At 50.5% G+C, this 55,951-nt stretch carries 49 protein-coding genes and 1 riboswitch; of the genes, 12 read left to right on the top strand and 37 right to left on the bottom strand.

Features of this window, described 5'->3' with window-relative positions; all coding sequences use genetic code 11:
* The first annotated feature begins 173 nt into the window (after window positions 1-173).
* On the top strand, window positions 174-1,559 hold the full coding sequence (locus GX364_05985; protein ID NLI70392.1) for a hypothetical protein: 1,386 nt from the start codon (window positions 174-176) through the stop codon (window positions 1,557-1,559).
* 145 nt (window positions 1,560-1,704) lie between these two features.
* Here GX364_05985 and GX364_05980 read toward each other — a convergent pair whose 3' ends face one another.
* The 5 genes from GX364_05980 to GX364_05960 form a co-directional block, all read right to left on the bottom strand.
* A complete protein-coding gene (locus GX364_05980) occupies window positions 1,705-2,631 on the bottom strand; it encodes a quinate 5-dehydrogenase (protein NLI70391.1) in 927 nt (308 codons plus the stop codon).
* A gap of 134 nt (window positions 2,632-2,765) precedes the next feature.
* Window positions 2,766-4,178 (bottom strand): NAD(P)/FAD-dependent oxidoreductase, encoded by a 1,413-nt coding sequence (locus GX364_05975; protein NLI70390.1) that lies wholly within the window; start codon window positions 4,176-4,178, stop codon window positions 2,766-2,768.
* Window positions 4,179-4,192: 14 nt separating this feature from the next.
* Window positions 4,193-4,591, bottom strand: a complete 399-nt coding sequence (locus GX364_05970) for a hypothetical protein (GenBank protein NLI70389.1) — start codon at window positions 4,589-4,591, stop codon at window positions 4,193-4,195.
* The gene (locus GX364_05965; GenBank protein NLI70388.1) at window positions 4,588-5,664 is read right to left on the bottom strand and encodes an NAD(P)-dependent oxidoreductase; all 1,077 of its coding nucleotides are present in this window, start codon (window positions 5,662-5,664) and stop codon (window positions 4,588-4,590) included. The genes GX364_05970 and GX364_05965 overlap by 4 nt, the downstream gene beginning before the upstream one ends.
* Window positions 5,665-5,711: 47 nt before the next feature.
* Window positions 5,712-6,605 (bottom strand): site-specific DNA-methyltransferase, encoded by an 894-nt coding sequence (locus tag GX364_05960; protein NLI70387.1) that lies wholly within the window; start codon window positions 6,603-6,605, stop codon window positions 5,712-5,714.
* A 409-nt stretch (window positions 6,606-7,014) separates the two neighbouring features.
* On the opposite strand from GX364_05960, the gene GX364_05955 reads away from it, so the two are divergent.
* The 4 genes from GX364_05955 to hypB all read left to right on the top strand — a co-directional run bounded on the left by GX364_05955 (window position 7,015) and on the right by hypB (window position 10,576).
* Window positions 7,015-8,331: an NAD(P)/FAD-dependent oxidoreductase gene (locus tag GX364_05955; protein NLI70386.1), complete on the top strand. Its 1,317-nt coding sequence runs from the start codon at window positions 7,015-7,017 to the stop codon at window positions 8,329-8,331.
* Window positions 8,332-8,375: 44 nt separating this feature from the next.
* Window positions 8,376-9,458: a 4Fe-4S binding protein gene (locus tag GX364_05950; protein ID NLI70385.1), complete on the top strand. Its 1,083-nt coding sequence runs from the start codon at window positions 8,376-8,378 to the stop codon at window positions 9,456-9,458.
* Window positions 9,459-9,551: 93 nt separating this feature from the next.
* Window positions 9,552-9,902 (top strand): hydrogenase maturation nickel metallochaperone HypA, encoded by a 351-nt coding sequence (locus GX364_05945; protein ID NLI70384.1) that lies wholly within the window; start codon window positions 9,552-9,554, stop codon window positions 9,900-9,902.
* A complete protein-coding gene (hypB, locus tag GX364_05940) occupies window positions 9,902-10,576 on the top strand; it encodes a hydrogenase nickel incorporation protein HypB (GenBank protein NLI70383.1) in 675 nt (224 codons plus the stop codon). The genes GX364_05945 and hypB overlap by 1 nt, the downstream gene beginning before the upstream one ends.
* Window positions 10,577-10,765: 189 nt before the next feature.
* On the opposite strand, the gene GX364_05935 is transcribed toward hypB, so the two are convergent.
* On the bottom strand, window positions 10,766-11,251 hold the full coding sequence (locus tag GX364_05935) for a hypothetical protein (protein ID NLI70382.1): 486 nt from the start codon (window positions 11,249-11,251) through the stop codon (window positions 10,766-10,768).
* Window positions 11,248-11,442 carry a helix-turn-helix transcriptional regulator gene (locus tag GX364_05930; protein ID NLI70381.1) on the bottom strand — a complete coding sequence of 65 codons (195 nt, stop codon included), beginning with the start codon at window positions 11,440-11,442 and terminating at the stop codon, window positions 11,248-11,250. The genes GX364_05935 and GX364_05930 overlap by 4 nt, the downstream gene beginning before the upstream one ends.
* 405 nt (window positions 11,443-11,847) lie before the next feature.
* Between GX364_05930 and GX364_05925 the strand changes: the two genes are divergently transcribed.
* Window positions 11,848-13,803 (top strand): ABC-F family ATP-binding cassette domain-containing protein, encoded by a 1,956-nt coding sequence (locus GX364_05925; protein ID NLI70380.1) that lies wholly within the window; start codon window positions 11,848-11,850, stop codon window positions 13,801-13,803.
* A 30-nt stretch (window positions 13,804-13,833) separates the two neighbouring features.
* Here the strand turns inward: GX364_05925 and GX364_05920 are convergent, their stop codons facing one another.
* From GX364_05920 to GX364_05890, 7 genes are all read right to left on the bottom strand, one after another.
* Entirely contained in the window at window positions 13,834-14,295 is a 462-nt protein-coding gene (locus GX364_05920; protein NLI70379.1) for a metallophosphoesterase family protein, read from the bottom strand.
* A gap of 57 nt (window positions 14,296-14,352) precedes the next feature.
* On the bottom strand, window positions 14,353-15,456 hold the full coding sequence (locus tag GX364_05915; protein NLI70378.1) for an aminoglycoside phosphotransferase family protein: 1,104 nt from the start codon (window positions 15,454-15,456) through the stop codon (window positions 14,353-14,355).
* Window positions 15,457-15,635: 179 nt separating this feature from the next.
* Window positions 15,636-18,233, bottom strand: a complete 2,598-nt coding sequence (gene clpB, locus GX364_05910) for an ATP-dependent chaperone ClpB (GenBank protein NLI70377.1) — start codon at window positions 18,231-18,233, stop codon at window positions 15,636-15,638.
* A gap of 14 nt (window positions 18,234-18,247) precedes the next feature.
* Window positions 18,248-18,412 (bottom strand): rubredoxin, encoded by a 165-nt coding sequence (locus GX364_05905; protein NLI70376.1) that lies wholly within the window; start codon window positions 18,410-18,412, stop codon window positions 18,248-18,250.
* A 178-nt stretch (window positions 18,413-18,590) separates the two neighbouring features.
* On the bottom strand, window positions 18,591-18,980 hold the full coding sequence (locus GX364_05900; GenBank protein ID NLI70375.1) for a desulfoferrodoxin: 390 nt from the start codon (window positions 18,978-18,980) through the stop codon (window positions 18,591-18,593).
* Window positions 18,981-18,997: 17 nt separating this feature from the next.
* A complete protein-coding gene (locus GX364_05895) occupies window positions 18,998-19,390 on the bottom strand; it encodes a rubredoxin (protein ID NLI70374.1) in 393 nt (130 codons plus the stop codon).
* A gap of 326 nt (window positions 19,391-19,716) precedes the next feature.
* Window positions 19,717-20,148 carry a transcriptional repressor gene (locus GX364_05890; GenBank protein ID NLI70373.1) on the bottom strand — a complete coding sequence of 144 codons (432 nt, stop codon included), beginning with the start codon at window positions 20,146-20,148 and terminating at the stop codon, window positions 19,717-19,719.
* A gap of 189 nt (window positions 20,149-20,337) precedes the next feature.
* On the opposite strand from GX364_05890, the gene GX364_05885 reads away from it, so the two are divergent.
* On the top strand, window positions 20,338-21,720 hold the full coding sequence (locus tag GX364_05885) for a hypothetical protein (protein ID NLI70372.1): 1,383 nt from the start codon (window positions 20,338-20,340) through the stop codon (window positions 21,718-21,720).
* A gap of 26 nt (window positions 21,721-21,746) precedes the next feature.
* Here the strand turns inward: GX364_05885 and GX364_05880 are convergent, their stop codons facing one another.
* From GX364_05880 to GX364_05780, 21 genes are all read right to left on the bottom strand, one after another.
* Window positions 21,747-22,748: a DnaJ domain-containing protein gene (locus tag GX364_05880; GenBank protein ID NLI70371.1), complete on the bottom strand. Its 1,002-nt coding sequence runs from the start codon at window positions 22,746-22,748 to the stop codon at window positions 21,747-21,749.
* Between the two features lie 377 nt (window positions 22,749-23,125).
* Entirely contained in the window at window positions 23,126-23,629 is a 504-nt protein-coding gene (locus GX364_05875; GenBank protein ID NLI70370.1) for a hypothetical protein, read from the bottom strand.
* Window positions 23,630-23,678: 49 nt separating this feature from the next.
* Window positions 23,679-24,515: an SDR family oxidoreductase gene (locus GX364_05870; GenBank protein ID NLI70369.1), complete on the bottom strand. Its 837-nt coding sequence runs from the start codon at window positions 24,513-24,515 to the stop codon at window positions 23,679-23,681.
* Between the two features lie 241 nt (window positions 24,516-24,756).
* Window positions 24,757-26,862: an acetate--CoA ligase family protein gene (locus GX364_05865; protein ID NLI70368.1), complete on the bottom strand. Its 2,106-nt coding sequence runs from the start codon at window positions 26,860-26,862 to the stop codon at window positions 24,757-24,759.
* Between the two features lie 234 nt (window positions 26,863-27,096).
* Window positions 27,097-27,339: a spore coat protein gene (locus GX364_05860; protein ID NLI70367.1), complete on the bottom strand. Its 243-nt coding sequence runs from the start codon at window positions 27,337-27,339 to the stop codon at window positions 27,097-27,099.
* Between the two features lie 20 nt (window positions 27,340-27,359).
* Window positions 27,360-27,545 (bottom strand): hypothetical protein, encoded by a 186-nt coding sequence (locus GX364_05855; protein NLI70366.1) that lies wholly within the window; start codon window positions 27,543-27,545, stop codon window positions 27,360-27,362.
* A gap of 213 nt (window positions 27,546-27,758) precedes the next feature.
* Complete coding sequence (locus tag GX364_05850) at window positions 27,759-29,066, bottom strand: TRAP transporter large permease (protein NLI70365.1); 1,308 nt, start codon at window positions 29,064-29,066, stop codon at window positions 27,759-27,761.
* Window positions 29,063-29,554 (bottom strand): TRAP transporter small permease, encoded by a 492-nt coding sequence (locus GX364_05845; protein ID NLI70364.1) that lies wholly within the window; start codon window positions 29,552-29,554, stop codon window positions 29,063-29,065. The genes GX364_05850 and GX364_05845 overlap by 4 nt, the downstream gene beginning before the upstream one ends.
* A gap of 98 nt (window positions 29,555-29,652) precedes the next feature.
* Window positions 29,653-30,657: a TRAP transporter substrate-binding protein gene (locus GX364_05840; protein ID NLI70363.1), complete on the bottom strand. Its 1,005-nt coding sequence runs from the start codon at window positions 30,655-30,657 to the stop codon at window positions 29,653-29,655.
* A 238-nt stretch (window positions 30,658-30,895) separates the two neighbouring features.
* Window positions 30,896-31,924 carry an amidohydrolase family protein gene (locus GX364_05835; GenBank protein NLI70362.1) on the bottom strand — a complete coding sequence of 343 codons (1,029 nt, stop codon included), beginning with the start codon at window positions 31,922-31,924 and terminating at the stop codon, window positions 30,896-30,898.
* 26 nt (window positions 31,925-31,950) lie between these two features.
* Entirely contained in the window at window positions 31,951-33,390 is a 1,440-nt protein-coding gene (locus GX364_05830; GenBank protein ID NLI70361.1) for an aspartate aminotransferase family protein, read from the bottom strand.
* Window positions 33,391-33,605: 215 nt separating this feature from the next.
* Entirely contained in the window at window positions 33,606-35,741 is a 2,136-nt protein-coding gene (locus GX364_05825; protein ID NLI70360.1) for an SH3 domain-containing protein, read from the bottom strand.
* Between the two features lie 461 nt (window positions 35,742-36,202).
* Complete coding sequence (locus GX364_05820) at window positions 36,203-36,619, bottom strand: hypothetical protein (GenBank protein NLI70359.1); 417 nt, start codon at window positions 36,617-36,619, stop codon at window positions 36,203-36,205.
* 492 nt (window positions 36,620-37,111) lie between these two features.
* Window positions 37,112-38,041: a class II fructose-1,6-bisphosphate aldolase gene (gene fba, locus GX364_05815; GenBank protein NLI70358.1), complete on the bottom strand. Its 930-nt coding sequence runs from the start codon at window positions 38,039-38,041 to the stop codon at window positions 37,112-37,114.
* 221 nt (window positions 38,042-38,262) lie between these two features.
* A complete protein-coding gene (locus GX364_05810; protein ID NLI70357.1) occupies window positions 38,263-39,498 on the bottom strand; it encodes an NAD(P)/FAD-dependent oxidoreductase in 1,236 nt (411 codons plus the stop codon).
* 84 nt (window positions 39,499-39,582) lie between these two features.
* Window positions 39,583-40,374, bottom strand: coding sequence for a hypothetical protein (locus tag GX364_05805; protein ID NLI70356.1), 792 nt, complete (start codon window positions 40,372-40,374; stop codon window positions 39,583-39,585).
* A gap of 48 nt (window positions 40,375-40,422) precedes the next feature.
* The gene (locus GX364_05800) at window positions 40,423-40,989 is read right to left on the bottom strand and encodes a flavodoxin family protein (protein NLI70355.1); all 567 of its coding nucleotides are present in this window, start codon (window positions 40,987-40,989) and stop codon (window positions 40,423-40,425) included.
* A gap of 40 nt (window positions 40,990-41,029) precedes the next feature.
* Complete coding sequence (locus GX364_05795) at window positions 41,030-41,599, bottom strand: acyltransferase (GenBank protein ID NLI70354.1); 570 nt, start codon at window positions 41,597-41,599, stop codon at window positions 41,030-41,032.
* A 342-nt stretch (window positions 41,600-41,941) separates the two neighbouring features.
* The gene (locus GX364_05790; protein ID NLI70353.1) at window positions 41,942-42,838 is read right to left on the bottom strand and encodes a M15 family metallopeptidase; all 897 of its coding nucleotides are present in this window, start codon (window positions 42,836-42,838) and stop codon (window positions 41,942-41,944) included.
* Window positions 42,839-43,068: 230 nt separating this feature from the next.
* On the bottom strand, window positions 43,069-44,874 hold the full coding sequence (locus GX364_05785; protein ID NLI70352.1) for a hypothetical protein: 1,806 nt from the start codon (window positions 44,872-44,874) through the stop codon (window positions 43,069-43,071).
* Between the two features lie 279 nt (window positions 44,875-45,153).
* Window positions 45,154-47,673, bottom strand: a complete 2,520-nt coding sequence (locus GX364_05780) for a glycoside hydrolase family 95 protein (GenBank protein NLI70351.1) — start codon at window positions 47,671-47,673, stop codon at window positions 45,154-45,156.
* A 309-nt stretch (window positions 47,674-47,982) separates the two neighbouring features.
* Between GX364_05780 and GX364_05775 the strand changes: the two genes are divergently transcribed.
* The 5 genes from GX364_05775 to GX364_05755 all read left to right on the top strand — a co-directional run bounded on the left by GX364_05775 (window position 47,983) and on the right by GX364_05755 (window position 53,272).
* On the top strand, window positions 47,983-49,389 hold the full coding sequence (locus GX364_05775) for a hypothetical protein (protein ID NLI70350.1): 1,407 nt from the start codon (window positions 47,983-47,985) through the stop codon (window positions 49,387-49,389).
* Window positions 49,390-49,531: 142 nt separating this feature from the next.
* Window positions 49,532-50,320 carry a 4Fe-4S ferredoxin gene (locus GX364_05770; protein ID NLI70349.1) on the top strand — a complete coding sequence of 263 codons (789 nt, stop codon included), beginning with the start codon at window positions 49,532-49,534 and terminating at the stop codon, window positions 50,318-50,320.
* A gap of 81 nt (window positions 50,321-50,401) precedes the next feature.
* Window positions 50,402-50,513, top strand: a riboswitch (TPP riboswitch).
* Window positions 50,514-50,607: 94 nt separating this feature from the next.
* On the top strand, window positions 50,608-51,399 hold the full coding sequence (locus GX364_05765; GenBank protein ID NLI70348.1) for an ABC transporter permease: 792 nt from the start codon (window positions 50,608-50,610) through the stop codon (window positions 51,397-51,399).
* 2 nt (window positions 51,400-51,401) lie between these two features.
* Entirely contained in the window at window positions 51,402-52,394 is a 993-nt protein-coding gene (locus GX364_05760) for an ABC transporter substrate-binding protein (protein NLI70347.1), read from the top strand.
* 113 nt (window positions 52,395-52,507) lie between these two features.
* Complete coding sequence (locus GX364_05755) at window positions 52,508-53,272, top strand: ABC transporter ATP-binding protein (protein NLI70346.1); 765 nt, start codon at window positions 52,508-52,510, stop codon at window positions 53,270-53,272.
* 11 nt (window positions 53,273-53,283) lie between these two features.
* On the opposite strand, the gene GX364_05750 is transcribed toward GX364_05755, so the two are convergent.
* Both GX364_05750 and GX364_05745 read right to left on the bottom strand, forming a co-directional pair.
* Window positions 53,284-53,943 (bottom strand): thiamine diphosphokinase, encoded by a 660-nt coding sequence (locus GX364_05750; GenBank protein ID NLI70345.1) that lies wholly within the window; start codon window positions 53,941-53,943, stop codon window positions 53,284-53,286.
* A 228-nt stretch (window positions 53,944-54,171) separates the two neighbouring features.
* Window positions 54,172-55,743, bottom strand: coding sequence for an alpha-L-fucosidase (locus GX364_05745; GenBank protein NLI70344.1), 1,572 nt, complete (start codon window positions 55,741-55,743; stop codon window positions 54,172-54,174).
* Window positions 55,744-55,951: the final 208 nt, after the last annotated feature.

Here is a 55,951-nt window from a genome sequence, read left to right as displayed (position 1 = left end):
TTGTCTTGGCCCATCCTAATGTCACCTCCGTTGCTCTGTTTTATTTAGCAACTTCAGTGTAACTGATGTTGGCTGTGGATGGGCTATTATTTTAACCCCCCGGGCAATTCATTTTACAATTTCCCTTATCTGTATCATCAACAGGATTGCAGGAAACAACGGAAGCTGTAAGCATGGAAAATAACGATTATCATTCATTTGAAGCAGCCAGAAGTATTCTATCAATAGCAGGCTACGACTCTCCAGACAGGGAAGTTATGCAGATAATTGAAAATGTGTTCCACAGGTGGTATGAATATGACCTTGATGGAGGGGAACGTTTAATATTCCTGGAGGAACCCTGCAGGAAGATTCTTGACAAAAAGGAAATCCAGGAATTGTACAATAAATCGAGACAATGGGTGAACGGTACAGAATATTATGAGATGTATATGACGATGAAGAAGTCAAATCAATATGAGCTTGTTGAAAAACAAATTCCAAGCCCTGAAAAACATATTTTACCCGTGGAATTCAAACCAAAATACGGTGATTCCGCCACATCGATATCGAACGTTGGCCATGAAAAAATATCAACGGCAGAAAGCATCACCCCCGCCACCAACCCGATCGAGACTTCGAATGTAATAGGTACAGATGATAGACTCCGCATCGAAGAAACCACAGAATATCCCTTAAACACAGTTGGATATATAGAATCTACGTATATGGAAGGGGGCCTGTATTACCGTGGAACCGCTTTTTTGGTTTCTCCATATATCGCCCTTACCTGTGCGCATAATGTTTATGATTTTTATTACGAATGGGCCGATATGGTTTATTTTTATCCGGGGCAGTATCAATCGTACGAAGGGGGCGATATTTACTGGCCTTATGGATATAAAAGCACAACATATTTTGAAATATGTGCTGATTATGTTGACTATGCTGGTTATACAATTGGTGACTTTTCCGACTATGGTGCATTGTTCTTCGGGGAACCTTTCACGGGGATCGATACTTTTGTACCTGTTGTCTTCAATTGTAAACCCGAGTGGGTTGTTGTTGTCGGTTATCCAGAAGTTGTTCGAAATGAAATAAACAGTTATGCGATGTGGTGTTCTGCCGATTATACAGTGACAATAACTGATTATGCTGACTATGCGGTGTGTTTTTTGGCAGACATTACACCTGGCACCAGCGGGGGCCCTGTCCTGGCAAATGATGAAGTATCCGATACCCCAGTAGTAGTAAGTATCGCTGCTGGCAGCATATACGACCAATGGGGTTCACCATTATATAACATGGGTCCGGCATTCGATGATTATAACCGCGATCTCATTATGGGATGGATCAATTGGGATCCATATGTCTTGCATGGCGACCCGAACGGTGATGGCGATATAACCGTTCAAGATGCGATCATGGTTTTACGCTCCGTTGTAGGATTGGTAAAACTGAATGAAGATCAAACCCTTGCAGCGGATGTGGACGGGAGTGGCTCTGTTGATGTGAATGACGCTATCCTGATATTGCGTTATATTGTGGGCTTGATAGGATATTTTCCCGTGAGATACTGAGACACAAGGTAATCGTAAAACATTCGCAAGAGTTTGCCCCGGTAGCAAACAGCTACCGGGGCTTTTTTTACATGTGTATTTTCCACGCAGAAAAAAGCGTTTTAAAATTGCAGGGCGCGGTGCCGGCCGGAGGAAAGGCCAAAGTTCAGTCGTACCGGGTGATACGCGGTTTGATGTCGAGGCGTTCCAACATCTGGACGAAATCCGATCGGGTGATCCTGTCCGGGGGTTTCTCCATCAGTGCCACCAGGATAGCCTCGATCACGTTAACCCCGAAGGATCGGCCTTCTATCTCAGGGGTGGTGGTCATGAGGACGCTGACACCCCTGCGCCCCAATTCCTCGACTTCCTTTGAAGTTACCGTATTGGTGACAATGATCTTCCCTTCCATGCGCGGGGGAAGGTGCTGGTAGATGTAGTGAAAATCGCCGGCGACGATGTCAGCGCCATGATAATATTTCTGGAATTTCAGCCCCTGGTTTTTCTTCCCTTCCTCCCGGTTTTCATTCTGCTGCCGGCCGGTCGGATATATCCAGCTGAATGGGAGCCTCGTCAATATGGGCATCAACACCGGTACCAGAAGGTAGATCGAGCTCAATGAATGTAACGGAATATTCATACCGGTGGTGAACATCAGATCGCCATACACCGTCTTGCACCCCAGTTCTTCGAAGGCACGCCCCATACCGATGCGGTCTATAACGCAAACGACGAATACATTTCTGCCGGACAGGGGCAGATGATCGGTCCCGGCGGCATACTTTATCGCATCGTACTCCAGGGTGCTCTTGAGAATGGTGCCATCCACCAACGGGGTCTTCCGGGCAGCAGTGGAGATGTTCCGGGCATCACGAAAAACATATCGTCGGCCCACCCCGGCCATGTAGAGGTCGATACCGCCCATCCCGAATGCGTCCACCTGGCCATCCAACTTCCCGATCAACTCTATCGCTTTGTGAATATCGCCATCTGTCCCGATTCTCTCTACAAGGATGTCCTTACCGAGCAGATTGATCCTGGCCGAATGGTTGCGTGCCGATGAACCTATACTTACACTGACGACATGTTTCAATTACCGACTCTCCTGACCTGTCCTTTTATTCTTGATTACATCTTCCCCTGAGTTTTCATAGCCTGGAGCAACAATTATTCCACAATAAGTAAAACCATTCTGCCCCACAGGTAATTCCTTCTTGCGCAACCAGATCAGTAGTCCCGGAAAAGTTTTTCGGTCTTCATCCTCCATCGTTCAAAGTTGCGCGGGTCCCAGATCGGCGGATAGTTTTTGTAATGGTCATAAATTTTTGTACTGGCTGCCACCGTTTTATTCATTTTGAGAAGGACAGACGGCCTGAATATTCCATGCAGCAAGGATCTGGCCCTGGTGTCCAATCCGGGCGGGTTGAATTTCCCGTTGACGGCGTCTTCCAACATCTCGCGATTCATGATGTCTTTGCGAAAAAGAAAATTCAGGTTGTCATGACCAAGATCCTGCAGGGCTGTCCTCAGAGCTGAAAGAGCTGCAAAGGAAGCACCCCGATCATGGTCAAGATAGAATTTCTTGTTGATTTCCCACAACTTCCCGAGATCATGCCTTCCTTCCCGCGCCGCAGAAGCAATAACTTCCGCAGCCCAGAGTCCCACCAGCATGGCCGAGCCCGCTCCACAGCCCGTTGTCGGTACCGAGGTGGAGGCGGCATCACCGATAACCAGAAACCCATTGGTGGCAAAATTCAACAGCGGACGGCCAACGATGCATAGCCTCCGGCCCCCTCTTACCATTTCGGGCCTGATAGAGGCATGCCTGGCAATAAAGTCCTCGATCAGATCCTTGGGGTCCGGATTGGCGGGATCGTGTCTGACTCCCGCTCCCACATCGATCCTTTCCTCGTTATGAATATGGGACCATTGATATCCGGTATGAAAACCGTAACGGTAGTGGTCAGCAATTATGTCTGTTTTGGCCAGTTCCGGGTCACGCACCCGGACCTCGCGGTTGACAAAACCAAAAGCAGAATCTTTGAATTCGTCGGCCAGGCCGGTGTATGGCGGTAACGATCGGCGCAGGACGGATTTGTAACCGGAGGATTCGACCACGATGTCCGCTTCCATCTCCCGGATATCACCGGTTGTCAGATCCCTGTATTTTAGCCCGTAAACGTCAACGCCGTCCGGGCCATTGGTGCCGCTTTCACGGTAAAGCAACCGGAGAACTTCGCATCCATACTTGATCTCTGCCCCGGCATCCACGGCCTGCTGAACCAGCATCTTTCCCAGTGCCTGCCGGTCGGTGGTGATCATCCGGAATTCGATTTCCTTCACACTGGAATAATCGGGGCTGAATAGCTTCAAGCGCGGTATGGCATGCGGTTCAAAAAGCCCTTCTTCCGATCCATGCTCCTTTACCAGGGCCCCTTGCCAACGATTACCGACCAGAACGGGCATTTCTATTCCAATCGCCTCGAGTGCTACCCTCTCCACGGCATCCGACCAGTCGTGGCCCAACTGCTCGAATTCTCCTTTTTCATAGATCGTAACATCGATACCCTCTTCCGCCAGTTTCCGGGCGAGAACAGCCCCGCCGGGCCCGGCTCCGGCAATCGCAACCTTGTATCCCATTTTCTTTCCCTCCGTCATATTTCTTTCTTGTCAGCGGTACCGGTTTTCCAGGAAGGTTTGAACGGCTTGGCCCTCTCCTCCACCCCGATGGCCCAGGAAAGGCCATTCTGATAGGGGGTGCTTCCCCAGAAATACTGAAATAGCCTGGTTCCCCAGGTACAAAACAGGGGGTAGGAAAGCACATAAAAAATGCCTATCAGTACCGGAACAGAACCGACATGGCCGCCGCCGATAAACCAGGGTTTCATTCCCGTTATATTGGACAGAAGCACATTCAGCCAGAAGAGAAAAGTGAACAGGCACATGTAGAAAAGATAAAATTCATTCTTTTCATAACCTCTCTTGGAAAAATACCAGCCCAGTAGATAACCGAGAACGATAATGATTGGCACATCATACAAGAAAAGTTTCATAGCAATCCCCTCTCCTTGCAGTATCCGATAAATTCATACAAACCTTTGCGAGGATCCTGGTAGATAAACTTGAAACCCAGGTTTTTGATCTTTTCATTGGAAAACCAGTATTGATGGGTCATGTATTCGATCATGGGTACGTCCACCTTGGGACGTTTGTTCTTTTTTCGGGCATTCCTGTCCATGGCCAGAACGAGCTTGCGCAACACCGCCGCAAGTGCCTTGTAGATGGGCCATGGCATGGGAAGCTTGATGATATGGTCAATGCCGATCTGCCTGCATACCAGTTCCATCAACTCGGCCTGCGAGATGGGATCACTGAGCAAATTGTAAGCCTCCCCGCAGGATTCGTCACGTTCAGCAACAAACAGGGCTGCCCTGACCAGATCGCGTACCTCAACCGAGGGAAACATCAGGGTACGGCTTACGGGATAGATAACAGGGACAATCATGACTCCCAGCCGGGCCACGCCGTAAAGGATATGAAAAACACCGTACCGGTGCCTGGGCCCATAGATAGGCCCCGGCCGCAGGATGGTAAGGTCTATTTTTTTTCCCTCGTGCAGATCCCAGAGTAAATTTTCCTGGGCCAACTTTGATTTGGAATAAAGGTTGGTCGGATTCTTCGGGAAATCTTCATCTACCGGCTCCCCGGGGGTCTCGCCATAAACACCCTCCGTGGACCAGTGGATTATCCTTCTGACTCCCTTTTCCACCGCCACCTCGACCAGATTCCTGGTTCCCTCCACGTTGATCTTGTAGAGCACATCCCAGAGGGCAAAATAATCGTAGAGAGAGGCGATATTGAAGATAACATCGATCCGATGTTCAAACAGGGGATACAACGTTTCTTTCCTGGTCAGATCAGCGGGTATAAACTCCATGTCATACTCTCCGATGGCATCTTTCTGGTAGCTCGGATGCAAAACCCCATTTTCGCAGTAATAATTGCCATGATCTTCCCTGTCGAGATCCGTGGCAATCACATCCCACCCCTGTTGTATCAAATGGGAAACCATGTGAGTGCCCACAAAACCGCAGGCGCCGGTTACCAATGCTGTCCTGGCCATCATTTCCCCCCTCCTAATCTATATAACTCCGAAGCCGATACCATGTCTGTTCAACGTTGCGGAACGGTAAAGATGTAAGGCAATCGTTTCATCTCCTCCCTGTAATCCGTGACAGCTGCCTTGCTTCTCTCCACATCATACCGTGCCCGCTCAAAAAAGGACAGTTGGATCATCCCCAGTTTCTTTTTGATCAGGGGCAGATAATCCTCATTTATTTCGTAACCAATTGAATGCCTCTGCAAATTCCTGGCAGCCAGAGAAGTGGTCCCGCTGCCCAGAAAGGGATCAAGAACTGTTTCACCCTTGAAACTGAACATCTTGATCAGGCGGCGCGGAAGTTCTTCCGGAAACATGGCCAGATGTGTATCCTGCCGCTCTCCGGGGAATTTCCAGTGTCCCGCAAAATAAGTGTTCCATTCCTCGTTGGTCATGCGAGATTGTTCTTTTATTTCTTTATCAACCGCCGGGGGTTCCCCCAGTTTTTTGAAGATAAGAATAAATTCGTAATCGAGTTTGAGTACACCGTTGCGCGGGTACGGGTAGGACCCCATTACCGTGGCCCCACCCGTGGTGTGGCAGGTGGTAACTTTCTGCCAGATGATCGCCCCCATGTAATCGAGGCCAATCGTCTCGCAAAATTTTATGATCTCTGTCCTGATGGGAATAACCTTGTATCTGCCATAATGAATGGCCCGGGCGTACTGGTCGCCTATATTGATGCAGAAGCGGCACCCCGGATGTAATACCCGATAACACTCATGCCACGCAAGGTTGAGGTTGTTGATATATTCCTCGTAAAGGTCGTTGAAGCCGATCTGGTTATCGTCTCCATAATCCTTTATCTGCCAGTAAGGAGGGGAGGTAACTATCAGATGTACGGATTCGTCCGCAACCTCGCTCATTTTCCTTGCATCCCCGATAAGCACCCTGTGAATTGTCTCCATGCACTCCAAGGATTATCTCCCCCAAAAAACTCCTGTTTTCGTCCCCATCCATCAATTAATTTAATATTAAGGCATTTTTTATCAAACGTCAATTTATGCCAGGAGGGTGAATCGGCATGGCTTTACCGAAAATTGCTTGCACCCGGGGCCCCGGTGCTATTTCTGATCCAATATCACGGGGTATAATTTGGTTGGTGCGAGTCAAGGGCTTTGCTCCTGCAGCTTCATGGGTCAAGGAGAGGCAACACCACCCTGATCCCCGTGAAGGAGAAATATCTTCTTCTGTCCAAATATATTCTGGAGGACAGTCGCCACCCCGACTTGTGATCCGGGGGGACAACTGAATAGAGCTCGGGAAAGGAGAAAGCGTTTTCCGTCTACAGGGGACAGGTGTAACGCTGGTCTAACAATGAAAGGTAAAATTATTGTAGCCGGTGCCGGAGGGGGCGGCCTGGTAGCTGCCCGGATATTGGGCCAACATGGATACGAGGTCAAAGTTTTTGAAAAGAACAGGCAGGGAGAAGTCAGTTACGACTGGCACGATGATGTGACGCCGCATGTCTTTACCAGGTTGAATATCCCCCTGCCGGAACCGGAATATTATTTCAAAAAAAGGGATTGGTCGTTTATCACCCCCGACGGCAAGAATATCATCCGGATTTACCAGGATGCAGAAAAAATAGATCTGTCCATGGAGCGCCGCCCCCTGATCGAATTGCTTCTGGCCCGGGCGGCGGAGCATGCAGAGATCTATCATGAAGCCGTGGTCGAAGATCTGATTGTCGAGGACAACCGGGTCAGGGGCATGATCGTGAATGGAGAGAAGGTCTTCGCCGACCTGGTTATCGACAGTTCCGGGCTCAACTCCATATTGAGGGAACGGCTCCCGGGAAGTTACCGCATCCAGCGCCACCCCCGGAAAGAAGAAGTCATATATGCCTACCGGGCCTTTTACAACCGCCGCCCCGGCTCCAGGGAGCCGGAACATACCAACAAAGCATATCTCAAACATCTGGGCGAAGAGGGTATCTCCTGGTGTATCTTTGACCCATCGGGCCAGGTCAACGTTCTTGTGGGCCGGATCGGGCAACTGGACGATCAGACCCTGCAACGGGGGTTGAAAGCACTGCGGGAAGACAACGAGATAATCGGCGACCGGATCTTGCGCGGTGGCTATTCGACAGCCATACCCATCCGCTATCCCCTTTCACGCATGGTGGGCCCCGGCTATGTTGCAGTGGGCGACAGCGCTTTCATGACCATCCCCATGTTGGGCTCGGGCATAGCCACTTCCATGATAGCAGGGCACATTCTGGCTGAAGTGATTACTGCGGCTGTTCAAAGCCCTCTATCCGTGGAAAACCTGTGGCATTACCAGGTGCGGGTCATGACCGATTTCGGGGCCGAAAATACCGGGGTGGATGTTCTGAAAAGGTGGCTGCTGTCCGCCGACAACGAAGGGCTCAGCTATCTGATGGGCCACAACGTGGTCGATGCAGACGATATGAAAAAAACTGCCGTCGGAGAGCTGGTCGATCTCTCCCTTCCCGACATGCTGCGCAAACTGGCCGTGGGCTACCGGAAGATGGGTCTGTTGCTGCAGCTCAACCAGGTGCTGTCAAAAGCAAGGAAGGCGAGAAAGATGGCCCTGAACATCCCCCCGACATACAACGAGGTCAAAATAGACACCTGGCAGGAAAACTTTGACAGGATGTTGAATTCATGAGTAACATGATTGATATGCACGCATAAAATCAAAGGAGGTAATCGATGGATATCTACGAGCAATTGAGAGAAATTCTGGATTCTCATCCGGCTACCGCGCCAAAGTCCAAATATCTTGATGAAATCTTGAGGATATTTTTTACACCGCAGGAAGCGGCCGTGGCCGTGGCCATGAGCTACAAGGCAAAACATGTGGAGGAAATTGCACGGAAAGCGGGACTTCCCGGGGAGGAGACGTTGAAACGTCTGGAAGCAATGGCCGGTAAGGGAATTATTATCACCAAGAAAAGGGAAGGGCAGAAACTCTACGGCCTGTTACCGCTGATTCCGGGGATATTCGAGTTTCCCTTCATGAAGGGCGGCGGCCAACCGGTACACAAACGCCTGGGTGAACTATGGGAAAAATACCACCGGGAAGCACTTGGTGTCTCCTTTGCCGGAAATCCCACACCCCTGATGAGGGTGGTTGCCGTTGAAAGATCAATCACGCCGCTGAATCGGGTCCATCCCTATGAAGAGGTCAAACACCTCATCGAGAACGCCTCTTCCATCGCACTGGCCAGATGCGCCTGCAGGGTCAGTATCGGCGCCTGCGACAGGCCGAAGGAAGTCTGCCTGATTTTCGGCAGCGCCACGGATTTTCTTGTCGAGGGCGGATTTGCCCGCCATATCAGCAAGGATGAAGCTCTGAAGGTACTGGATATTGCGGAAGAAGCGGGCCTGGTACATACAAGCAACAACAGTGCGGATCGGGCAAATCTCATCTGCAATTGTTGCCCCTGCTGCTGCACCGTTCTGCGCGGAAAAACCCAGCTGAACCATCCACATGCTTTCGAGCCCAGCCGCTTCGAGGCCGTGGTTGATGCCGATGAATGCACGGGCTGTTCAACCTGTGCCGATGAGCGCTGCCCGATGAAAGCGATAAAGATGGTGGATCAGATAGCGGTGGTTGATACGGCAGAATGCATCGGCTGCGGCCTCTGTGTTACCACCTGCCCCACCGGTGCCATTGTCCTGGCGGAAAGGGAGCAGGCGCCTTCAACCCCGGATACGTTGGGTGAAATGGCCACGGCCGTGCTGCAGGAAAAAGGCAGGCTGGAAGCTTTTCTGAAAATAATGCAGGGTTGATTCACCGCAAATACCGGATGCCGCGGGGCACTCCGCCGCCGTCATGCAAAAAACATGCAAAAAAAATTGGAATGATGAAAGGGGCGCGTCGCATTGCACGAACTGCCGATAACGAAGAGTATCCTGGACATCGCCCTGCAACACGCTGCCCTGAACAGGGCCAGCAAGGTGCTTTCCATTCACCTGCAGATCGGCAAGCTCAGCGATCTGGAAGATGCATGGCTGCAGCGTTACTTTGATTATTTGAGCAAAGGCACGGTTGCCGAGGGAGCAAAGCTGAAGATAGAAAGAATGCCGATCATGGTGATGTGCAGTAGTTGTAACCTGTCCTACGAGGCCCATGCGGAAAATATAGGAAACCTGGCCTGTCCAGCTTGCGGGGCAACGAGCGCCACGCTTGTTTCCGGTGGGGAATATTTCATCAAAACAATGGAGGTACAGTGATGGCCAAAGTCAGGCTCATCGAAATCAGGAAGGAAATTCTCGGTGACAATGCCCGGCTGGCCGGAACGACCCGGGAACAACTGCAAAAAAAGGGAACGATGCTCCTGAACCTGATGTCTTCACCGGGTTCGGGCAAGACCAGCCTGATCATGCGGACAATAGAAGGGTTGAAGGGCAACGTCAATCTCGGCGTGATCGAAGCAGATATCGACTCGACCGTTGATGCCGAAAAAGTTTCTGCCACGGGCATTCCCGCTGTCCAGCTCAGAACAGGCGGTTTCTGTCATCTGGATGCCATCATGGTCAATCAGGGGCTCGAAGCCCTGGGCGAAAATAAACTGGATCTGATCATCATCGAAAATGTCGGCAACCTGGTCTGCCCGGCAGAATTTGACACCGGCGCACATAGAAATGTGATGATCTTGAGCGTTCCCGAGGGAGATGACAAGCCGCTCAAATACCCCCTCATGTTTTCTGTCTGTGATCTTCTTCTAGTCAATAAAATGGATTATCTTTCACTGAGTGATTTTGACCCGGGCACCCTGCGCAAGAGAGTTTTGAATCTGAATCCCCGCATGGCCATACTGGAGATTTCCTGCAAAACGGGAGAGGGCATCGGGGCATGGATTGACTGGCTGAACGGGGAGATTGCCTCCCTCAAGAATGAACCGTAATCTTTCTCCGCCCGTTTCTACATTGATACCCCCTGGTGGGGCTTCGGGATATGGCGGAGTATCTGGCTCCTCCATTTATGATGAAAGAAGGCTTTCAATAGATGTAAAGTTATGATATGTTGCCTCACCGGTAGCTTCATTCAATCCCTCGAATTTCTTTTCAAACAAATGGAAACCGGAAGTAGCTTTCTAATCATCCGGATCGTTGTATTTTTCATCGATCCGCTTCTGCCTCTTCCTGTTCAACAGATAAATCAACCCGAAAACGAAAAATGAAGCAAGCGTACTGCAAGCAAAGGTGATCGAGGCAACAAGGGCAATACAGGAGGCACCACCCATTTTTTCCAGCCCATGATTTATTGTGTTGAGCACCGTAACGCTTGCCGCCAAAGCCATGCCGCAGAAGAGACTGTTGATTACAACTATCTTCCAGCCGTTACTGTCAGGGAAGATATCATTGCCGACAAGAACGTTTCCCGTCACCACATAGATGGACGCCGCCAACAAAAGAATCGCTTCCACCGCGTACTGGGAAAAAGGTGCATGTAAAACAAACTGCTGGACTATCACAGATGCCAGCAGAGCATAGAACAATATTCCGAAAGCGCCACTGGCCACCTTTCTTCTCTGCAATACCATTCTTTCATCTTGAATATTTCCTTTTTTCATCATCATTCCTCCCAGAACAAATCATCAAGTGTTTTGCCCAACGCCTTGCAGATGGCAATACACAGGTTGAGGGTTGGATTGTAATCACCGGCCTCGATCAAACCGATTGTCTGCCTCGTCACCCCCACTGCCTTCGCCAGATCTTCCTGTTTCATGTCATGTTCCATACGCGCTATTCTCATCCGTTTGTTTTTCATGGCCACCTCCCTATATTGATGTAACATATATATTGCATTTTGTCAACTATATATTGCACCCTGTTTCAAAAATCTTGCGTTGAAGGGACACCTGGCCTGCCCCGCCACGATTGCCTATGATTACCTGTTTTAATATTGTCCGTAATATACAGACTATTGATCAGGAAGTGGATTCTGAAGTGTTGACTGCAACGATGATCCCATGGAAACATACCAGCGGGGCAGGGCGCTTCGGAACAATCCACTTCATTGAATTCCCGCCCGGTTCCCGCCGGGCGGGTTTTTCTTTTACAGCATTTGCAGCATGTGACCGTTTTTCTCATATCCATCCGCTAGCTTCAAATTCTTTCGTGGCTCGGGTAAGATGATAATTGAACAAATTCTTTACATCAGGAAGATGGGGTAATGATTTTAAATATCAGCAATCTTCACAAGTCATATGGATCCAAGAAGGTTCTTGCGGGGGTCTCATTTCGTATCGGGGCCGGTGAGAAGATCGGGCTCGTGGGTGCCAACGGCTCCGGGAAAACCACTTTCCTCAGGATCATCGTGGGAGAGGAAAAAGCAGATGAGGGACAGGTCGCCCTTGCCCGGGGCCTGACTTGTGGCTATCTGAGCCAGAAACCGGAACCTCTGCCCGGCACATCCCTGGAGGATTTTCTGAAGGAATCCAGACAGGATCTTTTTGCATTGAAGGAGAAACTGGCAAAAATAGAAAACAAAATGGCCCGGCCCGAAATCAGGGACGACAGAGCTGCCCTGCACTCCCTGATGGATAAATACAGTGAACTGTCCTGCCGTCTCGAATTCATGGACGGTTACGATTTTGAAAGAATACTCCTTGGCGTTATTCATGGCCTGGGCTTTACCGAGAAAGAACTATTGCAGGAAATGTCCACTCTGAGCGGCGGAGAAAAAACCCGGGCGCAGTTGGCTTCCCTTCTCCTGCGGGATCATGACCTGCTCATCCTGGACGAACCCACCAATAACCTGGACCCGGAAGCCACTGCCTGGCTTGAAAATTATCTGCATGCCTGGCGCGGGGCGCTTTTGATCGTCTCCCACGACCGCTATTTCCTTGATCGCTTCGTCCACAAAATTTCCATTCTGGAAAATTCAGTGATCAGAACTTACAGGGGAAATTACTCTTCCTTCTCCAAACAGAGAGAGATGGAAAGAATTGCTGCAGAGAGGGCATACAGGAAACAGCAACAAATTATCAAAAAGGACCTGGATTTTATCCGCAACGCATCGACAGATGAAATCAAGAGGGCACGGAGCCGGAAGAAAATGGTGGACAGACTAACATTGGTGGAAAAAACGCAAGACAGCCTAAAAATGAAACCCCGATTCCAATTTACCGGGAGAGGCAGCAATATTGTCCTGGCCTTTGATGAAGTCAGCAAATCTTTCCACGACATGAATCTTTTTGGAAATATTTCTTTCAAGATCAGACGGGGAGAGCGGGTCGCCGTCATGGGCCCCAACGGATCGGGCAAAACCACTCTCCTGCGCATGGTCACCGGTGAGATGCTTCCCGACAGCGGCTCGATCAGGAGGGGGCCGGGGGTCAAGATGATCTATTTCGATCAGGAACATGAACAGCTTGATCACGATGCCACCGTCCTTGAAAATGTCATGGATGTCTCGGCAATGTCGGAGTCGGAGGCGCGCAGCTATCTGGCCTCTTATCTCTTCCGGGGAGATGATGTCTTCAAGACCGCCCGGGATTTGAGCGGCGGTGAAAAAAGCCGCCTGGCCCTGGCCAGGATCGCGGTCTCCGATAGCAATTTCCTGGTCATGGATGAGCCCACCAATTATCTGGATATCGGTGGAATTGAACAACTGGAAAAATCGCTTTCCGCCTATCCGGGAACAATCATGCTGGTTTCTCATGATCGCTATTTCATCTCCCGCCTGGCAACGGCTGTACTGGCAATCGAGGATGTTCAAGCAAATCTATATCCATATTCTTTCCAGGCCTATCTGGAGATGAAAGAACGGGCCGGTGATAAAATTGGCCCGGAAACCGACGGCAAGAAAGAAGCCCGGCAGCAGAGGCTCCGGGAAAGGGAAATAAAGAAGAGACGCAGGGAGGAGATGCTGGCCCTCAGGAGACACAAACGTGAAATGGAGGCGATCGTCGCCAACCTGGAAGAGGAAATCAGTTATGCCGAGAAAACAAAAAAGATGTTGGAATTGAAGCTGGCCCGGCCAGGAACCTACGATGATTTCCAGAAAGCAAGGGGCCTTGCAGAACAGCTGGAACAGACCCGAAAAAAAATCAAGGATCTCTATGCACGATGGGAGAAAGCCGCCACCAGACTTGAGATGCTTCCTCCCGAGGAACCGGATCCCTGAACCCCGGGGCAGGCGCTTTTACCCGATCTATCAGATCAAGGTAACGGGTAAAACCTCCATGCTCTCTTTCTCTACCTTCAGCCGGAGGAGAGTTACCGGCAACCCGAATCTTCGGGGACCGGCACTGCCGGGGTTCAGATACAGGGCTCCATCCTTCCACTCCTCCGACAAACGATGGGTATGCCCGCTGACGACCACATCGAATTCAGCCCTGGCAGGATCGATCTCCAGTTTCTTGAGGTCATGGAGGATGTAAAATGTCCGGTGCCCACATTCCGCCACCTGTGTCAAAGGGTAGTCGTCAGCCCAGAAACCCCGGTCCATGTTGCCCCGGACTGCAACCACGGGGGCAATCTTCTCGAGTGTCCGTATCACTTCCGGTGTACCTATATCACCGGCATGGAGGATGAGATCGCTGCCTTGTAACGCTTCGATCGCCTCCTCACGAAGGAGCCCGTGCGTGTCGGATATGATACCGATTATCTTGCTCATGGCCTTTTTGAAACCTTTCCTTTCAACTGCATCGGCCCGTACCGGGCCCCCGGCCGCCTATCCGGCATCAGAATATTTTTCAACAATGGCCTGCATCCGTTTCATGTTGTTTTCCATATCACTCACCAGTTTGAACTGGGTACGGGCACGATCAAGGTTTTGATCTTTCCGTTGTGTCTTGAAATACAGATCCCCCTCGATATAATCGGTCAGAAAGCGGATGCCGCATTCTAGAGTGATCAACCTGGCCGAGAAAGGCAGGTACTCGATCTCCAGGGGAGTCAAAAAATGGGCAGTCTCCTGCAAATATCCCCGGCAGAATTGTTCGTACAGCACCATATCCATCTTCACCCTGGAAAGATCCGGTTCATCCTCGGCGGCGGTACTGGAACCATAGCGTATAGCATCACCAAAATCGTACAGGGACAGTCCGGGCATCACCGTATCCAGATCAACCAGACAGATGCCCTCGCCCGTCTCGTCATCGATCAATACATTGTTGAACTTGGTATCATTGTGGATGACCCGCAAGGGGAGTTTGCCTTCGGCAAGCAGATCAACAAGCACTTTCGTGTCGGCAGCCCTTTTTTTCACAAAATCAATCTCGGCAACTACAAGATCGGCACGGCCTGCACTGTTCTTTTCCACCGCCTGAAAAAGAACATTCAAGCGCCCGGGGGTATCATGAAAACCGGGGATGGTTTCATGAAGGGTCCCGGCAGGAAAATCATCAAGGAGCATCTGGAATCTGCCCACAGCCCTGCCCGCATGGTAAAACTGCAAGGGGTCTTCCACCTTCTGGTACGATCGCGCCCCTTCAACAAAATCATAGGCACGCCAGCAGTCCCCCGTTCCTGTCCTGTGGTAGCTGTTGCCGCCCCGCGTGGGAATAACATTCATGGTTTCACGGGCCGGATCACCCCCGTTTTCCACGATCCTTTTCTGCAGGTGACGGGTAACCCTGACGATATTATCCATCAGCAGGCCGGGATCCTTGAATACATTCCGGTTTATCCGTTGCAGGATATAACGTCTTTTCTGGCCGCCTGCCCCGACAAAAACAACGACATAGGTATCATTGATATGACCGGATGCAAGCTGGTCGGCCCCCGCGTATCCGCCCTCGAATTTGAAGTGTTTCACGATCTCTGCAATGTGCATCTTTTTCCCTTTCCCCGACAGGAATATTTCTGTAATAATTGCTACCCCGTATTTTTACTATATATTATCATTCCGGCCACGCTTCTGCCACATTTTTGCCCTCCGGGAATTTGACAATCAAAAGGCGGAGTGGACAATGCCACCCCGCCTGCCATTGACAATACGTGTCATGGCCCCGATCAACAATCGAAATATAGGCCGCCGCGATCATCCAGACACATCGTGATCACCCCGTCGGGCTTGATTTCCCCGGCCACTATCTTGCGCGACAGAGGAGTCTCCACTTCCTGCTGAATGAGCCGCTTCAGGGGACGGGCCCCGTAAGTGGGGTCATATCCCTTTTCAGCAAGATAATCAACTACCTCCTGTTTCCATTTCAGGCACAGGGAGGTGCTCTCCAGAAGTCTGTCTCGAAGTCGTTCCAGCAAAAGAAGAGTGATTCCGGTGATCTGATCAGGTTTGAGCACATGGAAAACAATAATTTCATCGACCCTGTTGAGAAACTCGGGCCGGAAATACTGCCTCAACATTCCCAGCACAATTTCTTTCATCCGGTCATATTCGCCTTCTTTTTCCTGATAAGACAATATCTCCTGGCTGCCGATATTGGAAGTCATGATGATGATCGTATTGCGGAAATCGACCGTACGCCCCCTGCCATCGGTAAGACGCCCGTCATCCAGTATCTGCAACAGGACGTTGAATACCTCGGGATGCGCTTTTTCGATCTCGTCGAAAAGAATCACGCTGTAAGGCCTCCTGCGCACCGCTTCGGTCAGCTGACCGCCTTCATCGTATCCGACGTAACCCGGGGGGGCTCCTATCAGGCGCGCCACTGCATGTTTTTCCATGTACTCGGACATGTCAAGGCGAACCATGCTGCGCTCATCTCCAAACAGGGCCTCCGCCAGTGATCTGCTGAGTTCTGTTTTCCCCACCCCCGTGGGGCCCAGGAAAATGAAACTGCCCACCGGCCGATTGGGGTCTTTGATCCCGCTACGAGCCCTGATGACCGCATCGGCAACAGCACTCACGGCTTCCTCCTGGCCGATTACCCGCCGATGCAAAATTTCTTCCAGCCGTATCAATCTTTCGCGTTCACCTTCCAGAATGCTGCTTACCTGTATGCCTGTCCATCGGCTGACAACCCTGGCGATGTCTTCCTCGCTAACCTCTTCGTTCAGGAACATCTCCTGTTCATGTTTGTTTGCCAGCCGCTCCTCTTCTTCTTTCAGGGAACGTTCCAGTTCATTGAGACGGCCATATTTCAGTTCAGCCGCCCGGTTGAGATCATATTCTCTTTCCGCCTTTTCCGCTGCCATGCGTACTTCCTCGATCTCTTTCTTGATTTCCTGCACCTTGGAGATCGATTTTTTCTCTTCTTCCCATTGCTTTTTCATGGCCTCCGCTTCCAGGCGCAATTTCTTCAACTCTTTCTGAAGCCTATCCAGGCTCTCCCTGGATGAAGGGTCCTTTTCTTTTTTTAGAGCAGCTTCCTCGATTTCAAGTTGCATCACCCGGCGAGTTATCTCATCCAGAACCGCAGGCATGCTGTCGATCTGTATGCGCAGGTGTGCTGCCGCTTCGTCCATAAGGTCGATAGCCTTGTCAGGAAGGAATCGATCGGTGATATAACGGTCGGAAAGAACCGCCGCGGCAATGAGAGCTGCATCCTGGATGCGTACCCCGTGGTGTACCTCATATCGTTCCTTCAGGCCACGCAGTATCGAAACCGTGTCTTCAACCGAGGGAGGCTCGATCAGCACCGGTTGAAATCGCCGTTCCAATGCCGCATCTTTCTCGATATGTTTCCTGTATTCATCTATGGTCGTGGCCCCGACCGCTTTCAATTCCCCGCGGGCCAGCATCGGTTTCAACAGATTGCTGGCATCCATGGCCCCTTCCCCGGTGGCACCGGCTCCGACCACGGTATGCAATTCATCGATGAAAAGAATCACATTACCCGCCGCCTCCTGGACTTCTTTCAGCACCGCCTTGAGCCGCTCTTCAAATTCACCGCGATATTTGGCCCCTGCCAGCAGTGCCCCGAGGTCAAGGGCAATGACCTTCTTGCCTTTCAAACCTTCCGGTACGTCCCCGGCCACGATACGCCGGGCCAACCCTTCAACCACGGCAGTTTTGCCCACGCCCGGTTCCCCGATCAGCACCGGATTGTTCTTGGTGCGCCGGGACAATATTTCCATGATCCGGCGGGCCTCATCATCCCGCCCGATGACTGGATCCAGTTTCCCTTCCGCCGCCAGGGCAATCAGGTCACGGCCATAGCGAGTCAAGGCCTCGTAGGTTGCTTCCGGTTGGTCGGAAGTAACTCGTTGGGAACCACGTACCGATTTCAAAGCATTGAGCATGGAGTTCCGGCCAACACCCTGCTGTGACAGAAGTGACTTCAGGTCATCTTCACCGACCTCTATCATTGCCAGCAACAGATGTTCCGCGCTTATATATTCATCCATGAGCTGTTTCGTTTCCTGCTCCGCCCTGTATAAAACACGAGTCAGGTTGGGGCTCATCTGCAACGCGCCCTGGTAGCCGGACACACGGGGAATTTTCCCCAGCAATTTTTCCAATCCCTGTTCAAGTTGCTGTTGATCAACGCCGATTTCCTGGAAAAGCCGGACAGTCATCCCCTTCTCCTGTGCCAGCAATGCTGAAAGAAGATGTAAAGGGTTCAGGACCTGATGCCCCCGCTCAAGAGCTTCACGCTGGGCCATCTCCATGGCTTCCCTTGATTTCTGTGTAAAAAGATTGATATCCACTTTTCGATCACCTGTTACTCGATTATTTCAACAAATTCATCTTTCCCGACACCACAGACCGGACATTCCCAATCGTCGGGCAGATCTTCAAAAGCCGTACCGGGTGATATGTCGTTGTCAGGATCACCCTCCGCCGGATCGTAAACATAATCACATACTTCACAAACATACTTTTTCATTTTATAACACCGCCTTGTGTGTTCTGAAATTGTTCTTTCCGTCTGATACCCGTCACCTGGCTCCGACAGCATTCATGATATTGGGGAAATGACTTTCAAACAATTCCCCGTCACAGGGGTAAATATTGTACAATCGGTTCCGGCCACAGGCCAATGATTTCACAAAGCATGGAACAGGTCAATCCGCGAGCTCGGTTTTCCAGAGGCCATGGATGTTGCAATATTCCCGCACCACGATCTGCCCGTCTTCCACACAATCGAAGACAACTTCCGGCTCCTCTCCGGGTAGCAATGTTTGACGATACACCTTGTTCCCCGCTATCAACTCCACCCATTCGATATAATGTTTCTCTTCCATCGGGTGGGGGACACTACCGATCTTCACAACCACCTTTCCATCCTCTCTACTTACCGCCGGCACATGCTTCTCGTATGCGGCGTCCTCCGTGTTCTCCGTAAACAGGTTCATGTTCTGGCCACAGCAGACCAATTTGCCCACTCCCGTATGCAGAACCTCCACTATGTTTCCGCAAACCATGCATTTGTAAACCTGCAATAATTCGGTCACCGAAATCACTCCCTCAATTATTTTTCTTTCGTTTCTGGGGGGACCATCTCCCCATCTTGCGCCGCCTTTACCCAGATACAATATTTTGCATGCCCCGACAATTCATCTTCTATCATACCATGAATGGCAGCGATATCTTCCTTTACCCGGGCAAATATCTTGTTGCATCCTTCATCGAGGTCCAGGACGATACCTTCTTCAGCAATCTCCCTGATTTCTTCCAGCCGGTCAAAGATCTGTTCGTATTTTCTCTTGGTCAGGGAGGCATCTTTCATCAACCCGGTTTCTTCCTCATCCAACAGTTCAAATTTATCCTTCGGGGCCCCGCATTTCGGGCACAAATCCGGGGGTTCATCCCCTTCATGAAGATAGCCGCAGACAATACACCGCCACATCTTCACCATCATCATCGTCCCCCTTTCACACCTGAATGAAAACTCTTGTTTCAATGATAAACAGATTCAAAAAAACATTTTTTGCAGGAATAGGTACACGGGTACTTGACTCCTGCACATGATCCTCCCGTCCTGTTCATGGCTGCAGCCGCAACTCTTTTCACGGGAGCCTTCCGTTTGTTTTTTACCTTTCCGCCTGTCTTGACCAAATTCCCACCCCATCTCCATGATTTCTTTTTCTTTATCCTTTAAAATTTTTCGTTAGAGTTATGGCGATACCCGGACCGTCCCGATCGGTCCAAACAATCCATGCCGCTCTCTCGATCACGATCTCTCGCCTTTCACCCCTCCCTTCCCCTCATGCATTCCATGCATATTCCCCGTATCAACAGTTCAAGCGCAATAACCTTTATGCCATATTTGATGCTGCATTGCTCTCCCACCCGATGGATCAGATTCATGTGTTCCCCTTCCATGTCTTGCAGTCGCTTGCATTCCACACAGTAAAAATGAGCGTGAGGAGCAGTATTGCCGTCATAACGATAGATATTTTCACCGAAATCAAACCTCTTGACCAACCCTTTTTTCTCAAATAAATCCAGGGTCCTGTACACCGTATTCAAGCTCAAGCCCGGGTATCTTTCGCGGGCGTGTACACAGAGCGATTCGGCTGAAGGATGAAGACTGCTTTCGCGTATCAGTTTCAATATCAGCACTCTTTGCGGTGTAACCCGCAGGCCATTTTTTCTGATAATCATGGAATATCTTTTCAAACCTTCACTTCCCTCTGCTCATTCTTACTAACTGATAATAATTATCATATAGTTTTGCAGGCTTGTCAATATACCAAAAAAGAAAAGTTTCGATTTTGTAATATGCATTCGAAACATGTATAATTAGGTCAGGTTCATCTACAAAACCACCGAATTCCTGCCAACTGTAAAAAGGGGGCCAGCAGAGCAATGAAAGATTTTCTACAACAAAACGAAATCAAAACCAACAGGTTGGTTATGCGTCTTTTATGGGTGGCCTCACTGGTCGGCCTGGTCTTTACCATCATTCTCAATCTGATCGGTTTCTCCCGGATCGAGATCAGCACGTTCATCATCAGCAGCGCTGTGGCTATCGTATTTCTGATTGTAGGCACCATTCTTCTGCGTTACTATCAGGATCGAAAATTTATGAAATATTTGATCGCTATCGCAGGCACAATCACAATTCTGTCGATCATCATCTCTTCCGGGGAAGGATTGCAATTGTCCTTTCTCTGGTTTTTTCTGGTTGCCATCAGCGCTCTGTATTATAATCTTTATTTTACTATATCCATAGCTGCAATATCAGTAGTGGCCAATTTCATCATCATGTACAACATCCCCAGCCCCAGACTCGATTTGACGCCTACCGATCTGGACACAGCCCCTTTCGCTTTCATAATCAGTGCTTTCGGAATAGTGTTCATGGCCTTTCAGGGGCGGAAATTCGTCGATATGATCATGGATTCGGAGAAAAACCTTGGCCAGACCAACAGAAAAATGGAATTGCTCATAGGCGGCACACAAAAGATAGCCGGTGAAGCTTCCGCCGTAAGCAAAAACCTTTCTGATTACTCGATCAATATCAGCTCGGCCGTCGAGGAAGTTGCCGCCACCACCCATTCATTTGCCGAAAGCATCCAGGATCTGGCACAAAAGTCAACGGAAATGGCAAACGAAAGCCGTGATGCCAATATCAAGGCCACCCAGGGGCAGGAAAAAGTTGAAGGGGTTCTGTCCCACATAGGCAATATCCAGGATGTAATCGTGGGGATCCAGGATTCGGTACATGAACTGGTGGGTAAAACAAAAGAAATCAGCAATATCATCGCCGCCATAAATAAAATTTCCAACCAGACCAACCTGCTGGCTTTGAATGCCGCCATCGAAGCAGCAAGAGCCGGTGAATCGGGACGGGGCTTTGCCGTGGTCGCCGAGGAGGTCAGGAAACTCTCCGAACAGGTAGCCCATTCGGCCGATGAGATCTCCACCATAGTGGAAGAAAATGAAATCAAGGCCAACGAAACAATCGAAAAGATAAACAAAGGGGTCAAACAGGTCCGCAAGGGATCGGCCGCGATCGAAGATACCGGGGAGAGTTTCAAGGAAATCATTCATTCCGTCAACAACGTTTTGAAAAACATTGAAAGCATTGCCGCCATGGGGGAAGAGTTGGAAGCCAACAGTGAAAGCCTGGCCACGACATCCCAGCAACAATCGGTTTCCGTGCACGAGATCAGCAATATGGCTACAAGTTTGATGGATGTCGTTCAACAGCTGGAAGAACAACTGGAAACCCCGAATGGTATATGACCCTTGTTACGATACCCGGACCGTATTTATTTCCCACCCGGGCGAAGATCCCTCAACTGTCGATAAAGCTTTTTTTCCTCATCGGTCAGATTGTGGGGCAGATCGATAACCAGTCGAATATAATGATCCCCACGTTTTTTCTGTTTGTCGGGAAATCCTTTTCCCCGCAGACGCAGTTTTTTTCCATACCTGCTCCCGGCCGGCACAACCACGTTAACCCGGCCATCCAGAGTCTGTACAGGAACACGGTCGCCCAGAACCGCCTGTTCCGGGCGCAATCTTAACTCCGATTCCAGATCATTGCCTTTCAGTTGGAATAGCGGATGTGGCAGAATATCAATTTTCAAGAGAAGATCTCCACGGGCGCCTCCTCCCAGGCCTTCGCCTCCCTGGCCTTTGAGGCGGATGCGGCTCCCTCTCCTGACACCCGCCGGCACCTTGATATCGATGGTTTTGTCCTCCGGAAGGGCACCGGTACCTCCGCAGCGGGGACAATACCTTCCACCAACAATGGCTGCACCTCCACATTCCGGACAGACCCTGCTTCCGGTCAACCTTACAGTTTTGACCGTTCCCCGGTAAGCTTCTTCAATGGTCAGCTTGAGTTCACTTTCCAGGTTTTCGCCCTGTATTTTACCCGGGCCGCCCCCGGCACGGCCGGCTGCAGCACGCCCAAAAAGCATCTCGAAAAAGTCACTGAATCCCCCTCCCCCGAAATCAGAACCGGCAAAATCCTGTGAGGTGTAAAAATGAAAACCATCCATATCGGGGGGAGGCTGAAAATCCTGCCCATCCTTCCATCTGCTTCCCAGATGATCATAGCGAGATCTTTTTTCCGGATCCTTCAGCACCTCGTAAGCCTCGTTGATCCTCTTGAATTTCTTTTCTACTTTTTCCTTGTCGCTCCGAGGATGCATGTCCGGATGCCATTTCCGTGCCAGTTGGCGATAGGCAGACTTTATTTCCTGATCCGATGCATCCCGATCTATTCCCAGGATCTCGTAATAATCCTGAAATTTTGCGGCCATATCTTTCTCCCTCACTTTGATTTGCCAATCCACGCTCATGGGTGGACCCTGCGAGTATCCGTGAATGGATACTTTACAACACTCATTCTATCGAATAAATATTGTTATATACATATCTTGTTTTGTCAATCACGTTTTGTAAAATAGCGCCAGCATGGCCCGGAAGATATGAAAGATCCATACCCATTCATCGGGGTTTTCTCCCGGGGACAACCTTGAAAAATACAAAAACCCCCTGCTACTGCGCTGCCCTTTCTGCCCGGTGACGATAAAACTCACGATTGCAGCCCTGAAGAAACAGCTTCACGGAATATGGTTTCAAAAAAAACAGGGATGCTCTTCAGCATCCCTGCCCCTGACAGAAATATGTGCCTTGATCAAGCCAGACGGAAACTGGCCAGGAACGCCGGCGCCGTCTTCAACTTGAAAAAGGTCACGGAACGGGAAATCAGAACGTTGGTGTCCTTCTCCATGATGGTGCCGTAACAGGTCGTGTGGGAAACCGGTAGATTCCACGGTTTTATATTTATTTTCTCACCGACGAACAGATAGTCTTTTCCCCTGGCCGTGAATTCAAAAGAGTAACGAATCTTGTTTTCATCAAAATAACCGAGTTTCAATGTCCCCTCGCACGGAGCATCGTGACATAATTCCCCCACGGTAATGACGCCTTTAAGGGGTTGCGTCAGAAAATCCTGGTTGCGGGGGTCAATCCATGAAAATACATTTTGAGGCCCCCACGTAACACGGAATTCGAGGGGGAATTTCCCATCCGGCCCCATTCCGGGCTCGAACCGATGCTCCCCGCTCATCACTTCGTCCATTTTGAACCCCAGTCTTCCTTCATTGATCATGTCCTTGAAATCCTGTATCCTGCTCATAATCAAAAGTCCTTTCTTTTAATTTTATTCAGCCATACTTGTAAATAAATCAACCGAGTAGATTTTCTTTCAACTGCTCCGGGTTTTTACCCAGAAATCCCAGGGAAACCGCGGTTATCAGATTGGAAAGGGGACCGAATGAACGGCTAAATGCTCCGATATCGTTCATAACAGAGACCATCTCCACAGGTTTTTGTTTCTTGACCGCCCTGTAAACTATCCTGGCCACCTTTTCCGGTGTCATTGAATAGTACGGCAACAATTTCATTGACAATTTTGTACCAAGGGTCTCCCCTTCAACGTCATCGTAAAAACCCGTGTTGACCATGAAAGGATACACTGTAGTCACTTTAAGTTTGAACTTCTTCAGTTCAAAACGAAGAAGCTCTGAAAAACCACCAAGAGCAAGTTTGATGATGGCATATGGCCCCCAGGTAGGCAGCCTGTAGAAGGCCTGGCCGGATGACATATTCACGATATGCCCCTTTCCTGCTTTGACCATGGATGGCAAGAAGGCATAGATATGATAAAGAGGACCCCAGAAATTTACATCCATCAGCTTCTTCCACTTTTCCAGGGAAGTTTCGATGATTTCACCGCTATGTCCTATGCCGGCATTGTTGATCAAAATATCAATGTTACCGATGTTTTCAATAACATCTGCGGCCATTTTTTCTACCTCTTCGCGGTTCGAAACATCTACAACGTAGGAATGCACCTTGACGCCATCCCCGCTCAGTTCTTCTACCGCCTGCTTCAGGGAAGTTTCATTCAAATCGGTCAAAATAAGTTCGCAGCCATCCCTGGCAAAGAGCTTTGCCATGCAACGGCCAATTCCCAGAGCAGCCCCGGTAATCAAGATTTTCTTTCCCTTCAACTTTTCCATGTACAGTGGCTCCTTTCCGTGCATTGTGAAATTGCGGCAACACTGGTAACAAGAGTACATGCAAGTGCCAAACATGGCAAAATGCAACAAATTCTTCATTATTATTATATTTCATGAATCGACTTTCTGTCAATTGCTGTCCATTCAAAAATGGAAGTTTTTCAAACACTTGTCCACAGTTTGATAACAGTTTTTCAACAGTTTTTCCACTTTTCGGGTAGATGCAAACGGTGGAATGGTGTCAAACAATGCGAGCGCGGGCATCCAGGGCCATGGATCCACCCTGATTGAAAAAGACACGAACAGGGTTGATATCCAGTTCCTGTATCCGGGGGCACTCCCATAACAGATGGGAAACCCGCACGATCAGATCAACAAATGCGTCCACATCGCCGGGGTATTTCCCACGTTGCCCCTCAAGCATTCTGCAAGCTTTCAAGCGTTCAAGCCGGGCCAGTATAGCGGCCGGTGAGGCAGGACAAAGAATATTGGCCACATCGGCAAACATTTCCATGAATATACCCCCCAAACCGAAGTAAACCACCGGGCCGAAGGAAGGGTCATGTTTACCACCCACAAACATATCGTACCCATCCGGAGCCATCTTCTGGATCCTCACCCCTTCAAAAAGTGCATCCTGTTTGTATTCAAGCAAATTGTCACGGATGGATTTGAAGTTATCCACAACCCCGGAACGATCATTTATGCCCAGAGCCACTCCTCCCGCGTCCGTCTTGTGCAAGGCATCGGGTGAGATAACTTTCATGGCTACAGGATAACCCAGTTCACCTGCATGGGCGACCGCCTCTTCCGGGTCGGAAGCAACCCTGGATGCAACCACCGGTATACCATATACGCCCAGGAGATCGAGCAGCTCTTCTCCATAATCCCCTTTTTTCCCCTCAAGCCATGCCCGGGCGGATTGTAGATCAATTCCCGGTGGAGGGGCCAATATTTCTTGCTCGGCAAGGGTCTGCTTTCGTTCGTAATATTTCATCTGCTGGGCCAATGCCTTCACCATTTTTTCCGGGGAATTGAAGACCGGAAACTCCACGGACCGTTTGGTCTGCTGGATCATTCTCGTGGGGCCGAACAGACAAACACCCAGCGGTTTTCCGGCGGAGAGGATTGTACCCCAGGTTTCCTTCGAGAGATCTGACAGAAACATCTTGCGAAAAACATCATCTCCCTGTGGCATCTGGGGTCTCAAACTAACGAACATCGAACCGTCAACCTGTTCGGCGTGCATCACCGTATATATCACATGAGCCATCAGTTGCGGATCGTAGATGTCACCCATGTCCAGGGGATTGGAAAATTTGATCACTCCGGCATTGCTGAATTTTTCAAGACTCTTGTAAAACCCTTTACCCATATCCGCAAACGCGAAACCTTCTTTCTCGCAAAGGTCCGCAGTCAAGACCGAAAACCCCCCGGCCGGACTCATGACCATGACTCGCCTTCCACGCATGGGGGGCAGGCGAAATGCCTTGGTAAGCTCGATAAAGTCAAGAATGTTATGGACACGGATAACGCCGGCTTCCTCGAAAGCCGAATCGATAATCTCCTCATCGTTGCTGATCGCCGCCGTGTGGCTCATGGCAGCTTTTTTACCCGCCGCGGAGACATTCCCCTTGTAAACAACGACAGGCTTGTCAATCCTGCGGGCCACTTCAACAAACTCCCTTCCCCGGGAAAGGCTTTCCAGATAGAGGCAGATCACACCGGTACGCGGGTCATCACCGAAATATTCCAGGAAATCAACTTCATCCAGATCAAGCTTGTTGCCCATACTTGCAAATTTGGCCAGACCGATATTTTCATCCAGAAGATAATTGAGTATGGCCAGTGAAATGCCGCCGCTCTGGGAAATGATGGACATCTCTCCCTGGGGTGCTTTGTGCAGGGGGACGAATGGCAGGCAAAGACCATTATCGGTATTGGCCACGGTCAGACCGTTGGGGCCTATAAAACGGATTCCATGTTTGCGAGCATGGGCCATGGTCTGATCCGCCAGGGACTTCCCCTCCACACTGTACTCGGAAAACCCGCCGGAAGAGATAGCCATCCTCTTGATACCAAATTGACCGCAGCGATTCACGATATCGGGGACATAACGGGCCGGAACCAGACAGAAGGCAAGATCAGGAACCTCGGGCAGGTCCTCTATGTCCTGGTACATCTTGATACCATCCACGTGCAGTTCATCACTCCCGGGATTGATGCCGAATATCCGCCCCCTGTACCCCCAGCGAAGCAAATTTTCCAGTGTGATCCTGGGAATATTGGTCGGTTTGGCGGATAGCCCGATGATAACGATTGATTCCGGATAATAGAGTACATCCATGATATAAAACCTCCTGTCAAGGTAAAATAAACGGGCTTTTACTGCCCTGTCCCCGTGTCCCGTTGCCGGGCAGCAATCTTCCTATTTTTGAAATATTGTGTATCATGTATAAATTCAATTTTTGCAACCTTTATTCCTCCCCCGAAAGCATACGTTCGTTTCAAACAATCCAAAAACCCCCTGCAAAAAACGAGCAGAGGGTTTGGAAACCGTTTTTGACCCGGCTTGACAATCCTAACTCAACATCTGGCGCATATGGTGGATGGAATTCATATCGGCCTGGGGGGCCGGTATGTAATACCCTTTCTGTTCGGCAACTTGCGCCAGCTGCATCTGAAAGTCCTCGTCGGCATCCCTGATCTGCTGCAATGTCTGCCGCAGCTGCTGATTTGAGGACTCCGAGATGGCAAAGGCGTAATCACCTAAAGTGCTGTTAACCATGGAAAGAACATCATTCACCATGTCCTTTTCATTCATATTTTTTTACCCCTTTCTCTTTACTGCAAGAAAGACATCAGTTTGTGTTTTGTGGTCTCGGCCGAATTCGCAGATTGTTGAAACATTTGCTTGATCTGCGGATCGGAGCATTGCTGTGCAAACGTCTCCAATTTGTGTGCGATGGTTTCATGAGTCAAAATAAGGTGCCTGAGATTCTGCAGTTCCATCTGGTTCAAATCTGGCAAATTCTCGCACCTCCTTTCTCCTTTTTTTGTACTGTCCGTTATTAGTCTTTCGATAAACACACCGTTTATGCATCGGGCTACAAGAAATAATGAAACAGATGTCCCCTGCTGTTCTGAAATTTGAAAAGCAATCTCCTTTCTACAGATAAGGGCGGTCTGGCAGAAAAATAACGCATGCATGATGGGGCAAAACGAAGTTGGATAAAAAAGAAATCAACTCATCAGGGAAGGTAGAAAGGTGGCAATCTGCGGCCAGGCAATAAGCAAGGCCAGGCATACAATGATAGCCAGCAAAAAGGGCCATATCCCTTTGAAAATCACCTCCAGAGGAACTTCCCGGGCCACTCCCTTGACAATGTAGACATTCATTCCCACCGGCGGCGTGATCACACCCATGGCCACAACAAGAACGATGACCACTCCAAACCATATGGGGTCATAACCGAGGGTCTGTACAACCACCGGATAAAATATGGGTATGGTCAACAACACCAGGGCAAGAGCATCGATAAAACAACCCAATACCAGATAGACGAGGAGGACGATGCCCATAACTGCATAAGGGGGCAATTTCATCCCCCCTGCCCATACGGCAAGTTCAAAAGGAATCCGGCTCAGGGCAATAAAACGCCCGAAAACAATCGCGGCAGCCACCAGCAACATGATCATGGCACTGGCACGTGTCGTGTCCGCCAGGGCAGCTTTGAAAGCTTTCCAGGAAAGCCGCCGCTGCAGGAGGGCTACAAGCAAAACCCCGATCACGCCCACTGCCCCGGCTTCCGTGGGAGTGAACCATCCCGCGAAGAGCCCCCCCAGGGAAATGGCAAAGACGATCAGTACTTCCCAGAGTCCGCCACGCAAGGACTGAAACCTTTCGCGGTTGCTGAACCGTGGGCCCGGCGGCCCCAGTTCCCGTTTGCGAGAAGCAATGAGGTATATGGTTGCCATGTAAAGCAGCATCAATAAAATTCCCGGCGCTATTCCGGCCAGGAAAAGGCTGCCCACCGGCTGCTCGGTTGCTATGCCGTAGACAATAAAGATCACACTGGGTGGTATCAGAACACCAAGTGCTCCGCCGGCGGCCACGCTGGCCGTGGAAAGAGCAGGGGCATAATTGTATTTGCGCATCTCCGGAAGAGCAATGGCACCTATGGTTGCTGCCGTGGCTGTGTTTGACCCGCACACCGCCCCGAAAAGAGCACAGGTAGCTTGCGTGGCAATGGCCAGACCACCGGGCAGATGCCCCACCGTTTTGTAGGCAAAATTGTAAAGGCGGCTACCTATGCCGGAATAGAACGCAAAAAAACCCATCAATACGAACATGGGAATCACGCTCAGGGTATAGGATGATAATGTTGAAAACAAATCTGCGGACAACATTGCCAGAGCAGCGGAGGGGCTGGTCAGCAGGGCAAACCCGATCAGGCCCACTATGGCCATGGCAAAGGCAATGGGCATATCAAGGAAAATAAGTACAAAAAATATGATGATTCCACCGATACCGGTCAACAAGGGGCTCATGGTTCCTTGCCCCCCCCGGCCATGGATTCTGCCAGTCTGACCAGCATCACCAGTGCCAACGCAAGAAAGCCCAGGGCCACCAGATAGACAAACGGGTAGAAGGGAAACCGGATCGTGGGAGAAACACGGCCACTCAGAGCGATGCTCGTGGCATATCTGGCCAGATGCCAGGAGGCCATGCTCAAAAATACAAAGGAGGCAAGATCCACAAAAATATTGATGATGCGCTGCACGGGGCGCGGCAGCCGTTCAATCAGAAAGTTGGCTGAAATATGGCCTTTCTGAACAGCGCAGTAAGCTATGGAAAGCCCTATAGCAGCTGCGGTCAGATAACCGACCATCTCGTACGTCCCCAGAATCGAACTGTTTGCAACCCGCCGCAGGACAATATTGGCTACAATCAGGACAGCGACACCTACCAATATGAAACCTGCCAGGATGTCGATGTGGCGGCTGGCCTTGAACACAATTGTCTTGAACCTTTTCAAAAAATGAACACCATCCTGTACTGAATCAATGCATTTGATCTATATTTGAATATGTTTTCCATGTATTGCTGCAACAACGGAATGATAACCGTTTTCCGTTACTTCCCGTACTGCCCGGCCAGCTGTATGACTTTGTCCAGAACCGTCCGGCCATCAAGACCCTGTTTGCTCATCCGTTCCACAAAATCCTCCTGGATCGGCACCACGGCCTCTATCCATCTTGCTGCTTCCGCATCCGCAAGGGTGATCATTTCCATCCCCTTTTCGTCCCGTGCCCAATCCAGGGCTTCCCGATTCTGCTCATCCCACAAGCTACAGGCCAGATCTTCGTGGATCCGCTCGTTTACTTTCAGGATCGCCTCCTGGAGATCTTCAGGAAGAGCATTCCATTTTTCAAGATTCATGGTAATGAAAAACAGCGTATTGTAAAGAAATGGGGTAAAGGTAAGATAATCGGTAACATCCGCATGCCCCCACCCCTGCAACACCTCAACCGGAGCAAGGTTGCCCTGAACCAGCCCACGTGATAGTGCCTCGTAGGCATCTGACTGGGGCATCGCCTCGGGAACTGCTCCAAGTGTTTTAAGTGTTTCGGCACTCAGGCCGGTGGCCCTGATCTTCATCCCCTGTAGATCCTCGAGATTGTTCACCGGTTTTGTGGTAAAAAGATCCCCCGATCCCGTGGCCAGAACCATCATAAGCTTTGTATCCTGCACTTCTTCCAGATCAAGTTCCCTGATGCCATCCCAGGCAATCTTGCTGGCCGCCCAGGAACTCTCATAAACAACCCCCGGCAGTTCAAATGCCTCGAGAAGCGGAAAACGACCGCGGGTGTAGGCAAAGCAGGAAAGACCGATGTCGGCGTACCCGGAAACAACCCCCTCATATATTTCATCCGCTTTGCAGAGTGTCTCCTGGGGATAACTGGTTATCTTCACCCGACCATCCGTGGCTTCCAGGATGGCGTCGATCCAGCTATCCACCAGTACCTTCTCGGCAGGATGAGTAACCGGAAAGAAATGGGCCAGATTGAATTCAAAAACCTCTTCGCCATCCCCAACCCGGTCATTGGCGCATCCACAAACCGTGAACAAAGCCAACATTATTGAAACAAATATTATGATTTTCCTCCTCTTCACACCCACACCCCTCTTTCCATGATCCGATCTCCAATAAAAAAAAGAAACCTGGAAACCCGTATCATTTTTTTATGATACAATACAATTCGCCACTCAAGATTCAATTCCTGCTAAAAAAAAAAGCCGATCAGTCGATCGGCCAGACAGGTCCATATGACAGGGCCCTTAAACGGCTACGTTCAAGCAGGGATGTCTTTGCATTCTATTCTTGATATCGGTCCAACAACTTGCGGGCGTTATCGCGAAGTATCTTGATCCGCGCCTCCGGCTCGCCTTCCGTCGCTAAAAGCACCTTGGCCAGGGAAATTGCTTGGGGATAGATCGGCCAATCTGTTCCAAACAGAAGACGATCGGGTCCGATCCGATCCAGTATCTCCAGCAAATGTTTCTTCGGCTGTCCGCTCACTTCCAGATATACATTCGGAAATTTTTCGGCAATCTCCGTTGCCTCACGATAATAGTTCATCGCTGCATGACCAAGAATGCAGGGGCTTTCATCGAGAGTTTCGGCCATAACCCAAAAATGTTTGATATCCGCATGTTCACGGGCCACCTTGGGTTCAAAGCCGTTAAAGCCACTGTGGGCCAGAATGGGCATTCCCCCCGATTTCTTCTGCCATAATTTCATGAGGCTGATCATCTGCGGGGTGCTGACCGCCTGCAATTGCATTTCTGGATGCAGTTTCATGCCGCGGGCTCCCAGGGCCAGATATTCATCGATCAGCGCTTCCCGCCTCTTGTGACCGGGATGCACGCAACAGTAAAAAACCAACCGGGGATTGAAACGCATGGCCTGCCCGAATCGGCGTGAATTGTAGGAGTTGAAAATATCCAGGCTCAACGAGACACTGATGTCGATCTTGAGGGCATCCATCTCTCTGATCAGGTTGGGGATGGTATGAGTATGATGTTTTCCCCCTCTCCAGGGATAAAGAGCGCAGGGGACATAGTCCTCTACCCCCCAGTTGGGACGAACATCGTGAAAATTCTGCCCCATGTAAACATCGAGGTCCAGCTCCAGATCAGCCTCGAAATTATGAAGTATCTCCGGTGTCTCTTTCAACACATCGACCTTGGGTGCAAGAAGAACCGTCCAACCCAGATGTGTGTGGAAATCAATCAGGTTATCCAGTTCCGGGACCACCAGGGCCAGGCGCCCGTCATCCAACAATTCGAAATAATCCAGTTCCGCCAGTGCGCGCCAATTTTTGAAAACCCTTTTCTCGTTCACATCCAGCCACATCCCCTCATCATTTTTTATACAAATAGATTGTTGACAAACTCAACCAGCAATTCCCCGGAAATTTCGTGAGGCAGAGCATCAAGGATGCTGCTAACCAGGCCGAGGTCATCAACATTGCTATCGCCACCACCGATACCCGCCATTTCCATGAATCTCTCGGCGGCATCGTCCCCGAAAGCAGCCAACATGTTCTTGACCTGCTCGCGTACAGCCTCGCTGTCGATCTTGTCGTCTGCTGCCTTGACTTCTTCCACACATTCAGCCAGGTCTTTCAGAAACTCTTCAACACGGGGGACATTGTGATTCATCAACGTGATGTGAAGGTTGAGCGGATTCTTTTTGCTAGAAAACTGCGGCTGCAAGTACCAACCCCTTCTGGCCATGTAATTGGCCAGCTGAAAGACATTGATATCCTTGTCCTTTGAAGCAAATGAGAAGATACTCATGATCGGTTCGCCAAGAACATACAGGCCATCGATAGAATTGATCCCTTCCATCATGCGACGGACGCCCTTCATCACATTATCTGTTACCTCGAGGTAGCCATCACGTCCCAAAAAATTGAGGGCTGCCCAGGCGCCTGCCATGGAACCGCCAGTCTTGCTGCTGAGCATCGTGGTATTGAACATCGCATAAGCAGAAGTTGCAGTTGTGGCAAAAATCTGATGCTTTCTGATGTCTTTGTTTCTGTAAGCGATAACCGATGCCCCCTTGGCAGCATAGCCAAATTTGTGCAAATCGGCCGATATGGAGGTAACACCAGGTACCGTGAAATCAAAATCCGGAACATCATAACCCTCCATGTCCCGCATGAAGGAAAGCATGATCCCCCCCATGCAAGCATCCACATGTAAAAGCAAGTCGTGTTCAAGGGCCAGCTGCCCGATTTCGGGTACGGGATCCATTACCCCCTGCGCATAGCTAGGTGCCGAAGCTACAAGAAGAATGGTATTGTCGTTGATAGCCCGGCGCATCAAATCCACATCTGCACGAAAATCATCGTCAAATTCGGTCATCACCAGTTTGACCCCGAAGTATTGTGCTGCCTTGTGAAATGAGCTATGGGCACTCTGAGAAACAACCATCTCCGGCGCTTTGATATGAGGTTTTTCTGCCGCAGCCCTGTCACGGGCTGTCTTGACGGCCAGCAGGATACTTTCGGTACCACCGGATGTTATGTTACCAACAGCCTCCTCGCCACCTCTGAGAAGGTCAATGACTCCCCTGACCACTTCCTTTTCTATGCGAGCCAGGCTGGGAAAAGAAGTCGGGTCAAGCCCGTTTTCCGTCAAAAATTCCATATATGCTTCCTTGACAACTTCCTCGGCTTCCGGGTTGGCCATGAATACGTATGCAAAAACCTTTCCACTACGCCAATCAACATCATCTTTCTTGTACTGCCTCAAAATTTCCATGATCTCTTCTTTACTTCTGCCTTTTTGCGGAATGCTCATTTTACATGGCTCCTTTCTACGTTATTGATGATGGAGAATGACACGAATTCCTTAAGTTCAAGTATAAACAAGGTCCTATTTCATGTCAAACACAATTCACGGTTCACTGTCTCTGCATACCAACCGGCCTCGTTTTACCACCTGTTTCCGGAATAAAAAAAGAGGGGAACTGCAAAGAGTCCCCCTTCCTTTTTGCACGAACCGGGCTGACAGATTTATTTCAGCCCATTATAGAGTGAATTCAGCAGAACACGGTCGGGGTCGTAACTCAATTCCCATATCATTGCTCCGGCAAATCCATTATCTCTGATATAGTTGGCTTTCAGTTTTATCGACTGTTCGTCCTCGTAGCTGATAAATGTGGAACCGTTGAACAGCCACGGGACCATCGATTCAGCATGATAATAGCGCCTGTAACCCGGAGCATGCAGATAGCCAGCCACTACCTCGTCGTAACCGATGGAAGATCCCCCCGAGGAATAACGCTGATACAGGCCATTGTTGGAATTGGCAACCCCGTCATACCTGTGCCCGTAGAAGGGAACCCCCACTACCAGTTTGTCCTTCGGGAAACCGGCATTCAACCATGCTTTTACCCCGGCATCCACACTCCACTTGTACTGCGGCGAGTAATCGCTGCTGGTGTACAGAGGGGCGTTGAAATCCGTATAAGCATCCCAGTTTCCATGGATATCGTAGGTCATGATGTTGGCAAAATCCAGATAGCGATGCAACACACCCATTTCGGTGTTGTTGGTATAAGCGGTATTGGCTCCGCCAGCGATGGTCAGCAGGTAATCACGCCCATCACGTGCACCCTGGGCATCGAGCTTCTCCCGGATTTTTTTCAGCAGAAGGGTGAAATTCTGTTTATCCTGTGGCCTGTTCCCGTTTGAATACATCCCACCCCCGACCGGGTATTCCCAATCAAGGTCCACACCATCAAACCCGTACCTCAGGATAAAATCCACGCAGCTGTCTGCAAATGCGGTTCTGGATGCATCGGTCAGGGCCATATCGGAAAATTTCCCCGACCAGGTCCAGCCACCCACCGAAATCAGCGTTTTGAGATGAGGATACCTCTGTTTCAGGGCATTGAGTTTGCTGAAATTGCTCGGGTCAACGGCCGGGTCACCCACGGCTACCTTGAGATCCCAACCGATGTCGGCAAAAGCATAATTGATATGGGTCAGCCTGGAGGCATCTATGTTGCTGGGCGTAAAACCGCTGTATGCCGACCAGGAGGAATAGTAACCCACCACTTTCATCCCTTGAGGGTCGCCGGGCTGATCACCGCCACCGGGCTGGTCACCGCCGGGATCGGGCTGTTCGCCGCCGGGATCGGGCTGTTCGCCGCCGGGATCGGGTTCTTCGCCGCCGGGATCGGGTTGGTCACCACCGGGATCGGGCTGGTCACCGCCACCGGGCTGGTCGTTGCTCGTATACAGGGCAGATACCCAGCCGGTCGAGCCGTAAGGAAGACGTACCAGCAACCAGCCTCCCTCCCTTGCCAGCACCTGCAGCAGTGTTTTCCGGGGTAAGGTGTCGAATCTTGCAAATTCTACCCCGGGGCCGAAACGGATGTTCAGCCCATCCGCCGCCGCTACACGAACAGTTTCGTTACCTTCCAAAGAAACGGTGCCCCTGGCGGAAGGGTTGGTAGTGTACTGCCCCGAAACCCAACCGGTAGTTCCGTCATTCTGGCGGGAAAGAAGCCACCCATTCTCTCGGGCCAGCACGGTCAGTGCCGTACCACGGCCCAGGACTTCCTTCGACCAGTACTGTGTCCCCGGACCGAGCCTGAAATTCAAACCGCTGGCATTTACCGCAACCCGATCTGGTGATTGGACCGCATCGTAACCGCTGACATATGATTTTGAAACCCATCCGGTGGAACCGTATGTAAGGCGGACGAGCAGCCACCCATTCTCTTCAGCCAGTACCCCGAGTTCCGTACCTCGGCCCAGGCTGTCAATTCTGGGATAGGAAATAGCAGGACCGGTACGTATATTCAAACTGTTGACATCAACCTTTGCTTTTCCTGTTCCCGCAAGTGAAATCGGCCCGGCAGCTGCAGGATTGGAAGTATACCGGGCAGATACCCACCCCGTGGAACCATCATTTTTCCTGACCAGAAACCACCCATTTTCGGTAGCCAGTACGGACAATCTGGTATTCCTGGCCAGGGCCTCCATGGAAAAATACTGGGTTCCCGGCCCGAGACGGAAATTGAGTGAATCTGCCGTTACGGACACTTCAGGAAAGTTGGAAGCCTCCGCCGTCAAACCGCCGGTAAAAAAAGATAACAGTAGAAACAGAAGAATCACGCAAGTCGTTATTTTTTTACTCATAATCAACCATCCTAACTTTGTTATCATTGGATCATGGCAACGATTCCCGCTACTTGCCATTCGAATACCACCAGGATATGCTCTCTTCGACACCCCCTCTTCCGGATAAAATGCTCTGCACCACCTTCCATGCAAAATATTATGTTTACTTAATTATAGCGACTCGATATGACTTGCTCAACCATTATCACAGCCCCTATAGGGTTTTTGGGGGCCCTGCAAGTTGACATGTTATGTTTACTAACAGGATAGGGACTATCCGATGATAATACAGGTTCAAAAATGGCACAGGTAAATGTCGGCGGTTCCATCCAGAAGAAGGGTAAACGAAAATTGATGCAGATGCCGTTCAAAAATGCACGGGGGAAGGGGAGAAATTCAAGGTGGGGAATCCGATCTTTGCTGATGGCGTATTAATGGTTCTTAACGATTTCAAAGGAATGCAGGCATGCAGAGGTTTTTCAACGCGCCGATCCTTTGGCGGCATTCTCCAAAGCATTCACGATAGCCTTCAGGATGACCTTGCAGCTGTAAGAGTCATCTGAAATTGTACCTGCTTTCAGAGTCTGGCCTGCAATGACATGTTCGATAATGCCCTCGGCCCCGGCACATCGACAGTTACCATGTTCCATGATCTCGATGGCCATGATCATGCCATTTTCAACTGTAACCTCTACCCGGGCGAAGATCAGAAATAATCTACCGACACCGGTGTAACGGCCATCGGCCAGCATGGAAAGATCAATGTTGGTAACAGCTATCTCTTCCATCTGCCTGTCAAAATTGTCAATATGCAAACCTATATATTTCAAACCGACAAGGCTGATTGCCAGCGCCAGTACCAGGCCGATAAAAAGAATAACCATTTTTTTTCCCATTTTGCCTCAACCCCGTTTGCTTGCATTCGACATATCAATTTTATCATGCCATTGTCTTCCGGCAAGTTTCTTGATGTTCCTGGAAAAACCATTGCAAGAGATGACCCCGGCCGGGTAGATACGATCATCTTTTACAAAACGGAAACACCGGCCAGGGGTCTTCTGCGGTTGAAAAAGCCCGCCCCCGGAAGATTTCACAGAAAGGCAACAGGCATCGCCCGGAAAATGAAGAATGTTGCAACGCTAAAAATCATCATTGCCCCGTGAATGAGGGGATTGGTATTGACAATGGATGTGGCCGGGATGGCGGCAATGCAGGGAGTGGTTTTGCCAATGTCGGGGCCGCCCTTCAGTTGGTATTGAACTCCGTGATAATGACAAGAAAACCCTCACCCCATCGCCTTCCGGAAACGGGGGAGGGTTCGTTCAATCTGGCACATGCAGATTCCGCTTTCAAATCAATATTTTTTCATCGAAGCCACAGAATCCGGATCAGGCCTTTCCGTCACAACCCAGGACGTTGACGATCTTGCGTTTCACCAGTTCCTTGATGGCAGCCCTGGCAGGGCCAAGATATTGCCTCGGATCGAAGTGACTTGGATTTTCGGCGTGATGTTTTCTGATCGTTGCCGTCATGGCCAGCCTCAGGTCAGAATCGATATTGATCTTGCAGACAGCCATTGAAGCAGCTTTGCGCAACATTTCCTCGGGGACACCCCTTGCCCCGGGCATATCCCCGCCATATTCGTTGATCATATCCACAAATTCGGGGATCACCGATGAGGCGCCGTGCAGCACGATCGGGTACCCGGGAAGTCTCTTCTGAATATCTTCCAGAATATCGAATCTCAGCCTTGGCTCACCCTTGAATTTGAAAGCACCATGGCTGGTTCCTATGGCAATGGCCAGAGAATCAACCCCCGTCCTTTCCACAAACTCCTCGGCCTCGGCCGGATCCGTAAAGGAAGCATCTTCATCCGCAACGTTTACTGCATCCTCGATGCCAGCCAGACGCCCCAATTCCCCTTCGACCACAACGCCCTTTTCGTGGGCATAATCTACAACCTGCCTGGTCAATTTGATGTTTTCTTCGAATGGGAGAAATGAACCATCGATCATCACCGAAGAAAAACCTCCATCAATACATGACTTGCACAATTCAAAGGAATCACCATGATCAAGGTGGACGCATATTGGAAGCCCGGTTTCTATTTCGGCTGCCTCGATAAGTTTCATCAGATAAGTATGGTTTGCATATTTCCTTGCCCCGGCTGAAACCTGCAGGATCAGCGGTGCGTTAACTTCCTTGGCCGCTTCGGTTATGCCCTGGATGATTTCCATGTTGTTGACATTGAAAGCCCCGATAGCATAACCCTCGTCATAAGCCCTTTTGAACATCCCTGTTGAAGTGACTATTGGCAAAAAAATCAACTCCTTGTGGTTTTTTCTTGCATTGAATATCATAATCTTATTCTCAACAAATTTCAAATTTATATTAATTGCCTGGAGGGCCGGTGACCTGAAATTCCTTTTTTCAATACCCTGAAGATGATGATTATTCCACGTGATGCCCTTCCATCCAAATTGTGAAAAGCCGTTCCTCCGTCCCTGAACGCTTCCTGTTTGCAGGTAACATTCTGCTATCAGCTGCACATGCCAGCCAGGTAACCGGTGGAAAAGGCAATCTGAAGGTTGTATCCACCCGTATATCCATCCACATCGATCACCTCACCGGCAAAGAAAAGCCCTTTGACAATGCGGGATTCCATCGTTGAGGGATTGATTTCCCGGGTGCAGACACCCCCCGAAGTGATGATTGCTTCCTCCAGGGGCCTGAATCCATGCACGTGAAGGATCAGATTTTTTATCAGCGTGACCAAGCCGGCACGTTCCTCCTGCGTGATCTGATGAACGCGTTTCTCCCGTGGGATACCGGACAGAGCAATGATCACCGGAATCAATTTCCGGGGCAGCAGATCATGAAGTGAGTTGGCAAACATCTTGCGTGAGTAGGCGGTGAAATCCCTGCGGATCCTGCGGTCAAGTTGTTCCCCGGAAAGAGCCGGCTTCAGGTCAATCGCCAGAACATAGCGTTCCCGATCCATTTCACGCATGGAGGAAGACGCGGAAAGGATCATCGGCCCCGAAACCCCGTAATGGGTGAAGAGCATCTCCCCGAAATCCTCGAACAATTTCCTCTTGTTTCTGTTATATACCTTTACGCTGACATTGCGCAGAGAAAGCCCCTGGAGTTCACGGACCCATTTTTCTTTGATCTCCAGCGGCACCAGGGATGGTTCAAGGGGGGTAAGAGTGTGGCCGCATTCTGCGGCGAATCTATACCCATCCCCCGTCGAACCGGTGGATGGGTAAGAAAGGCCCCCGGTAGCCACGATCACGCTGTCTGCCCGTATCTCCGTGCCATCTTTCAGCAAAACCCCTTCCACTTTGCCCCGTCCGGTTAACACACGTGCAACCTCTCCTCTTTCAATGTGCACCTTGTTCTGTTTGACAAATTTCAAGAGGGTGTTGACGACATCTGCAGCCCGGTCAGAAACAGGGAAAACACGCCTTCCCCGTTCCGTCCTGGTCTCCAGGCCGAACTTCTCCAGGAGTATCAGCAGATCCGCGGCAGAAAAAGCGTGGAATGCACTGTAAAGAAATTTGCCGTTCACGGGCACACCGGCAATCAGGCCCTGCACATCGGTATCGTTGGTGATATTGCACCTGCCCTTGCCGGTCAGCATCATCTTCCGTCCCGGGCGATCATTCTTCTCGATCAGAAACACTTCCGCTCCGCGGCCGCCGGCCGTTCCAGCTGCCATCATCCCCGCCGCCCCGGCCCCGATTACAACCACTCTTTTTTTTTCGGTCTGCATCGCCCCGAAGCCCGCCCTTCACCGCTCTATCAATGACATTATCCTGCCATGGAACTGCAATTATTTCTCAAGACCGTTAAATTGCTATGCCCCTTTTATTTTCCCTGATACATATTTTCGGGCCAGAAACCAGGAGGCCGACACCATGATGATCAGCATACCCGCAAGAGCAAACACCGCCATGGCTGTCTCCCCGAACTCCGTGGAAAACCCCCTGATAGCTATACCCAGCAGAAACCATAGCATTGCAGTGCTTGCGGCCAGATCCAGGCGTCGTTTCAAAAAAACAAATGCCGTAACAATAACAATTGCCATCACCGCCACGGTCCAGTATACTTCTGAAAACCCGAAACCTTCCCAGCCGAGATTGATCGTGGCCGCCAATTCTGTGATGGTGATAACCGTAATCCAGCCCAGATAGATGCGGAAAGGCAGTTTCACCCACAGAATTTCCGAAGCCGATGATACCCTGGCTCCCGCCTCCAGATTCAGGTAATTTTTTATGAGCACCGCCAGCAGAACAATCAAGATCAACAGGGAAATATTGATGACCTTGAAATAGCGGGCCAGCAACCATCCCGTATTCAAAATGCTTGCTATAAAAAAAAGAGGGCCTACCCTCTCCGTGGAGGGTTTCTCCCGTTCATCCTTACGCAAAATTCCTTGACTCTGGTAGAGACAGAAGGAAAACATCGACAGGCCAATTATTATCCACATTGGAATGACAAAAGATGCACATAACCCCAACAGGGGAATGGAAGCGTCAACCGATGGCGACAAAAACAGATCGGCATTCAGAAACCCCTTGACCAGACCGGCTGAAAAAATGATAAAACCCAATATGTTGAGCATCTGCAAGTATCTTTTCTTGATCATTTTCATCTCCCAAAACCCGATTGTCACAAAGCGGGGAGTGATTCGTTTTTACAGAAGTCGGCCTACCTCGTAAGCTTTCTCCATGATCCGGGGATATTGTTTTATGGCCCCCTTCCTGTCCACACCCTCGAAAAATATAGAATCGGCATAATGATAATTGATGTTGTGATAAAACACCTTCACCGCTGCCAGCGCATTTTCACAATAATCTTTTCCCTCCAGTGCGCTGACACAGATAAAATATCCCGGCCGTTTCTCCCGGGGATCCACCGGGGGTTTCTTTATTACGTACTTGGCTTGCCACCAGCATTGGAAACGATCGATAAAAACCTTCATCTGCCCGGACATCGTGCCAAAATAGATGGGGGTGGCCAGAACCATCGCCCTGGCAGCAACTACCTTGGGGTATATGGCCTGCATATCATCTTTCTGGATACATTCCCCGCTGTCCGCACACCAATCGCATGCCCGGCAGAAATTTATTTTGAGGTTATTGATCCGTACATGGTCCACATTCCAGCCTGCTTCCTCGGCCCCATGCAAGAATGATTGCAACAATATTTCACTGTTGCCTTCACGCCTGGGGCTGGATGATATCGCCAGTAAATTTTTCAATCATGATTCCTCCCTCCGAAAATAAAACTTTGCTGAATCATCATTCATTCTGATGGTAATCGAACCTTATTTCCCCGCTTTCTTCAAGGACAACCCTGCCGATGACGGTTGCCGGAGTGCCCGCAGCAATGCTGTAATCGGGTATATCCCTGTTGACAAGGCTGTTGGCTTCTATTACACAACAACGGCCAATATTCACCCCTTTGGTGATAATGCTCATGCTGCCGATATGGCAACGAGCACCGATTTTTGTTCCAGCTTTGTCGATGGGCTTTTCCCCTGCCGACAGGGTTCTAGAAACCGGGTCATGGGAATATATCTGCACCCCGGCAGAAATTTCACAATGATCCCCGATCTCAAGATCGCCGCTTCCATCAAGAACGGTAAAAGGCCCGATGCGGACGTTTTTCCCCACGGTCACATTGCCTGTTACCACACTGGAATCATAGATACTCGTGCCTTCCCCGAATCCGAGGAAGGCGGCTTTCTCCCGGCGGTCCGATACCAACTCGTTGAATGGCAACACCCGGTTGAAGTTGCGGTACATCTCCGCCCTGAGTGTATGGTGCCTCTGCTGTATCTTTTCAAAGCATTTTTTTCCCTCTGACATACTGGATTCCCTCCAGAAAAAATCCTTTTTTTACCCCCGGCAATTATAGCAACTGAGGGTTGCGGGTGTCAATTTTCCCGAAAATGTGGGTAGCCGCCGGATCCCGGGCATTTTTGAAACCGGATAGCGCGGCCATCGATCATGAACACCCTGCATTACATCCCTGAAACGAGGCAAAAAAGGATAATAAAGCCACCAGGGCATTCCATGATAAACAACAAGTCTGTGAACATAGGGGCTGCAGATATGCTTACCGTGGGTGAAAAAATCCATCGGCAGGATCGGAGAAACGGTTACTTTCCAAAGCTCAAAAGATGTAGCCGTCATGCGCGGAATGCAGACTCACTGTTTCTGCTCCAGATACACACAGAGCGGCTGGCCCGATTCTTTCCATTCCCCGGCCGCCTCCACCCCGATATAGCGGTAATGCCAGGGTTCATAGATATAGCCCGTAACATGTTCCATCCCCCGGGGATAACTCATGGCAAAGCCGTACAAATATGCATTGTTGGCAAGCCATTTGCCCTGCGCCGTTTCGCCAAAAGAAGCCGACCAGTCGGAACCCGAACCGCCAAAATCTATCGTCGTCCCCAGCTGGTGTTCCGATTGCCCCGGCCGCGCACTGAATCGATTCGCCTCCGCTTCACCATGCCTCCTGGCATAATTGTTGAATAGCTGTGCCTGATAAGAATAACTTCTGTACGCGGAGAGTACCGCCAGCGTCACTCCATCGGTATTGGCCGCGTTCCACATTTCTTCGAGATGCTTGAACGCTTCGGCGCGCAAGTACAGTGCCCTGGAAGGTTTCATGTACGAGGGAATTCCCACAAGGTCACCGGGGGCATAATCTTTTTTCAGAGTCGTTTCCTTGGTGACAAGCGCCAACAAATAATTGCCATCAGGGATAACCTGCAAAGCCTGTTCGGGTTGTGGTTGTGGCTGTGGTGGCGGTTGTGGCTGCGGTTGTGGTGCAGAGGCAGGTTGGGTTTCCGGCTCGGACTCGGGCTCCGTGGCATCCGGCTCCTGATTTTCTTCCTCCCCGGGCGGTTCACTTTCCGGTTCAGGTTCGCCATCGGATTCAGGTTCACTTTCAGGTTCCGATACCTCTGCTGGCAGAAATGCTTCCTGATTTTCTGGTTGTTGCTCCGTGATCGGAGTGGAAAAAATATCAAGCTTGTGTATGTTGATCGATAGGGGAATGATCATTGCCGCACTCAGCAAAAATGTCGCAATCCGCATCGCTGTATGTCCTCTTGCCATCATTGACTCCTGTCCCCTATCATTTTTCCTGCAATTAACTGAAAAATGAATTACATTTGCCTGATTCAATTCGACATTTGACCACATTTTCCCTTTCGTTGTGGAATGGTTTTCTGGCCTTTTACAGGATCCGGCAACTTCAAGTCATTCATTGGCTGATTTTACTTCCCGGGTTTAACACGTTTCCAGGCGTGGGCGCCATTCAATTGCTAACCGTTCCATGGCCCATCAAGAACCCCTGAACCGGAGGTGAGCTGCCTGGCAATTGTATTGGCCTGTTCTGTTATTTCCCGGGGATACTCCATGTATTCCAGAAGTTTGATCGCATTGCGATTGGTGGAAACACCTTTTTTCAGCTTGTAGTCAAAATCAAGGCCTTCCTGCCCGACCCGATCGCTAAAGTAATAACAGCAATAAGACCCTTGCAGTTTTTCGGCCAGATCCAGATCATGAGTAGCAGCCAGCACCCGGGCATTCCGGGATGCCAGGTAGCTCAATATTCCCTGTGATGCAGCAAATCTCTCCGTGTAGTTCGTGCCCGACAGAAGTTCGTCGATGATACATAGCGCCGGTGCCTTCACGTCCGCCCCGGTGGCAGCCCGGACAAGTTTCAACAGCCTTTCCGCTTCCCGGTAATAGAAACTTCTGCCTTCCATCAAACTATCTTCCCTGCTGATGGAGGTGATTACCCGAAAAAAGCTTCCCCGGTAGGATGATGCCAGGCAGGTGAAGATGGTCTGGGCAAACACCGCATTTACAGCAATGGTTCTCAAAAATGTTGATTTGCCCGACATGTTGGAGCCGGTAATCAGCACCCCTTCCCTGTCAACAATAATTGAATTTGCCACCGCATCATTCAGCAACGGATGGCGAACATTATCCACCGCGCAGATGGGTTCTCCCCCGGCAACAAGTTCCGGTTCAACATAGCCGGGTGCAGGAAGACCCTCCCTGTAGGAGGCAATGGACTGCATGGCATCCAGTTCCCCGATAATCAGATATATTTCCTGAAGTTGTTCAACCCGTTTTTTGAATTCACTCAAGGTCCTATTGTATGCCCGCACTTCAAGAAGAAAATAAACTTTCAGGTATTCATACAGAAAATCCAGTTCGGATCCAAGCAGTGTTGGTTGCAAATAAGCGATGTTCCGGGAAATATGCCGGCATGACAGGGAAGCATTCCGCAGCTGTTCACACACATCACCCATTGCCGCCACTTTCAGATCGGCAACTTTCGATGCCGTTTTCAGCAGTACCGCCAGCCCGGGAATGGCTGATAATACATTCTGATATTTTTTCGTCAGATGATAATGTACCCATGAATTTATCCCGAACATACCAAGGATCATGGGGATACTGTATTTTCCCAGAAATAGCGGGGTAAATAAAGAGATCATTGCTGCCAGGGCCAGAACCGTGAACAATGGAGCATGGGGAGAGGGGGAGGGAAGTCCTTCCCACAGAAGGTTTGCCATGTCACTGTCTCTTGCCCTCTCCAGAGGCAGAAGAAGAAGCTGCAGTTTTTCCCGGAAACAATCATCCTTCTGAAACAACCTGATCAGCCTTGACCGCTTCTCAAGAAGTCCCCGGTCAAAACTGGGGTTTTTCAAAATCGTGTACAGAACGGCCTGTCCCGGCGCGGTGAAGGTCCGGTCAAGCAGGGCATAGATCTGATCGCCATCCAGGTCCCGCCAGGTCTGACGATCAATCATACCCGGTAATTCATTCCCGGCCATGAAACCATGCAATGTGGAGATTTTTTCGAAATCCCTTGGTGTATCGACAGGCATGGCCCACCGTTTTCTCAGTCCCAGCAACGTTTTCAGTCTGCGCAACTTGAAATATAACCGGGCCGCCGCCCCGAGCAGGGGGGCAACAAAAACAGCACCCCAGAAATAATGCGGTGAGAGGTGGAATCCGGCAATGGCAACCGCCGCCAGAAGTATCAAAGCAACAACCGCCAGGCATAGAATGTTTTTTTTGGTGCGTCGTATTTCAACATCTGTTTCTTCCACTATCCCAATGCAAAGACGCCCCCATCCACGAAACCTGAAATTCACCCAATTATATCACGAAAAAAGGGCATGCGTGATCGAAAACCCCCATCGGATGCACTGCAGGGCAAACAAAATCTTCTGTGTTTTGATGGATCGGGAATCGGGATCATAAAACCCTTTCGAAGTGCATGGCATGTGACAAACGGGTGCCACCCAACGGTCGGCCGGGCGTCGGATCGGTTGTTCCATTTTCCTGGCAATCCGGGACATGCCCGGCTGGATATTTCATCCTGCCAACTATTCTGCCAGCTTGAAATTCACGGACTCTCCGGCTTTCAATGTAACCGGAACGAAACAGCCCGTCTGCTGGCCAACGGATAAAGGTTCCCGATAGGAGAGGGTCGTCGTTCCCCCGGTCAAAGAAGTCAGGGTGCCTTCCACCAGCCGCCCATTTTCCCAGCAAAAATTCAATTCAAATCCGCCACGCGCCCGGAGCCCCTTTACATTCCCCTCCAGCCAGCAGGGGGGCAGGGCCGGCAGCAACTCGATAACGTCGTCGTGGCTCTGGAGCAGCATCTCGGCTATTCCGGCAGTCCCGCCTAGATTGCCGTCAATCTGAAACGGGGGATGCGCACAGAACAGGTTGGGATAAGTTCCCCCGCCTGATTGTGAAAAAGGGAAATTCCTTCGTTCATGGACAGGAACGAGCAATTTTTTCAGCAGTTGGTAGGCCCTTTCTCCATCTTTCAAGCGTGCCCAGAGATTGACTTTCCAGGCCAGGGACCAGCCGGTGCCCCCATCTCCCCTTCTTTCCAGCGTATCCCGCGCAGCCGTAAAGAGATCCCTGTTTCTTTCCGTGATCTCGCTGGCGGGATAAAGCCCATAAAGGTGTGACAGATGACGATGCCGGGGATCCTCCTCCTCGTAGTCTTCCAGCCATTCCATGATCCTTCCGCCCCGGCCTATCGCCGTCGGGGGAAGTTTGGCGCGCTTGGCGGAGAGTTCCTTCTGAAAATCCTCATCAATTCCCAGGATCTCCGCTGCCCGGCGCGTGTTCTCGAAAAGCTCCCGCAATACCTGGTTGTCAATGGTGGGCCCCATGCAGGTATGGATGATCTTTCCCCTGTATCTGTAGCCCAGTTCCGGAGAATTGCTCGGTGCCGTCACCAGGAAACCGCTGTCTGGCAGGTCGATGAGCATATCCAGGTAGAAACGGGCAGCTCCTTCCAGCACCGGGTAGATTTCCCGAAGGTAATCGCGTTCGGGATAGAAGGCATAGTGTTCCCACAGATGGGATGCCAACCATCCGGAACCTGAAACGGTGGAGCCCCATTCCGCACTCTCGCCCGGAGCTGTGAAACCCCAAGGGTTGGTAATAACATGCGCCACCCAGCCACGGGCATTGTAATACGCCCGGGCCGTCCTGCTACCGGGCTCAACCAGCGACTTTACCAGATCGATCAATGGCCGATGCAATTCATGAAGGTTGGTTACCTCTGCCGGCCAGTAATTCATCTGTACATTGATATTCAAATGGTAATCTCCGTTCCAGGGTGTATTCACGGTGTCGGCCCAGAGGCCCTGCAGGTTGGCGGGTAAACCCCCCGGCCTGCTGGAGCTGATGAGCAGATAGCGCCCAAAATTGAAATACAGGGCAGCCAGCGAAGGATCGGGTTGTCCCCTGCTGAAAGCGGCCAGACGCGCCGGTGTCGGTTTCTTCTCTCCCGCACCATGCCCCAGGTCCAGATCTACTCGATCATAGTAAGAACGATAATCGGAGATATGCCTTTCTTTCAACTCCTCGTAAGAGAAAACCCGGGATCGCGAAAGATCATCTTTTATCGCTTTACGGGGGTCCGCTGTTCGCCTGCCGGCAAATCCCTGATAATCGGTTGCGGCGGCAACAAGAAGGGTAACCTCGCTGGCCTCTTTCAGGCGGATCACCGCACTTTTACCGGAAGAGGCGGTCATATTGCCATCGGAAATTACCTCCACCGCCGCCGCGTAGCGCATGCCCTCCCGGTCGGTTCCACTTTCCAGATTTCCCTCGATGATCAACAACCCCCGATCATCGATCCAGGTACGGGCACGTTCGGGCCGCCCGAGCGAGAGCTCCAGGGACAGTGCCCGTGGAAATGCGGAGGTAATGTGTACCACAAAAACCTGATCCGGAGCGGAAACAAAATATTCCTTGTTGATCAGATTTCCTTTCTGCATGTAGGATTCGGTTGCCACCGCCGTGGACAGGTCAAGCACCCGGGAATAATCCCTGATCATGCCCCTGTTTTTCCACCTGATCAGAAGGTCTGCAAGCATCTGATAGCATCCGAACTGCACCGACTTGCCGCGCCCCTGGCCGGAACCTGCCCCCTCGCAGATAAATTCTTTCAAAAGTAACTCCTGGGCCTCCCGGTTCTCCCCGGCAAGAAGATGCCTCCGGATAAGTGGCAAAGATTTGTGGGCCTCTTCCTTGTTGGCCTCCTGACAGGATCCCGACCACATGGATATCTCGTTCAACAGGATCCTTTCCTTCTTGCTGCCGCCGTAAACCATACCTCCCAATCGACCGTTGCCAACAGGCAGAGCCTCCGTGAACGATCCGGCATGCCGATCAAAATAAAGCTGCGAGGAGCCGTCGGTGACCGGGGAACGGGTGGAAGAACCGTAGCGAAGCGGATTCCGGCCATATCCTGTGAAAAAAAACAATAAACCGCCCAGGGACAAAACAATCAGGAGTAGTATCAATTTTTTTTCCCTACTTTTTTTACCGGCCATTGCACCGAACAGATGGATTTTGATAGAAACATCTCCGTACACTATACCACATCAAACTTTTGAAAGGCAGTCGGCGGGGTCAGGCCTTTCCCCTTGATACCCATGCCCGTTTCCCCGAGAAACCTTGTTTGTTCACATTTTTTCACTCATTGGCGGCATCGCGATAATCGGCAGTCAATCCTTCATGGTACCTGGCAGAAAAACAATGATTTTCAAACAACCCGGGATGGAAAGATTCCACAAAGTTCATTTACCCCCATCGCTTTCTCGCGATGATAAACAAAAAGACTGCCCTGCGGCCGGAAGAAAAAAAGCAGTTAATTGTGTTACAATCAAGGTGGTGAACCGGACATGAAAAGAATAATTTATATTTTTTCCCTCTTGCTTGCAATGGCAGCCCTGCTCCTTGCAAGTGGTTGTGCAGAACACCCGGGTGCCCCCGCTTCCGTCGCCGAAGAACAACAGGTTCTTGCCATTTCATGGGCGGTGGACGGCAGGGAAGTATCTTCTCCTGCCATCAACAATGCAGATCAACCCGTGACAATCGTTGCCTCGTTTGATCGGCTCATCTCCCTCAATACTGCCATTATCGAAGTTGCAGGGTCGGGAATAGAAGGATTGGAAATATACGCCCCTTCCGGCAACAGCAAAAAGCTCGTCTACAAACAGGATTATGTAGAAAAGACTGCCTTCTGCACTTTTCCAGCCCTTTTCACAAACAAAATAGTGATCGAGATTGCCACCGTAAGCGGCAGATATTCGGTCAAAGACATCACCTTCCGGAATCAGAGGGTGCAGGATGCGGGATCCTTCAGAACAACGGCATATATCGTTGCCGATACGTTGCAGAAAATCGATGATATGGACGAGGGGCATCTTGCCAACATCACCGACATCATTTTATTTGGAATGGCCACTTTCAACAAAAATGGGGATATCAAAATCGACCCGCGATTGGATAACTCTCTCGATCTTATCAAACAGGCCCAGGCCAGGCTGAACAGAAATTACACCGTATACGTCAATTTTCTGTTTGAAGCAGACAGGCCCTATGATAGTGACTGGAACAGGATGGTCAGGGAGTTGGCCGTTGACGTCGCCATGGCGAAGAAGGGCAACAGGGTGAAGCTGGCAGATAACATGATCGGATATGTAAAAGATAAAGGATTTGATGGTCTTGCTTTTGATTGGGAATACCCGGTAAGTTATCGGGATTTCAATGTTTACGGAAATTTCATCCTGTGCCTGAAAGAGAAGAAACCCGACCTCAAGGTGGCGGTCGCACTCGCACCCTGGGGAATCAAATTCAACAAAAAACATATCGATGCCATCGATGTGATAGAACTGATGTGCTACGACTTGCCGGACAGCCGCGGGCATCACAGCAGTTTTTACACGCAATGCATCGGGGCAATCGAATACATGAAAAAGAAAAACATTCCGCTCTCCAAGGTCGATCTGGGCATACCCTTTTATGCGCGTCCAGACGATATGGCCGAGTTGTGGACCCTTTACAAGGATGAAAGCGAAAAGTTGGGACGATACAGTGACAGGGCAGTTGGAAGTTTTGGCGGAACGGAAAAAGATAGATTCTACAATTGCTACCAGACAGCATACAACAAAACCAGCTATTCACTTGATCAGGGCCTGGGAGGCGTGATGGTCTGGCATTATGCTTGCGACAATGCTTCCGATACAGATTTATCACTGTTCAAAGCCATCTCCTCGGCTATCAGGGACAGATATCCCCACCGATGATACATCCTTACAAAAAATAGCATATTGGATACAGCAGTGGTATAAATTTAAAGGGAATACACCTTCCCACGTAGAAAGATCTGTGGAGAACGCAGGTTGGATCCGCTTCCATGGATCCACCGAGAATCAAGGGGGGCCAGCCATGATCTATTATTTTTCGGGGACAGGTAATTCCTTGCATGCCGCAAAAAATATTGCCGCCGCACAGGGGGAAAAACTATCTTCCATTCCCAAACTCATGCTGGAAGGGAATAGCTTCGAACACACCATGGCCGCGGGGGAAATCCTGGGATTTGTATTCCCGGTTTATTCCTGGGGGCCGCCCGGTATGGTGGTCAACTTCATGCGCCGGTTGAAAATCAACAACTTCGAGGACAACTATGTTTTTTCTGTGATCACCTGCGGCCAGAATATCGGCCAGGCCATGAAGGTCGTCGAGCATGAGTTGCAACAGAACAATCTGCCACTTCACAGCGGGTTTTCACTGATCATGCCCAACAATTACATGGTCATAGCCATGAATGCGGATGCGCCAGAGAAAGCGGAAAGAAAACTGGCGGGGGCCGGGAAAAAACTTGAGCATATAAATGATATTATCGGGAAACGGCAGAAGGGAGTTTTCGAACTGGTCAAGGGTCCTCTGCCCCACCTCCTGACTTACGTCGTAAACCCGTTGTTCATGAAATATTCGGTCAACACCAGGTATTTCCGTGTTAACGATAGCTGCAATTCATGCGGTATCTGCGAGAAGGTTTGTATTACCGGATGCATCAAAGTCGAAGACAAACCCGTGTGGGGTGATCAGTGTGTCCAGTGCCTGGCTTGCATCAATCTATGCCCCGAGAGAGCTATTGAATACGGTATGTTTACCGGAAGGAAAAGAAGATACAGAAACCCCCATATAGATATCGAGGAGCTGGGGGTCAATTGAAAATCTTCAACCGGCAAAATACGGAAGATAAGATTTGCAGTCGGCCACCGCTTGTGGTATCCTGTTTTCAAGGATCAAAATAATAGGTCAAAGGGGGGCTGGGTTGACCCGGCTGAGATAGAGCTGCCATTGCTCTGACCCTTCGAACCTGACCTGGGTAATGCCAGCGTAGGGAACATACTTGCCATCCGGAAATGCAAGCTGAAGCCATCGTTGGCTCCAGCTTGTTTTTTTGGCCCGCCCGGAAATAATGCCGCTACGCCAACAGCAGATAGGAGCTTTCGCTGATGAAAATTGGAAACAATGCCCGACAACGCCTGCCATCCTTCCTGATCATGGTACTGCTCATCGCCTTCTGGGAGGTGATCTGCCGTTTGTTTTCCCTGCCGGATTATATTCTGCCTTCCCCTTCGAACATAGCCGGGGCACTGACAGAAAATTTTGCCCTGCTGATGAAACATACCGCAGCAACCCTCTATGCTGTGGGCATCGGCCTGTTGCTGGCCATAGCCGTGGCCATGATCCTGGCCCTGGCCATGAACCGCTGGGAATCGGTCAGAAACGCTGTCTATCCCTTGCTGGTGATCTCGCAGGCCATCCCCATATTTGCCCTGGCCCCACTTCTTCTCATCTGGCTCGGCGTGGGCCTGACCCCCAAGGTCGCCGTGGTCACCCTGGTCTGCTTCTTCCCGCTGGCGGTAAATGTCGCCGAGGGGTTGAAACAGGTCAATCCCGAGGCTCTTGAATTGATGCGGGTGATGCAATCCGGTTCCTGGTTTACCTTCAAATCCCTTCTGCTCCCCTCTGTCCTGCCCCATTTTTTTTCCGGTCTGAAGATCTCCGCCACCTATAGCGTCATGGGGGCAATCATCGGCGAGTGGTTGGGTGGAAGTATCGGCCTGGGCGTTTACATGACACGGATGATGCATTCTTACAAGACCGGCCATCTTTTCGCTGCCGTGCTCATCGCCGTGTTGCTCAGCCTGATCCTCTTCAGGATCACCACCATGTTTGCCTGGCTGGCAATGCCCTGGAGTCGAACAAAAATCACAACTACAGGGAGTGAAGAAATGTGTTGAAGATGAACAAAAACAAATTGATGGGATGGTCCGTTCTGGGCCTGGTTCTGTTTCTGAGCCTGTTCTTTGCGGCGGGATGCAACCGGGAAAGCACTCCTGCCGCCGAAAAGGTTACCCTTCTTCTGGATTGGAATCCCAACACCAACTACAGTGGGCTTTTCGTGGCCAGGGACAGGGGTTATTATCTTGAAGAAGGGTTGGAAGTTGAGATAGAGGAGGCCGGGGGAAATGTCGTCCCGCTCGTGGCCACGGATAAAGCGCAGTTCGGTATCAGCTATCAGGAACAGGTCACCTTTGCCCGTGCAAACGACAGTATCCCTGTCGTCTCCATCGGCACCATTTTACAGCACAATACCTCGGGCTTTGCTTCTTTGAAAGACAGGAATATAATGACGGTGGCCGATTTTGAAGGAAAAAGCTACGGCAGCTGGGGTACCGAAGTGGAAGAAGCAACCATCAAGGCACTGATGGATAAAGTCGGCGCCGACTTCGATCAGGTGTCCATCGTCACTGTCGGTGAGGCAGACCTCTTTGCCGTCATCGAACGCCTGGCCGATTTCGCCTGGATATATTATGGTTGGGATGGTATTGAAGCTGAACTCAAAGGACTGGAGCTGAACTATATGCCACTGCGTGATCTTGACCGGGCCCTTGATTACTATACACCCCTGATCATCAGTAGCGAAACTATCATAGATGAACAGCCTGAATTGGTTGAAAAATTCATGCGCGCCACCGCAAAAGGTTACCGGCTGGCAATCGAAAACCCTGCCGAGGCCGCGGAAATCCTGCTGCAGAATGCACCGGAACTTGATCGCGAACTGGTGATGGCCAGCCAGGAGTGGTTGAAAGACAGGTATCAGGAAGATGCCGAGGTATGGGGCCTGCAGAAAAAAGAAGTATGGGATAACTACAGCCGCTGGCTACATGACCAGGGTCTGATTGCTGAAATGCTCGATGTGGATCGTGCTTTTACCAACGATTTTATCCGTTGAGATGTCATGGAAAATCTGAAAGCACCGCTGCGGGGGCTCTGCCACAAGCCCCTGCAGCATGTTTCCAGCTTGCCCCGGCAGCATGCAGCCAACAGGATGGAGGTCCCGGGAAAATGCTCTTGAAATTGGATAATATCAGTTCAACCTACACCTTTGCTTCGGAGATACTGCCCGTCCTGGAAGAAGTCTCGCTCCGGGTGAACGCGGGGGAATTTGTTTCGCTACTCGGCCCCAGCGGGTCGGGCAAAAGCACCCTGCTCAAGATCGCCGCCGGCCTGCTCGAACCTGATCATGGCCAGGTCTTCCTGAAGGGCAAGGAGATCACCGGCCGACCGGCCAAAGTCGGTTACATGCCCCAGCAGGACCTGCTTTTTCCATGGAAAACCCTGTTGCAGAACGCGGCCATGCCGCTGCTTGCAGAAGGCAAGAGTAAAGAAGAGGCCTCTGCCAGGGTATGTGAACTGTTGCCGGTATTCGGGCTCGAAGGTTTTGCGTCATACTACCCGGGCCAACTTTCCGGGGGGATGAAGCAGCGGGCAGCCCTGCTGCGGACCGTCCTGATGGAGAGCAACCTGATGCTGCTCGATGAACCATTTGCTGCCCTCGATGCCCTTACCCGCGAAAACCTGCGTGAATGGTTACTCCGGATTCTGGACCGTTTCCGGAGAGCTGTCCTCTTCGTGACCCACAGTATCGATGAAGCAATCTACCTCTCCGACCGGATTTACATGATTTCGGATCGCCCGGGAAAGATTATCCTTGAAATAACCGTGGAAATACCGCGCCCCCGTTCCCGGAAGACCATCACCTCTTCCCGGTTCATTTCATACCGTGAACAACTGATGGATACTCTGGCAACATTGGAAACAAAAATATGAAGAGGGTACCCTCAGTGGCGTGAAATATGGACTGCCAGAAGCAGCCCGGAAGAAAACGTTACTTCGGCTTCAAGCGAAGAGAGTTCATTGCTCAGGCCAAGGGTAGAAGCAAAATAAAGAGTATCTCCATGCAGCGGGTATTTCAACCCCCTGGTCCATATCCCCGTTACACTGGGTGTAAGCGCAAACAGGGACAGGTAGTCCCCGACCTGCCCTTGAAACTTCAATTCCCCGTCAATCAACCTGATCGTCTGCAATTCATCGATAATCCTGGCGCGGACACCCGCCTCGAAAGGACGTAACAGCAGAAAAAGATTGATCAGGGTATGATCAACCCTCTTACCCCCGAGGGCTCCGCAGACAACAATTTCAAGCGGTTTCGGTCGAAGGGAGAGAACGTGATCCAGAGCCATCTCCATATCAGATTTATCCTGGTCAATGGATGGATCACGGATCCATTCCACCGACATATTGTTCAGCCGTTGACGCAGATCCGCGTCAATGGAGTCGGTGTCCCCCACGACCACATGAGGGTGGAGACCCATCTCCAGAACATGACGGGCACCCCCATCTACACAGACAATCCGGTCTTCCGCATCAATCTGCTTTCGGTAGAAATCGGGGTCCCGGAAATCTCCATTGGCAAAAAGAAAAAAACGACGGTTCGTCATCCTCTCATCTCCCTTCCATCACATGCAGATAAATGGGTAACCCCCTGCCCCCATTTGCTGCTTCCAACACGACATGGAAACGTCCACACCCACCCCCGCAACCCGCCCGGATTGACCAATTCTTTTTCGTAGCCGGATGCATTTCATCGTCATCTGTCAAACAAAAAACCCGGAGCCAGACTCAAACCCGGGAAAGAGAAGAAAAAGGCAACGCCGGGGTAACGGGCTTTACTCGTAAAGACCGATGAACGACAATACCGGGTTACCCCTCGACTGCCGGATGACAATACGGATGGTATCGGTATTTACCGCCCTCCCGAAGGTTATGATCCTCTTGCTGCCGATGACCGTGTTCCCGGCGATCTTCCTGTATTTTTCTTCGCCTTCAATGCCCGCATGGTTCACACGTGCAAAAACATCGAATGCCTCCACACGCTGGCTACCGGTCAGATCCTCCTTGAGCACGAGGCGCTTTACTTTGGCGGCCTGCCCAAGTTTCAAGTCTGCAATGTATTCATGGTCAGCAAAGCTGTATCCACGATCATCCTCAACTGAAAGTGCATCCCGGGCCTCCTCCCTGGCCACCATTGTTTCAGCATTTCCAAGATGTAACTGATAGCTGATGGGCCGGGAAAAATCCTTTCTGATCCGGTCGCCAAATGCTTTGAGCACCTTGACATCCCGATCGGCAATCACGCCTTCCCTGTTTGGCGGAACGTTGAGTAGAAGGGATGCATTGGCACCGACAGAATTGTAATAAAGTGAGCAAAGTTTTTTCACGCCCTTTCTGAACAATGCCCGGCGCTTGTTGTAAAACCAACCGGGGTGGAGGGAAACATCGGCCTCTGCCGGATACCATCTCAAATCCGGGTGGCGCCTTAGCGCATCGCGGCTGCCCAGGTCTTTCGCCGTGTGATCGAAGGCTTTCAGTTCCCGTCCCGTCTGTTCATCCTGCTGTGATTGTTCCATGATCCGGTCCACATCGGCTGTATCTGCGGCGACAACACTCCATTCACCGGGGCGTACCACACCTGCCTCGTTGCCAATCCAGCGCACATCCGGGCCACAATTGGCAATGATCGCTTCGGGCTGAAGCCGGCGAATAACTTCGTAATAGCGCTCGAAATCGTATTTGAATTCGGGCACGTTCTTGCCCCTGGCCCCGTCAAACCAGATCATGAAAAGCGGGCCATAATTGGTGCATAGCTCGGTAAGCTGATTGACCATGTAGTCGTTGTAAGCTTCGGTGCCGTACGTTTTCTCGTGCATATCCCAGGGAGAAAGATAGATTCCCAGATTCATGCCGTATTTACGGCAGCTGTCCGCAAGTTGCCCCATGATGTCGCCCTTGCCATTTTGATAGGGACTGTTGGCGATGCTGTGCTCGGTATATTTGCTCGGATACAGGCAGAAGCCATCGTGATGCTTGACGGTGAATACGATTCCCCTGCTTCCGGATTCCTGCAATACACGTACCCACTGGTCGGTATCAACCCTGGTGGGGTTGTACTGCCGCGGGTCTTCCTTTCCCGTGCCCCACTCCCTGCCGGTAAATGTATTCATACCGTAATGGATAAACGAATAATATTCCAGCTTGCTATGATGGAGCTGTATGGGAGTCGGCACCACTGCAGTCAGCCTTTCCACCTCGGGGCCATCCTTTGCGAATCCGTTGTTGTCAGTTGCCCAGCCCGATTCAAAATGTGGGTCCCCGGGGATTTTGCCACGCAGGCTAAAAAAAACGAGGAATAATGCCAGAGCGATGAGAATGCCGGGGACAATTAATTTTTCAATATACAAATCGATTTCCCCCTCGATCAAACCCGATATCTACTAAATTATATATCAAGCAAAAAACATGGGCAAATGGCCTGCTGTTGCAGACGGTGTCAACCTACTTTAGGAAAAAAGAGAGAACCCCGTAATTTTTAACACACTTTTTTATCTATCAAACTTTTAATAGCTTCCCTGGTGAAACTGAAGCCTCCCTGCAGTAACGGCATGTTTC

The organism is Bacillota bacterium (genome assembly GCA_012518215.1).
Lineage (GTDB): Bacteria > Bacillota > Dethiobacteria > DTU022 > PWGO01 > JAAYSV01.
Note: the sequence above shows the minus strand (reverse complement) of the source record. Positions and strands in the feature narration are given on the sequence as shown.

What these genes read in the sequence shown, in the direction of transcription:
- GX364_05810 (NLI70357.1), bottom strand. Translation starts at nt 39,498, where the DNA reads ATGCAGACCGAAAAAAAAAGAGTGGTTGTAATCGGGGCCGGGGCGGCG.
- GX364_05905 (NLI70376.1), bottom strand. Translation starts at nt 18,412, where the DNA reads ATGAAAAAGTATGTTTGTGAAGTATGTGATTATGTTTACGATCCGGCG.
- GX364_05930 (NLI70381.1), bottom strand. Translation starts at nt 11,442, where the DNA reads ATGAAAAACAAACGGATGAGAATAGCGCGTATGGAACATGACATGAAA.
- GX364_05880 (NLI70371.1), bottom strand. Translation starts at nt 22,748, where the DNA reads ATGGCCGCAAAATTTCAGGATTATTACGAGATCCTGGGAATAGATCGG.
- GX364_05895 (NLI70374.1), bottom strand. Translation starts at nt 19,390, where the DNA reads ATGATGATGGTGAAGATGTGGCGGTGTATTGTCTGCGGCTATCTTCAT.
- GX364_05805 (NLI70356.1), bottom strand. Translation starts at nt 40,374, where the DNA reads ATGATCAAGAAAAGATACTTGCAGATGCTCAACATATTGGGTTTTATC.
- hypB (NLI70383.1), top strand. Translation starts at nt 9,902, where the DNA reads ATGGCCAAAGTCAGGCTCATCGAAATCAGGAAGGAAATTCTCGGTGAC.
- GX364_05775 (NLI70350.1), top strand. Translation starts at nt 47,983, where the DNA reads ATGAAAAGAATAATTTATATTTTTTCCCTCTTGCTTGCAATGGCAGCC.
- GX364_05850 (NLI70365.1), bottom strand. Translation starts at nt 29,066, where the DNA reads ATGAGCCCCTTGTTGACCGGTATCGGTGGAATCATCATATTTTTTGTA.
- GX364_05820 (NLI70359.1), bottom strand. Translation starts at nt 36,619, where the DNA reads ATGGGAAAAAAAATGGTTATTCTTTTTATCGGCCTGGTACTGGCGCTG.
- GX364_05950 (NLI70385.1), top strand. Translation starts at nt 8,376, where the DNA reads ATGGATATCTACGAGCAATTGAGAGAAATTCTGGATTCTCATCCGGCT.
- GX364_05985 (NLI70392.1), top strand. Translation starts at nt 174, where the DNA reads ATGGAAAATAACGATTATCATTCATTTGAAGCAGCCAGAAGTATTCTA.
- GX364_05915 (NLI70378.1), bottom strand. Translation starts at nt 15,456, where the DNA reads ATGCACATTGCAGAGATCGTGAAACACTTCAAATTCGAGGGCGGATAC.
- GX364_05770 (NLI70349.1), top strand. Translation starts at nt 49,532, where the DNA reads ATGATCTATTATTTTTCGGGGACAGGTAATTCCTTGCATGCCGCAAAA.
- GX364_05925 (NLI70380.1), top strand. Translation starts at nt 11,848, where the DNA reads ATGATTTTAAATATCAGCAATCTTCACAAGTCATATGGATCCAAGAAG.
- GX364_05960 (NLI70387.1), bottom strand. Translation starts at nt 6,605, where the DNA reads ATGGAGACAATTCACAGGGTGCTTATCGGGGATGCAAGGAAAATGAGC.
- GX364_05975 (NLI70390.1), bottom strand. Translation starts at nt 4,178, where the DNA reads ATGGGATACAAGGTTGCGATTGCCGGAGCCGGGCCCGGCGGGGCTGTT.
- GX364_05765 (NLI70348.1), top strand. Translation starts at nt 50,608, where the DNA reads ATGAAAATTGGAAACAATGCCCGACAACGCCTGCCATCCTTCCTGATC.
- GX364_05795 (NLI70354.1), bottom strand. Translation starts at nt 41,599, where the DNA reads ATGTCAGAGGGAAAAAAATGCTTTGAAAAGATACAGCAGAGGCACCAT.
- GX364_05935 (NLI70382.1), bottom strand. Translation starts at nt 11,251, where the DNA reads ATGATGATGAAAAAAGGAAATATTCAAGATGAAAGAATGGTATTGCAG.
- GX364_05860 (NLI70367.1), bottom strand. Translation starts at nt 27,339, where the DNA reads ATGAATGAAAAGGACATGGTGAATGATGTTCTTTCCATGGTTAACAGC.
- GX364_05760 (NLI70347.1), top strand. Translation starts at nt 51,402, where the DNA reads ATGAACAAAAACAAATTGATGGGATGGTCCGTTCTGGGCCTGGTTCTG.
- GX364_05870 (NLI70369.1), bottom strand. Translation starts at nt 24,515, where the DNA reads ATGGAAAAGTTGAAGGGAAAGAAAATCTTGATTACCGGGGCTGCTCTG.
- GX364_05875 (NLI70370.1), bottom strand. Translation starts at nt 23,629, where the DNA reads ATGAGCAGGATACAGGATTTCAAGGACATGATCAATGAAGGAAGACTG.
- GX364_05830 (NLI70361.1), bottom strand. Translation starts at nt 33,390, where the DNA reads ATGAGCATTCCGCAAAAAGGCAGAAGTAAAGAAGAGATCATGGAAATT.
- GX364_05755 (NLI70346.1), top strand. Translation starts at nt 52,508, where the DNA reads ATGCTCTTGAAATTGGATAATATCAGTTCAACCTACACCTTTGCTTCG.
- GX364_05750 (NLI70345.1), bottom strand. Translation starts at nt 53,943, where the DNA reads ATGACGAACCGTCGTTTTTTTCTTTTTGCCAATGGAGATTTCCGGGAC.
- GX364_05840 (NLI70363.1), bottom strand. Translation starts at nt 30,657, where the DNA reads ATGTTGGCTTTGTTCACGGTTTGTGGATGCGCCAATGACCGGGTTGGG.
- GX364_05865 (NLI70368.1), bottom strand. Translation starts at nt 26,862, where the DNA reads ATGGATGTACTCTATTATCCGGAATCAATCGTTATCATCGGGCTATCC.
- GX364_05825 (NLI70360.1), bottom strand. Translation starts at nt 35,741, where the DNA reads ATGAGTAAAAAAATAACGACTTGCGTGATTCTTCTGTTTCTACTGTTA.
- GX364_05955 (NLI70386.1), top strand. Translation starts at nt 7,015, where the DNA reads ATGAAAGGTAAAATTATTGTAGCCGGTGCCGGAGGGGGCGGCCTGGTA.
- GX364_05885 (NLI70372.1), top strand. Translation starts at nt 20,338, where the DNA reads ATGAAAGATTTTCTACAACAAAACGAAATCAAAACCAACAGGTTGGTT.
- GX364_05790 (NLI70353.1), bottom strand. Translation starts at nt 42,838, where the DNA reads ATGCGGATTGCGACATTTTTGCTGAGTGCGGCAATGATCATTCCCCTA.
- GX364_05920 (NLI70379.1), bottom strand. Translation starts at nt 14,295, where the DNA reads ATGAGCAAGATAATCGGTATCATATCCGACACGCACGGGCTCCTTCGT.
- GX364_05965 (NLI70388.1), bottom strand. Translation starts at nt 5,664, where the DNA reads ATGATGGCCAGGACAGCATTGGTAACCGGCGCCTGCGGTTTTGTGGGC.
- GX364_05970 (NLI70389.1), bottom strand. Translation starts at nt 4,591, where the DNA reads ATGAAACTTTTCTTGTATGATGTGCCAATCATTATCGTTCTCGGTTAT.